This is a genomic window from Bacillus sp. DC4300-2b2 (assembly GCF_049895685.1).
Lineage (GTDB): Bacteria > Bacillota > Bacilli > Bacillales > Bacillaceae > Bacillus > Bacillus safensis.
The window spans coordinates 401,653-456,133 of record NZ_JAFCSW010000003.1 but is presented as its reverse complement, the minus strand read 5'-3'; the positions used below and the strand labels follow the sequence as shown (position 1 = coordinate 456,133).

Annotated in this window: 67 protein-coding genes, 1 tRNA gene and 2 riboswitches (1 of these 70 cut by a window edge); of the genes, 49 read left to right on the top strand and 19 right to left on the bottom strand. The window is 41.0% G+C overall.

Annotated elements, in window-relative coordinates; genetic code table 11:
- Window positions 1-263 carry the start of a VrrA/YqfQ family protein gene (gene vrrA, locus ACP69X_RS12340; protein ID WP_411264275.1) on the bottom strand. 442 nt of this gene lie to the left of the window's left edge, so the window shows 263 of its 705 coding nt (coding positions 1-263); the start codon lies at window positions 261-263; its stop codon lies off the left edge, out of view.
- Window positions 264-419: 156 nt separating this feature from the next.
- Between vrrA and ACP69X_RS12335 the strand changes: the two genes are divergently transcribed.
- Both ACP69X_RS12335 and ACP69X_RS12330 read left to right on the top strand, forming a co-directional pair.
- On the top strand, window positions 420-1,739 hold the full coding sequence (locus ACP69X_RS12335; protein ID WP_024423009.1) for a DEAD/DEAH box helicase: 1,320 nt from the start codon (window positions 420-422) through the stop codon (window positions 1,737-1,739).
- 9 nt (window positions 1,740-1,748) lie between these two features.
- Window positions 1,749-2,642 (top strand): deoxyribonuclease IV, encoded by an 894-nt coding sequence (locus tag ACP69X_RS12330; protein WP_039180018.1) that lies wholly within the window; start codon window positions 1,749-1,751, stop codon window positions 2,640-2,642.
- Window positions 2,643-2,690: 48 nt separating this feature from the next.
- Here ACP69X_RS12330 and ACP69X_RS12325 read toward each other — a convergent pair whose 3' ends face one another.
- Window positions 2,691-2,945: a DUF2624 domain-containing protein gene (locus ACP69X_RS12325; RefSeq protein ID WP_024423008.1), complete on the bottom strand. Its 255-nt coding sequence runs from the start codon at window positions 2,943-2,945 to the stop codon at window positions 2,691-2,693.
- Between the two features lie 140 nt (window positions 2,946-3,085).
- Here ACP69X_RS12325 and ACP69X_RS12320 point away from each other — a divergent pair, with 140 nt between their 5' ends.
- From ACP69X_RS12320 to ACP69X_RS12300, 5 genes are all read left to right on the top strand, one after another.
- The gene (locus ACP69X_RS12320) at window positions 3,086-3,967 is read left to right on the top strand and encodes a YitT family protein (RefSeq protein WP_024427967.1); all 882 of its coding nucleotides are present in this window, start codon (window positions 3,086-3,088) and stop codon (window positions 3,965-3,967) included.
- Window positions 3,968-4,102: 135 nt separating this feature from the next.
- Window positions 4,103-4,879, top strand: a complete 777-nt coding sequence (locus tag ACP69X_RS12315) for a metal ABC transporter ATP-binding protein (RefSeq protein WP_041086224.1) — start codon at window positions 4,103-4,105, stop codon at window positions 4,877-4,879.
- Complete coding sequence (locus ACP69X_RS12310; RefSeq protein ID WP_041086222.1) at window positions 4,879-5,739, top strand: metal ABC transporter permease; 861 nt, start codon at window positions 4,879-4,881, stop codon at window positions 5,737-5,739. Before ACP69X_RS12315 ends, ACP69X_RS12310 begins: the two co-directional genes overlap by 1 nt.
- A complete protein-coding gene (locus ACP69X_RS12305; protein ID WP_012010595.1) occupies window positions 5,717-6,145 on the top strand; it encodes a Fur family transcriptional regulator in 429 nt (142 codons plus the stop codon). Before ACP69X_RS12310 ends, ACP69X_RS12305 begins: the two co-directional genes overlap by 23 nt.
- A gap of 119 nt (window positions 6,146-6,264) precedes the next feature.
- The gene (locus ACP69X_RS12300) at window positions 6,265-7,182 is read left to right on the top strand and encodes an ROK family protein (RefSeq protein ID WP_075611650.1); all 918 of its coding nucleotides are present in this window, start codon (window positions 6,265-6,267) and stop codon (window positions 7,180-7,182) included.
- 66 nt (window positions 7,183-7,248) lie between these two features.
- Here the strand turns inward: ACP69X_RS12300 and ACP69X_RS12295 are convergent, their stop codons facing one another.
- Entirely contained in the window at window positions 7,249-7,827 is a 579-nt protein-coding gene (locus ACP69X_RS12295; RefSeq protein ID WP_041086218.1) for a 5' nucleotidase, NT5C type, read from the bottom strand.
- Between the two features lie 139 nt (window positions 7,828-7,966).
- Between ACP69X_RS12295 and ACP69X_RS12290 the strand changes: the two genes are divergently transcribed.
- Window positions 7,967-8,329, top strand: coding sequence for a DUF308 domain-containing protein (locus ACP69X_RS12290; RefSeq protein WP_024423002.1), 363 nt, complete (start codon window positions 7,967-7,969; stop codon window positions 8,327-8,329).
- A gap of 43 nt (window positions 8,330-8,372) precedes the next feature.
- Here the strand turns inward: ACP69X_RS12290 and ispG are convergent, their stop codons facing one another.
- Both ispG and ACP69X_RS12280 read right to left on the bottom strand, forming a co-directional pair.
- Window positions 8,373-9,488 carry a flavodoxin-dependent (E)-4-hydroxy-3-methylbut-2-enyl-diphosphate synthase gene (gene ispG, locus ACP69X_RS12285; protein WP_024423001.1) on the bottom strand — a complete coding sequence of 372 codons (1,116 nt, stop codon included), beginning with the start codon at window positions 9,486-9,488 and terminating at the stop codon, window positions 8,373-8,375.
- Window positions 9,489-9,593: 105 nt separating this feature from the next.
- Window positions 9,594-9,896, bottom strand: coding sequence for a hypothetical protein (locus tag ACP69X_RS12280; RefSeq protein WP_073979113.1), 303 nt, complete (start codon window positions 9,894-9,896; stop codon window positions 9,594-9,596).
- A gap of 197 nt (window positions 9,897-10,093) precedes the next feature.
- Between ACP69X_RS12280 and ACP69X_RS12275 the strand changes: the two genes are divergently transcribed.
- On the top strand, window positions 10,094-10,639 hold the full coding sequence (locus tag ACP69X_RS12275) for a GNAT family N-acetyltransferase (protein ID WP_411242828.1): 546 nt from the start codon (window positions 10,094-10,096) through the stop codon (window positions 10,637-10,639).
- Window positions 10,640-10,713: 74 nt separating this feature from the next.
- On the opposite strand, the gene ACP69X_RS12270 is transcribed toward ACP69X_RS12275, so the two are convergent.
- Entirely contained in the window at window positions 10,714-11,472 is a 759-nt protein-coding gene (locus ACP69X_RS12270; protein ID WP_041086211.1) for a DUF1189 domain-containing protein, read from the bottom strand.
- 145 nt (window positions 11,473-11,617) lie between these two features.
- Here ACP69X_RS12270 and ACP69X_RS12265 point away from each other — a divergent pair, with 145 nt between their 5' ends.
- From ACP69X_RS12265 to pstB (ACP69X_RS12225), 9 genes are all read left to right on the top strand, one after another.
- Complete coding sequence (locus ACP69X_RS12265; RefSeq protein ID WP_039180001.1) at window positions 11,618-12,103, top strand: DUF456 domain-containing protein; 486 nt, start codon at window positions 11,618-11,620, stop codon at window positions 12,101-12,103.
- 182 nt (window positions 12,104-12,285) lie between these two features.
- Window positions 12,286-12,894: a superoxide dismutase SodA gene (sodA, locus tag ACP69X_RS12260; RefSeq protein WP_007501264.1), complete on the top strand. Its 609-nt coding sequence runs from the start codon at window positions 12,286-12,288 to the stop codon at window positions 12,892-12,894.
- Window positions 12,895-13,015: 121 nt separating this feature from the next.
- Window positions 13,016-14,302, top strand: coding sequence for an MFS transporter (locus ACP69X_RS12255; protein ID WP_041086207.1), 1,287 nt, complete (start codon window positions 13,016-13,018; stop codon window positions 14,300-14,302).
- Window positions 14,303-14,424: 122 nt separating this feature from the next.
- Window positions 14,425-16,560 carry a peptidoglycan D,D-transpeptidase FtsI family protein gene (locus ACP69X_RS12250; RefSeq protein ID WP_041086850.1) on the top strand — a complete coding sequence of 712 codons (2,136 nt, stop codon included), beginning with the start codon at window positions 14,425-14,427 and terminating at the stop codon, window positions 16,558-16,560.
- 214 nt (window positions 16,561-16,774) lie between these two features.
- Window positions 16,775-17,692 carry a phosphate ABC transporter substrate-binding protein gene (locus tag ACP69X_RS12245; protein ID WP_269103264.1) on the top strand — a complete coding sequence of 306 codons (918 nt, stop codon included), beginning with the start codon at window positions 16,775-16,777 and terminating at the stop codon, window positions 17,690-17,692.
- Between the two features lie 79 nt (window positions 17,693-17,771).
- Window positions 17,772-18,698: a phosphate ABC transporter permease subunit PstC gene (gene pstC / locus ACP69X_RS12240; RefSeq protein WP_426052711.1), complete on the top strand. Its 927-nt coding sequence runs from the start codon at window positions 17,772-17,774 to the stop codon at window positions 18,696-18,698.
- On the top strand, window positions 18,698-19,582 hold the full coding sequence (pstA, locus tag ACP69X_RS12235) for a phosphate ABC transporter permease PstA (RefSeq protein WP_025092964.1): 885 nt from the start codon (window positions 18,698-18,700) through the stop codon (window positions 19,580-19,582). Before pstC ends, pstA begins: the two co-directional genes overlap by 1 nt.
- Before the next feature lie 23 nt (window positions 19,583-19,605).
- Window positions 19,606-20,418: a phosphate ABC transporter ATP-binding protein PstB gene (pstB, locus tag ACP69X_RS12230; protein WP_034280171.1), complete on the top strand. Its 813-nt coding sequence runs from the start codon at window positions 19,606-19,608 to the stop codon at window positions 20,416-20,418.
- A gap of 15 nt (window positions 20,419-20,433) precedes the next feature.
- The gene (pstB, locus tag ACP69X_RS12225) at window positions 20,434-21,216 is read left to right on the top strand and encodes a phosphate ABC transporter ATP-binding protein PstB (RefSeq protein WP_426052710.1); all 783 of its coding nucleotides are present in this window, start codon (window positions 20,434-20,436) and stop codon (window positions 21,214-21,216) included.
- A 41-nt stretch (window positions 21,217-21,257) separates the two neighbouring features.
- On the opposite strand, the gene ACP69X_RS12220 is transcribed toward pstB (ACP69X_RS12225), so the two are convergent.
- Both ACP69X_RS12220 and ACP69X_RS12215 read right to left on the bottom strand, forming a co-directional pair.
- Window positions 21,258-21,758, bottom strand: coding sequence for an endolytic transglycosylase MltG (locus ACP69X_RS12220; RefSeq protein WP_024422990.1), 501 nt, complete (start codon window positions 21,756-21,758; stop codon window positions 21,258-21,260).
- Window positions 21,755-22,102: a hypothetical protein gene (locus ACP69X_RS12215; protein WP_024422989.1), complete on the bottom strand. Its 348-nt coding sequence runs from the start codon at window positions 22,100-22,102 to the stop codon at window positions 21,755-21,757. The genes ACP69X_RS12220 and ACP69X_RS12215 overlap by 4 nt, the downstream gene beginning before the upstream one ends.
- Window positions 22,103-22,515: 413 nt before the next feature.
- Between ACP69X_RS12215 and rpmG the strand changes: the two genes are divergently transcribed.
- The 11 genes from rpmG (at window position 22,516) to ACP69X_RS12160 (ending at window position 32,132) form a co-directional block, all read left to right on the top strand.
- Window positions 22,516-22,665 carry a 50S ribosomal protein L33 gene (gene rpmG / locus ACP69X_RS12210; protein ID WP_008360061.1) on the top strand — a complete coding sequence of 50 codons (150 nt, stop codon included), beginning with the start codon at window positions 22,516-22,518 and terminating at the stop codon, window positions 22,663-22,665.
- A 48-nt stretch (window positions 22,666-22,713) separates the two neighbouring features.
- Window positions 22,714-23,274: a 5-formyltetrahydrofolate cyclo-ligase gene (locus ACP69X_RS12205; protein ID WP_404461425.1), complete on the top strand. Its 561-nt coding sequence runs from the start codon at window positions 22,714-22,716 to the stop codon at window positions 23,272-23,274.
- A gap of 172 nt (window positions 23,275-23,446) precedes the next feature.
- A complete protein-coding gene (locus tag ACP69X_RS12200; protein ID WP_241768905.1) occupies window positions 23,447-23,863 on the top strand; it encodes a hypothetical protein in 417 nt (138 codons plus the stop codon).
- A gap of 85 nt (window positions 23,864-23,948) precedes the next feature.
- Window positions 23,949-24,122, top strand: coding sequence for a hypothetical protein (locus ACP69X_RS12195; protein WP_162473402.1), 174 nt, complete (start codon window positions 23,949-23,951; stop codon window positions 24,120-24,122).
- Window positions 24,123-24,208: 86 nt separating this feature from the next.
- Complete coding sequence (locus ACP69X_RS12190) at window positions 24,209-25,747, top strand: rhomboid family intramembrane serine protease (RefSeq protein WP_426052709.1); 1,539 nt, start codon at window positions 24,209-24,211, stop codon at window positions 25,745-25,747.
- Between the two features lie 70 nt (window positions 25,748-25,817).
- On the top strand, window positions 25,818-26,021 hold the full coding sequence (locus ACP69X_RS12185) for a YqgQ family protein (protein ID WP_008342322.1): 204 nt from the start codon (window positions 25,818-25,820) through the stop codon (window positions 26,019-26,021).
- A gap of 13 nt (window positions 26,022-26,034) precedes the next feature.
- A complete protein-coding gene (locus ACP69X_RS12180; RefSeq protein WP_338527452.1) occupies window positions 26,035-26,988 on the top strand; it encodes an ROK family glucokinase in 954 nt (317 codons plus the stop codon).
- 213 nt (window positions 26,989-27,201) lie between these two features.
- On the top strand, window positions 27,202-29,121 hold the full coding sequence (locus ACP69X_RS12175) for an LTA synthase family protein (protein ID WP_064497603.1): 1,920 nt from the start codon (window positions 27,202-27,204) through the stop codon (window positions 29,119-29,121).
- Window positions 29,122-29,207: 86 nt separating this feature from the next.
- Complete coding sequence (locus tag ACP69X_RS12170; RefSeq protein WP_426052708.1) at window positions 29,208-30,332, top strand: M14 family metallopeptidase; 1,125 nt, start codon at window positions 29,208-29,210, stop codon at window positions 30,330-30,332.
- Between the two features lie 155 nt (window positions 30,333-30,487).
- Complete coding sequence (locus ACP69X_RS12165) at window positions 30,488-31,741, top strand: MFS transporter (protein WP_426052707.1); 1,254 nt, start codon at window positions 30,488-30,490, stop codon at window positions 31,739-31,741.
- Window positions 31,742-31,817: 76 nt separating this feature from the next.
- Entirely contained in the window at window positions 31,818-32,132 is a 315-nt protein-coding gene (locus tag ACP69X_RS12160) for an MTH1187 family thiamine-binding protein (RefSeq protein WP_426052706.1), read from the top strand.
- Between the two features lie 189 nt (window positions 32,133-32,321).
- Here ACP69X_RS12160 and ACP69X_RS12155 read toward each other — a convergent pair whose 3' ends face one another.
- On the bottom strand, window positions 32,322-32,495 hold the full coding sequence (locus ACP69X_RS12155; protein WP_003217333.1) for a DUF2759 domain-containing protein: 174 nt from the start codon (window positions 32,493-32,495) through the stop codon (window positions 32,322-32,324).
- Window positions 32,496-32,652: 157 nt separating this feature from the next.
- On the opposite strand from ACP69X_RS12155, the gene ACP69X_RS12150 reads away from it, so the two are divergent.
- Window positions 32,653-33,291 (top strand): MBL fold metallo-hydrolase, encoded by a 639-nt coding sequence (locus ACP69X_RS12150; protein ID WP_034280195.1) that lies wholly within the window; start codon window positions 32,653-32,655, stop codon window positions 33,289-33,291.
- Between the two features lie 47 nt (window positions 33,292-33,338).
- Here ACP69X_RS12150 and ACP69X_RS12145 read toward each other — a convergent pair whose 3' ends face one another.
- Window positions 33,339-33,581 (bottom strand): DUF2626 domain-containing protein, encoded by a 243-nt coding sequence (locus ACP69X_RS12145; protein ID WP_003217440.1) that lies wholly within the window; start codon window positions 33,579-33,581, stop codon window positions 33,339-33,341.
- 213 nt (window positions 33,582-33,794) lie between these two features.
- Here ACP69X_RS12145 and ACP69X_RS12140 point away from each other — a divergent pair, with 213 nt between their 5' ends.
- Window positions 33,795-34,175 (top strand): Spx/MgsR family RNA polymerase-binding regulatory protein, encoded by a 381-nt coding sequence (locus ACP69X_RS12140; protein ID WP_007501232.1) that lies wholly within the window; start codon window positions 33,795-33,797, stop codon window positions 34,173-34,175.
- Window positions 34,176-34,230: 55 nt separating this feature from the next.
- On the opposite strand, the gene ACP69X_RS12135 is transcribed toward ACP69X_RS12140, so the two are convergent.
- Window positions 34,231-34,301: transfer RNA gene (locus tag ACP69X_RS12135), tRNA-Gln, on the bottom strand.
- Window positions 34,302-34,399: 98 nt separating this feature from the next.
- Between ACP69X_RS12135 and ACP69X_RS12130 the strand changes: the two genes are divergently transcribed.
- The 9 genes from ACP69X_RS12130 (at window position 34,400) to ACP69X_RS12090 (ending at window position 39,667) form a co-directional block, all read left to right on the top strand.
- Window positions 34,400-35,275: an STAS domain-containing protein gene (locus ACP69X_RS12130; protein WP_047202296.1), complete on the top strand. Its 876-nt coding sequence runs from the start codon at window positions 34,400-34,402 to the stop codon at window positions 35,273-35,275.
- 177 nt (window positions 35,276-35,452) lie between these two features.
- Window positions 35,453-36,523, top strand: coding sequence for a competence type IV pilus ATPase ComGA (gene comGA / locus ACP69X_RS12125; protein WP_411264269.1), 1,071 nt, complete (start codon window positions 35,453-35,455; stop codon window positions 36,521-36,523).
- Entirely contained in the window at window positions 36,465-37,544 is a 1,080-nt protein-coding gene (comGB, locus tag ACP69X_RS12120) for a competence type IV pilus assembly protein ComGB (protein WP_426052705.1), read from the top strand. The genes comGA and comGB overlap by 59 nt, the downstream gene beginning before the upstream one ends.
- A 16-nt stretch (window positions 37,545-37,560) precedes the next feature.
- A complete protein-coding gene (gene comGC / locus ACP69X_RS12115; RefSeq protein ID WP_064497599.1) occupies window positions 37,561-37,854 on the top strand; it encodes a competence type IV pilus major pilin ComGC in 294 nt (97 codons plus the stop codon).
- A complete protein-coding gene (comGD, locus tag ACP69X_RS12110; RefSeq protein ID WP_058839084.1) occupies window positions 37,847-38,293 on the top strand; it encodes a competence type IV pilus minor pilin ComGD in 447 nt (148 codons plus the stop codon). Before comGC ends, comGD begins: the two co-directional genes overlap by 8 nt.
- Window positions 38,277-38,594, top strand: coding sequence for a competence type IV pilus minor pilin ComGE (gene comGE, locus ACP69X_RS12105; protein ID WP_144491413.1), 318 nt, complete (start codon window positions 38,277-38,279; stop codon window positions 38,592-38,594). Before comGD ends, comGE begins: the two co-directional genes overlap by 17 nt.
- Window positions 38,503-39,033, top strand: coding sequence for a competence type IV pilus minor pilin ComGF (comGF, locus tag ACP69X_RS12100; protein ID WP_426052704.1), 531 nt, complete (start codon window positions 38,503-38,505; stop codon window positions 39,031-39,033). Before comGE ends, comGF begins: the two co-directional genes overlap by 92 nt.
- Window positions 39,030-39,413: a competence type IV pilus minor pilin ComGG gene (locus ACP69X_RS12095; RefSeq protein WP_269103281.1), complete on the top strand. Its 384-nt coding sequence runs from the start codon at window positions 39,030-39,032 to the stop codon at window positions 39,411-39,413. The genes comGF and ACP69X_RS12095 overlap by 4 nt, the downstream gene beginning before the upstream one ends.
- 59 nt (window positions 39,414-39,472) lie before the next feature.
- On the top strand, window positions 39,473-39,667 hold the full coding sequence (locus ACP69X_RS12090; RefSeq protein WP_041086171.1) for a YqzE family protein: 195 nt from the start codon (window positions 39,473-39,475) through the stop codon (window positions 39,665-39,667).
- A gap of 34 nt (window positions 39,668-39,701) precedes the next feature.
- On the opposite strand, the gene ACP69X_RS12085 is transcribed toward ACP69X_RS12090, so the two are convergent.
- Window positions 39,702-39,980 (bottom strand): DUF3889 domain-containing protein, encoded by a 279-nt coding sequence (locus ACP69X_RS12085; RefSeq protein ID WP_241768915.1) that lies wholly within the window; start codon window positions 39,978-39,980, stop codon window positions 39,702-39,704.
- A gap of 299 nt (window positions 39,981-40,279) precedes the next feature.
- Here ACP69X_RS12085 and tapA point away from each other — a divergent pair, with 299 nt between their 5' ends.
- From tapA to tasA, 3 genes are read left to right on the top strand one after another with little or no spacing between them, the layout of a single operon-like run.
- Window positions 40,280-40,807, top strand: a complete 528-nt coding sequence (gene tapA, locus ACP69X_RS12080; RefSeq protein ID WP_075611636.1) for an amyloid fiber anchoring/assembly protein TapA — start codon at window positions 40,280-40,282, stop codon at window positions 40,805-40,807.
- Between the two features lie 52 nt (window positions 40,808-40,859).
- Window positions 40,860-41,432, top strand: coding sequence for a signal peptidase I SipW (gene sipW / locus ACP69X_RS12075; RefSeq protein ID WP_426052703.1), 573 nt, complete (start codon window positions 40,860-40,862; stop codon window positions 41,430-41,432).
- Window positions 41,433-41,489: 57 nt separating this feature from the next.
- Window positions 41,490-42,290: a biofilm matrix protein TasA gene (gene tasA, locus ACP69X_RS12070; protein WP_039179929.1), complete on the top strand. Its 801-nt coding sequence runs from the start codon at window positions 41,490-41,492 to the stop codon at window positions 42,288-42,290.
- Window positions 42,291-42,357: 67 nt separating this feature from the next.
- On the opposite strand, the gene sinR is transcribed toward tasA, so the two are convergent.
- From sinR to ACP69X_RS12050, 4 genes are all read right to left on the bottom strand, one after another.
- On the bottom strand, window positions 42,358-42,693 hold the full coding sequence (gene sinR / locus ACP69X_RS12065; RefSeq protein ID WP_024422969.1) for a transcriptional regulator SinR: 336 nt from the start codon (window positions 42,691-42,693) through the stop codon (window positions 42,358-42,360).
- A 33-nt stretch (window positions 42,694-42,726) separates the two neighbouring features.
- Complete coding sequence (locus ACP69X_RS12060) at window positions 42,727-42,891, bottom strand: anti-repressor SinI family protein (protein ID WP_073206269.1); 165 nt, start codon at window positions 42,889-42,891, stop codon at window positions 42,727-42,729.
- 182 nt (window positions 42,892-43,073) lie between these two features.
- Window positions 43,074-43,871 carry a YqhG family protein gene (locus ACP69X_RS12055; protein WP_039179926.1) on the bottom strand — a complete coding sequence of 266 codons (798 nt, stop codon included), beginning with the start codon at window positions 43,869-43,871 and terminating at the stop codon, window positions 43,074-43,076.
- A 14-nt stretch (window positions 43,872-43,885) separates the two neighbouring features.
- The gene (locus ACP69X_RS12050) at window positions 43,886-45,556 is read right to left on the bottom strand and encodes a DEAD/DEAH box helicase (RefSeq protein WP_041086161.1); all 1,671 of its coding nucleotides are present in this window, start codon (window positions 45,554-45,556) and stop codon (window positions 43,886-43,888) included.
- Between the two features lie 248 nt (window positions 45,557-45,804).
- Window positions 45,805-45,911, top strand: a riboswitch (glycine riboswitch).
- 3 nt (window positions 45,912-45,914) lie between these two features.
- Window positions 45,915-46,008, top strand: a riboswitch (glycine riboswitch).
- A gap of 99 nt (window positions 46,009-46,107) precedes the next feature.
- Between ACP69X_RS12050 and gcvT the strand changes: the two genes are divergently transcribed.
- The 3 genes from gcvT to gcvPB are packed head-to-tail and all read left to right on the top strand — an operon-like array spanning window position 46,108 to window position 50,021.
- Complete coding sequence (gene gcvT, locus ACP69X_RS12045) at window positions 46,108-47,205, top strand: glycine cleavage system aminomethyltransferase GcvT (protein WP_269103282.1); 1,098 nt, start codon at window positions 46,108-46,110, stop codon at window positions 47,203-47,205.
- 16 nt (window positions 47,206-47,221) lie between these two features.
- Window positions 47,222-48,568, top strand: coding sequence for an aminomethyl-transferring glycine dehydrogenase subunit GcvPA (gene gcvPA, locus ACP69X_RS12040; RefSeq protein ID WP_041086157.1), 1,347 nt, complete (start codon window positions 47,222-47,224; stop codon window positions 48,566-48,568).
- Complete coding sequence (gene gcvPB / locus ACP69X_RS12035; RefSeq protein WP_073979621.1) at window positions 48,561-50,021, top strand: aminomethyl-transferring glycine dehydrogenase subunit GcvPB; 1,461 nt, start codon at window positions 48,561-48,563, stop codon at window positions 50,019-50,021. Before gcvPA ends, gcvPB begins: the two co-directional genes overlap by 8 nt.
- Window positions 50,022-50,065: 44 nt before the next feature.
- Here gcvPB and ACP69X_RS12030 read toward each other — a convergent pair whose 3' ends face one another.
- Window positions 50,066-50,446, bottom strand: a complete 381-nt coding sequence (locus ACP69X_RS12030) for a rhodanese-like domain-containing protein (RefSeq protein WP_039183198.1) — start codon at window positions 50,444-50,446, stop codon at window positions 50,066-50,068.
- 219 nt (window positions 50,447-50,665) lie between these two features.
- Between ACP69X_RS12030 and ACP69X_RS12025 the strand changes: the two genes are divergently transcribed.
- The 3 genes from ACP69X_RS12025 (at window position 50,666) to ACP69X_RS12015 (ending at window position 53,002) form a co-directional block, all read left to right on the top strand.
- Window positions 50,666-51,502: a lipoate--protein ligase family protein gene (locus tag ACP69X_RS12025; RefSeq protein WP_039179911.1), complete on the top strand. Its 837-nt coding sequence runs from the start codon at window positions 50,666-50,668 to the stop codon at window positions 51,500-51,502.
- Between the two features lie 85 nt (window positions 51,503-51,587).
- Complete coding sequence (gene mntR / locus ACP69X_RS12020; protein WP_003215946.1) at window positions 51,588-52,022, top strand: transcriptional regulator MntR; 435 nt, start codon at window positions 51,588-51,590, stop codon at window positions 52,020-52,022.
- Between the two features lie 104 nt (window positions 52,023-52,126).
- Window positions 52,127-53,002 (top strand): patatin-like phospholipase family protein, encoded by an 876-nt coding sequence (locus ACP69X_RS12015; RefSeq protein WP_073979622.1) that lies wholly within the window; start codon window positions 52,127-52,129, stop codon window positions 53,000-53,002.
- Here ACP69X_RS12015 and ACP69X_RS12010 read toward each other — a convergent pair.
- Window positions 52,999-53,394: an SA1362 family protein gene (locus tag ACP69X_RS12010; protein ID WP_039179905.1), complete on the bottom strand. Its 396-nt coding sequence runs from the start codon at window positions 53,392-53,394 to the stop codon at window positions 52,999-53,001. The two genes, ACP69X_RS12015 and ACP69X_RS12010, sit on opposite strands and share 4 nt — an antisense overlap.
- A 38-nt stretch (window positions 53,395-53,432) precedes the next feature.
- Window positions 53,433-54,389, bottom strand: a complete 957-nt coding sequence (locus ACP69X_RS12005) for a DUF1385 domain-containing protein (protein WP_039179902.1) — start codon at window positions 54,387-54,389, stop codon at window positions 53,433-53,435.
- Window positions 54,390-54,481: the final 92 nt, after the last annotated feature.

Below are 54,481 nucleotides of genomic sequence, written 5' to 3'. Positions count from 1 at the left end.
GAGAGCATGCCTTTAATTCCTGCTCCGCCGCCTAGTGCACGGCTCTCACCTCCTGGAATTCCGCCCATCCCGGGTAAACCGCCTCCCTGTACAGACGGGGAGCGAGGCATCATTTGCTGAAATGGATTGCCTTGCCCTTGAAAAGGCTGTTGGATAGGAGGCTGCTGCCCTCTTTGAAACATTCGGGGCTGTCCGCCATTTCCAAGGTGCCGGCGTGAGGGGCGGCGCGGCTGAAAATCGCCCATAGGCCTTTGCCCTAACATACTTGTACCTCCCTTACTGCATTCTCTTTCTCTTCATAGGTTATGCAAGGAAGCATCAATTGGTTTCCTGTAGGAAAAGCGGACATGGTTTTTTTACTGAAAATCAGCTATAATGAGGAGATGAGCAAAAAGGCATTTGCCTTAAGGAGTGAAAACATGAAAGAAACAAAATTTACGACATATGAATTAAAGCCTTTTATTATAGATGCTATTCATGAACTAGGCTTTTATGAGCCGACTGATATTCAAAAAAGAATCATCCCTGCTGTTTTAAAAGGAGAAAGCGTGATTGGCCAGTCACAAACAGGAACAGGAAAAACTCATGCGTACTTACTGCCGCTGATTCATTCAATTGATCCAAGCAAAGAGCAGGTACAAGTCGTGATTACTGCGCCTACAAGAGAATTAGCCAATCAAATTTTCAAAGAAGCTCAAACGATTTTAAAGAATGCTTCTCCAGAAGAAGAGATCAAAGCAAAGCTTTACATTGGCGGAACGGACAAGCAAAAATCAATTCAAAAGCTAAAAAACCAGCCGCATTTGGTGGTCGGCACACCTGGACGTATTGCTGATCTCATTCATGAGCAGGCGCTGAATGTTTACAAAGCGACCTCTCTTGTCATTGATGAAGCGGATTTAATGCTTGATATGGGATTTTTAGAAGATGTAGACCGTATTGGTGCACAAATGCCAGAACAGCTGCAAATGCTTGTGTTCTCTGCAACCATCCCAGAAAAACTAAAGCCTTTCCTGAAAAAATATATGGACAATCCAAAGTATGCGCATGTTGAACCAAGACGGATTACAGCAGAAAACATTCAGCATATTTTAGTTCCATCTAAACAGCGTGATAAATTAAAATTGCTCCATGAAATGGTGACGAATGTACAGCCATATTTAGGGATCATTTTTGCCAATACAAAAACAACTGTTGATGAAATCGCATCGTTCCTACAAGAAAAAGGAATGAAAATCGGTGTGCTTCATGGCGGATTAACGCCACGCGAACGTAAAAAAGTCATGAAACAAATTGAAGATTTGGAGTTCACTTATATTGTGGCATCTGATCTTGCAGCTCGCGGAATTGACATTAAAGGCGTCAGCCACGTGATTAACTATGAACTTCCATCTGATCTTGATTTTTATGTGCACCGCGTTGGAAGAACAGCTCGTGCTGGTTCATCTGGAATTGCCATGACCATTTATGAACTGGCTGATGAGGATGCACTCATTCAAATTGAGAAAATGGGCGTTGTGTTTGAAAACAAAACCATTGTTCATGGCGAATGGCGAGATGCAGATGACCGTCTGAAGCGTCAAAGACGTAAAAAAGCACCAAATGAAATTGAAGAAAAAGCAAAACGTCTTGTGAGAAAACCGAAAGCCGTCAAACCTGGATATAAAAAGAAAATGACACGTGAGATGGATAAAATCAAAAGACAGGAACGTAGAAAGTCAAAGCGTAATGGAAAGTAGGGGGAAACATTGTTAAAGATTGGTTCACATGTATCCATGAGCGGAAAACATATGCTTCTTGCAGCGAGTGAAGAAGCTGCCTCTTATGGTTCAAATACGTTTATGATTTATACAGGTGCACCGCAAAATACGCGCCGCAAAAAAATCGAAGACCTCAATATTGAAGCTGGACAAGCGCATATGAAAGAGCACGGCATGACAGATATCGTCGTACATGCTCCGTATATTATCAATATTGGAAACACAGTGAATCCCGCGACATTTGAGCTTGGGGTAGACTTCCTTCGCTCTGAGATCGAGCGTACGGAAGCGCTAGGTGCAAGGCAAATTGTCCTTCACCCAGGTGCGCATGTTGGAGCAGGGGCAGAAGCAGGGATTCAAAAAATCATTGAAGGCTTAAACGAAGTCATTGTGAAAGGTCAAGAGGTTCAAATTGCACTTGAAACAATGGCAGGAAAAGGATCAGAGTGCGGAAGAAGCTTTGAAGAGCTTGCCCAAATTATCGACGGCGTGACACATAACGAAGCTCTTTCTGTCTGCTTTGATACGTGTCACACGCACGATGCTGGTTACCCGATTGTGAGTGACTTTGATGGTGTATTAGAAGAATTTGATCGAATCGTCGGTATTGATCGAATCAAAGTTCTTCATATTAATGATAGTAAAAACGTACAAGGCGCAAGAAAAGACCGACATGAAAATATCGGTTTTGGTGAAATTGGTTTCGATGCACTGAACTATATTGTGCATCATCCACAGCTTCAAGATGTGCCGAAAATTCTAGAAACGCCTTATGTAGGTGAAGATAAAAAGAACAAAAAACCACCTTACAAATTCGAAATTGCGATGCTGAAAGAAAAGCAATTTGATGAAGGCTTACTAGATAAAATTACGGGTCAGTAAAAAAGGATGCAACATGTTGAGGTGCCGCTAAATGCGGCCCTTTTTTGCTTAACTTGTAAACTGGTTAAACAAATCATTCACAGTCTGTGCTGTCTGTTTAGAAGTAATCGCTTCCACTTGCTTAAGAAGCCTGTTACGCTCTGAGTCATTAAAAATATTGATGTTTTTGCCGTTCATGAGTTTGGCAACCTCAGCAGCTTGATGAGACGTTAAACTGACACCATACTGTTTCGCATACCTTAACAGATCATTTGCTGTGATCTGATTGAGCCGCTGCAGGACAATTTTTTGAATTAAAATCAATTCCATTCCTCCCCTCTGTAACAATGTATGGGCGAAAACGGAAAATGTGCAAAAAATTTTATTTTATTCTGTGAAATGATAAAATAGTAAAGTGGATAAAATGTTCATTGGAAATTTAACTTGTGTAGAAGGGAGAACGTATGGCAAATAGTAAACAGCATAGAAAGGAATCAGTGCCTCATTTTATTTTGAGAATTTTTCTGATTCTAGTAGGAGCTGCATGTGCAGCAGTCAGCATTGAATTATTTTTAGTGCCAAACAATATTATTGATGGGGGCATCATCGGCATTTCGCTTATTTTGGATTATCTCTTTACAGATAACCCGTTTATTAATTTTGCGACGATTGTTGTCATTTTAAATATTCCATTTATGATATCAGGATACAAGCATATTGGGAAAACCTTTTTGATTTCCACTGTGATTGGGATTGTCAGCTTAGCCGTGATTGAATCTTCACTTCATCATGTGGAGGCATTTACAACACAGCCGATTTTAGCCACTGTATTTGGTGGGCTATTACTTGGATTTGGTGTTGGACTTGTCATCCGTAATGGAGGTTCAATGGATGGAACAGAGATCTTGGGAATTCTTCTGACGAAAAAAATTCCTTTCTCCGTCGGTGAGTTTGTCATGATCGTCAATGTGTTCATTTTTATTTGGGCGGGCTTTGTTTTCGGACCAGAGCAGGCTATGTATTCTGTCATGACATATTATTTGGCAATGAAAACAATTGATGCTGTCATTCAAGGGCTTGATGAAACAAAAGCTGTGATTATCGTATCAGATTATTATGATGAAATTTCAGATGCGATTCTGCATCGACTCGGCAGGGGAACGACAAAGCTGAGAGGAAAAGGCGGCTATACAGATGAAGAAAAAGATGTCATCTACGCCGTTGTCACAAGGCTAGAAATTACAAAGCTGAAATCCATCGTATTTGAAATTGATGACCAAGCATTTATCACGATTATGGATACGCATGAAACAAAAGGCGGTAAGTTCAAAACAGCCATTCATTAGCTTTTATTTTACTTTTTTATCTTTCTTTTATATAATGAAATGTATGTATGGACAGAGAAAATGGCAAAAGCCATTTTCTTTTTGTTGTATAAATCGTAATCATTCTTTTTATATTGATTAAAGGTGGAAAGATTCATGGCAAAGCCAATTATTGAAATGAAGGACATTTCGTACTCATATGGACAGCGAAATGTCATTGATCACATTCATTTAACAGTAGAGGAAGGAAACTTTCTAGCACTTGTTGGACCGAATGGTTCTGGTAAAACAACTTTATTAAAATGCCTGCTTGGGCTCATTAAACCGCAGCAAGGTGAACTAAAGCTATTTGGCACGCCTGTTTCAAAATTTAGAGACTGGGATCAAATTGGATTTGTTTCTCAAAAGGCGAATAGCTTCAATACGGGTTTCCCTGCTTCTGTATATGAGGTCGTCGCAAGCGGATTGACTGCGAAAATTGGTTTATTTAAACGAATGAGCAAGCAGGATAAATGGCAAGTGGAAGATGCCATTCGCTCAGTCGGTATACAAGATTTAAAGCATCAAAACATCGGGGAGCTTTCTGGAGGGCAGCAGCAGCGCGCATTTATTGCCCGTGCGCTTGTCAGTCAGCCAAAGCTGCTCATTTTGGATGAGCCCACAGTTGGGGTAGACCAGCGGACAGTAGAAGGCTTTTATCAGCTGCTCGAAACATTGAACAAAGAAAGAGGAATGTCTTTAATTCTCGTCACACACGACGTTGGCACCGTTTCCGATAAAGTCACCCATGTGGCTTGTTTAAATCAGACACTGCATTTCCACGGGGATGCGGAAGCGTTTGATTCAATGGATGATCAGGCGCTATCCCAATTTTACGGGCATGACATTCAAGTGATTCATCACGACCATCACCATCATGGGGGACATGAATAATGCTATTTCCATTTTTTCATTATGAATTTTTACAAAATGCGTTTATCGCAGGGTTACTGATTGGTTTTATTGCGCCCTTACTTGGTGTATTTATTGTCGTAAGAAGGCTCTCGCTTATTGCAGATGCCCTCAGTCACGTATCACTTGCCGGTATTGCCGCAAGTCTATTTCTTGATAAAAAGTTTGGCCTTTTGACAGGGGTAAGCCCGCTGTACTTAGGGATGGCTTTTTCTGTTGCTGGTTCATTGTTTATTGAACGCCTGCGCTCCGTGTATAAACATTATCAGGAACTTGCCATTCCCATTATTTTATCAGGGGGAATTGGGATCTCCGTCATCTTCATTTCACTAGCGAATGGCTTTAATACAGATTTGTTTAGTTATTTATTCGGAAGTGTCAGTGCGGTGTCAAGACTCGATCTTTGGATTATTGTAGGGATCTCACTCGTTGTTGTGTTAGTTGTTGTGCTTTTATATAAAGAATTGTTTTTGCTTTCTTTTGATGAAGAGCATGCAAAGGCTTCTGGTATTTCAGCAAAATGGATTCATTTTATTTTTATCTTAGTCGTCGCACTTGTGATTGCGGCATCGATGCGTATCGTCGGTACACTGCTTGTGTCGGCGCTCATGACGCTTCCTGTTGCGGCAAGTATCCGCATAGCCAAAGGATTCAAACAGGCGATTTTCCTTTCGATCTTGTTTGGTGAATTGTCTGTATTAGCCGGACTGATCTTGAGCTATTATCTTGATTTAGCGCCAGGCGGAACGATTGTGATACTGTCCATCTTGATTTTAATCGGGTGTATTAGTATCGGGAAATTCAGAAGGGGGAATCAACATGAACGTACAAGAAGCGCTTGATTTATTAAAGGAAAAAGGCTACAAATATACAAGCAAACGTGAAGATATGCTTCAATTGTTTTCTGATTCTGATAAATACTTGACCGCTAAAAATGTGCTAACGGCACTGAGTGAAGACTATCCCGGACTCAGCTTTGATACGATTTATCGAAACTTGTCACTATATGAAGACCTTGGAATATTAGAAACAACGGAATTGTCAGGGGAGAAACTATTTCGTTTTAAATGTTCATTTTCTCATCATCACCATCATTTTATTTGTCTTGCATGCGGTAAAACAAAGGAGATCGATGCCTGTCCTATGGACAAGCTTGATGCCGATCTAGAGGATTATCATATTAGCGGACATAAATTTGAAATATACGGAACTTGTCCTTCTTGTGAACCGAAGGAAGTTCACTCATGAAAAAGCCAGCCATGGAGCTGGCTTTTTTGTTTTGTCTTTTGAAAACGTTTTACAAAGGGAGGGTGTTTCATTAAAATGAGATCAAGGTACTACATTTTGAAGTAAAGGGAGGGTTAAAAGTGGCCTATTACGTCGTGTTTGATGTAGGCGGGACGAGAACGAAACATGGATTAATGGATCAGGATGGAAAGCTGGTCTCTAGCGGTAACTATCAGACGAACTGCCGGCAGCTTGAACCGTTTTTAGAAGCCATGGCGGATGTGGTTAGGGAATATCAAAGGATGACGGACGTCAGCGGTATCGCCATCAGTCTTCCTGGCTTTGTGGATAGTGAATCAGGTTATACAGAATTTGCAGGCGCCATCATCGCCTTAAATGGTCAAAATGTAAAAACACTTTTAGAAGAGAAAACGTCTCTTCGTGTAGAAGTGGAAAATGATGCGAACTGTGCAGCTCTTGCAGAAAAATATAGCGGTCATGCGAAAGATTGTGACAGCTTTATTTGTATGACAATTGGCACGGGTGTCGGCGGGGGTATTTTTGCTAATGGTCAGCTTGTGCGCGGTGCATCCTTCCGTGGTGGTGAATTTGGCATGATGCTGACAGAGACGGAAAATGGCCAGTTTACAACTCTTAACAGCAGCGCTTCAACGGCTGGATTAATTCGGAGCTATAAGGAAAAGCAAGGAATTCCGCAAAGTACTCAAATAGACGGTCAAGAAATTTTTGAAAAGGCGAAGCATGATCCGGCCATTGAGAAGCTGGTGGATCAATGGTACAAGCGAATAGCCATTGGCGTTTACAATGTAGCGACTGTTCTTAACCCAGAGAAAATCCTCATCGGCGGAGGCGTAAGTGCAAGACCAGATTTATTACAAAACATTGAAAAACATTTACATACACTGCATGCGTGGAAGAACATTCAGGTGAAGCTGGAAACTTGCTACTACTTGAATCAGGCAGGAATGAAGGGGGCACTGTACCATTTTCTCATGAAAGAAGGGCAGCTTGCTCCATCAAAAAAGCCGATACATTAAATGTATCGGCTTCAGCGTGTAGACAAATCCTCGTGTTTGTTCCGCTTCGGTGCTCGCTCAGTTACATTAATAAGCAGTTTGCAGACGCTGCTCGTATTGTTGGATCCATTGAGATGCCTCCTGCCAGTTGTTTACACGTATAATTCTGTCGTCGATTGGCATCTGGTTATAAGGGGAGTTAAAAAGGATAACTGGGATGTCAGCCTCTTTTGCAATCATTGTGGCATTGCCATGATGGTCCTCAAAAAATACATCAATCTTGTGCTTTTGAACGGCTTCCAGCTTATGATGACCGCCAACGAGCTCAATGCCATCATAGTGAACGTGGTGTTCTTGAAACCATTTGTAGGTGATATCTGCATGCTGCTGCCTTCTTGCTGTAATATAAATCAGCCTATGCTGCTGCTTCAATTGATCGAGGATCACTTTTGCACCCTCAGCAGGCTTTGCCTGTTTATAAATAAGAGGCTCATGCTCATTCATCCAGCCCCAAAACTCTTCTTGAGAAATCTTCAAAAGCTTCGTCAAATCATACTCTGTCATATCATCTAGTGTCATGGCACATTTGAACGACTCATTTAAGTAGGGAACAAAGGTATCCTGCGCCGTCACTGTACCATCAATATCAATTCCTAAACGTAACATGCCCACACTCCTCATTTTTATACTCTTAAAGTGTAACATAATCAATTCACAATTCCAGCAAGTTTTAGCAAACATGAAACAGACATTTTTGCTCATACTAAAAAAGCTCCTTTCTATTAACCAAAAGGGGGAATTGATCATGGAAAGAGACGAGGATTTCAGAAGAAATGATCGTGAAATCGACACACACTTTAGTAATGATGATGGCTATTTAGAGGAAACAGCTGCTGAAATTGCAGAGCCATATCAAGCTTCAAGAGATCGAGAAGATAGACGAGGACGTGACCAAGCAGGTGACGATTCAGGCAGTAAAGGGATAGGCTATACAGCACTCGCGATTGCGATTATCTCATTATTTGTCTTGCCGGTGCTATTAGGGGTAGCGGCAATCGTCGTTGGTTATATTGCACGAAGAAAAGGAGCACATGCGCTTGGCGCGTGGTCAATTGGGATCGGAATTGTTTCCGTCATCCTAGGCATATTTATCACCCCGTTCTTTTAACAAGAACAGAAAAACGCCTGACTATGACGTCAGGCGTTTTTTGTTAAGCATTCGCTTGTTTTTCTTTTTCAGCTTCCATTTTCGCATAATGTTCTTCGGCGATTTTATCGATTTCTTTTTTCAGTTCTTCGACCATTGTTTCTTCAGGTACTTTACGAACAATTTCACCTTTACGGAACAATAAGCCTTCGCCTCTAGCACCTGCGATTCCGATGTCCGCTTCACGCGCTTCACCTGGACCGTTTACAGCGCAGCCGAGAACAGCTACTTTAATCGGTGCTTTGATTTTAGAAATATATTCTTCGACTTCATTTGCAATGCTGATAAGGTCAATTTCAATTCGTCCACAAGTTGGGCAGGAGATCAGTGTTGCTGCATTTGATGCAAGACCAAATGATTTCAACAATTCACGTGCTACTTTTACTTCCTCAACTGGGTCCGCACTTAATGAGATTCGGAGTGTGTTCCCAATCCCCATATTCAAAATAGCTCCTAGTCCAGCTGCACTTTTGACTGTACCTGCAAATAACGTACCTGATTCTGTAATCCCAAGGTGAAGAGGATAATCAAAGGCTTTAGCCGCTTTTTCGTATGCCTCAATTGCAAGGTTTACATCAGATGCTTTCATACTGACGATGATGTCATGAAAGTCGAGGTCTTCTAGAATTTTAATGTGATGCAGTGCACTTTCGACCATACCATCTGCAGTTGGGTAGCCGTATTTATCAAGAATCTTTTTCTCTAATGAACCAGCGTTTACCCCAATACGAATTGGAATGCCTTTTTCTTTTGCTGCTTTAACAACAGCTTCGACTTTTTCTCTTCTTCCAATGTTTCCTGGATTGATTCGGATTTTGTCTGCGCCTGCTTCAATCGCTTTCAGTGCAAGCTTGTAGTCAAAATGAATATCCACAACAAGCGGGATGTTAATTTGTTTTTTAATGTCCGCAATTGCATTTGCTGCACGTTCATCTGGACATGCGACACGCACGATTTGACAGCCTGCTTCTTCTAAACGTTTAATTTCAGCGACTGTCGCTTCGACATCATGTGTTTTGGTTGTTGCCATACTTTGAATGACAACCTCATTATTTCCACCTATAGTTAAAGGTCCCACTTTGACGGGACGCGTTTTAGTACGATGTGTGACTTCACTCACTTGTCAATCGCTCCTTAGTGTACAAGCAATTCTTTGCCGTGTACGTCGTGTTTTACAGTTCATATTGTAACAGTCTCTTTGTATGAATGACAAGGAATTAACGTTTTATCTCTTATAGACAGGAAACTTATATGTGCTGCCTGCTCTGATTTCGTTCGCTTTAACACCTTGATTCAGCTCCTCGAAATCTTTAATGACATCATCAAGTGGCTTGCTTGTATGTACGATGGAGAGGACCGTTTCACCTTGTTTTACCGTGACGTTCTTATATTTCTTTTTCTCAGCTGTTTGAAGGGCACTTGCTGGAACGGCTGGATTTTCTTCAACAGGAATGGTTCCATTTTTTAAATCAAAAAAGATAATAAAGAGGACAAACAAACTGATTAGTAAAAAAAGAATTCGCCGCATTTTACTCACCGCTTTTAAGAGTTTACTTCAGTCTATGCATGTCCTGAAATGATAGAACCAAAAAGAGGAGAAAAGCTGGAAAGGATGGTTCTAGTTAGTTCTAGTATGTCTTGTAATAAAACTGCTTGGGTCGTTTGTGTAAATAGGAGAGCAATCTCATATGACGATTATGATAAAATAAAAAAGGGGGAGATTTAATGAAGAAAGTTAGTCAGCATATATATGTGAGAACACTAACAGAAAATGATGCAGAATCACTGTTAACATTAGAGCTTGAGAATCGCTCATATTTTCAGGAATTTACACCTTTGATCAAAGATGATTTCTTCACGTTACCTCGTCAAATTGAACGAATTCAGCGGAGTAGGCAAAGAAGTGCACAAGATGAATCTTATATGCATGGTATTTTCTTAAATGAAACAGGTGCTTTAATTGGGACGATTTCATTAAGTTCTGTCGTAAGAGGTCCGATAGAAGGAGCTTGGCTCGGGTATGTACTCGATCAAAGGCAGGGCGGAAAAGGGTATATGACAGAAGCCATTCGTTTAATCATTGACCATGCCTTTTTTGAGTTGAATCTCCATCGAATTGAGGCTGGAGTAAAGCCGAGTAACAAGGGTTCCATTCGTGTGCTTGAAAAGACAGGTTTTGAGAATGAGGGACTAAATCGTAAAAAAGTAAAGATTAATGGAGTGTGGGAGGATCATTATTTATTTGCGATCATCCATCCAGATGAGTCCTAGCGCATGAACATACATAAAAAGCTCCTCCGAGACGGGGGAGCTTTCATCGTGTAGACAAATCCTTGTTGGATGGATCATTTGCTTTTTTTTGCAGGTATTTCTTTTACAACAAGATATAAAAAGATAAAGTTAATGACCCAATTTAATAAAAATGAGTTTGCAACAGGCGTGTTTAATGCACTCATGATGGCGAAAAAGACCGTTGTTAATGTGAGTGAATAAGCGGAGAGCTTCCAAAGCATTTGGAAAGACAGCTCTTTTTGCTGCATTCGTTTAATAAATGTACCAAGCATCGCAAGGAATGTTGCGCTAATAAACATGAGAGCCGCAGTTGATAAATATAGCAGTACACAGATGACAGGGATAATAATCGCTTGGTTCTGATTTGTGACGCGAGCGAGTTCATCTTTTGTCAGAGTTCCACCAAGGAGCTGGTATGGAATATCTGTCATTTGTCCATCAATGGCAATCACTGCTTTTTCCTTTAATAAAGCGATGGCCGTTTGCTTTGATTCAAGTTCACTTGCTTTTATTTTTTCAGCAGGATCAAAGATGATCGTAATGCCGTTTTCTTCTTTTTCTATTGGTGCACTTTGATCCGATTGAAGCTTTCCTTTTTCAATTGAAAAGTCGGGTAAATCTTTTTTGATCACGTGCTGAAATCCTGACATCGCATTTGAGATTTCTTGGCTCATATGATACCCCTGAGGAACTGCTGCGATAATCGAGAGGATAAAAATGAATAAAATCGCTTTACCGATTCCTGTAAATCTTGCTTTAGCAATATCTTTCGGTGAATAAATTCCTTTTAACAATAGATTAAATACGTTCAATACCCATTCACTTCCTACATTCTTTTCTATTTCTCATATTGTATCAATGTCTATCCATCAAGTACAAGTATGGCCCTCATCACTGGTTAAGATAGAAGGAATGAGGCATAATGTATACAGCATATAAAAAGGAGGCGGTAGGGTCTTGGACGTGCTTTATTGGATACTGATTGGCTGTGCATTTATCATTGCGTTTGTTGGACTGGTTTATCCAATTATTCCGAGCGTGGTCTTTATGGTACTCGGATTTATTCTATATGGTTTCTTCTTTAGCTTCGAGCCGCTTACACTGACGTTCTGGCTCATTCAAGCCATGTTTACTGCCGTCTTATTTGCGGCAGATTATGTCTCAAACCTTATTGGGGTCAAGCGCTTTGGCGGCAGCAAGGCGGCTATTTGGGGAAGCACCATTGGGTTATTGGCTGGTCCTTTTGTGATCCCCATTGCAGGAATTATTATTGGTCCATTTCTCGGGAGTGTCATTGCAGAGCTCCTTGTTCATCAGAAAGATTTGAAGACGAGTGTGAAAGTCGGATTAGGCTCATTAATTGGATTTGTATCAGGTGTTTTTGCAAAAGGATTGATTCAGGCGCTGATGCTGGGCATCTTTTTATTTTATGTCCTTCGCTAAGTTAAAAAAGGGTGTTTAAAACTTTATCTAAAGGGCTAAATACAAAATAAACACTGAAATGTTCCAGAACATGAGCAATAACGTTGAAACAAGCTGTTTCTTTTGATACTCTTTGAGTAGGGTGAATTGCTGACTTACAAAGGAAGCATTTCAGTACATACATTTTAAGGAGGAAATTAACCATGGCTTTTAAACTTCCAGAATTACCATATGCTTACGATGCATTAGAACCACATATCGACAAGGAAACAATGACGATTCACCACACAAAACACCACAACACATATGTAACAAACTTAAACAAAGCAATCGAAGGTGTATCAGCTCTTGAAGATCAATCAATTGAAGAGCTAGTGGCTAACTTAAACTCAGTGCCTGAAAACATTCGTACAGCTGTACGTAACAATGGCGGAGGACATGCGAACCACTCATTATTCTGGACGCTTCTTTCACCAAACGGTGGCGGCGCACCAACTGGTGAACTTGCAGATGCAATCGAAAAAGAATTAGGCGGATTTGAAAAATTCAAATCTGATTTCGCTGCAGCAGCTGCAGGACGCTTTGGTTCTGGTTGGGCTTGGCTTGTTGTGAACAATGGAAAACTTGAAATCACAAGCACGCCAAACCAAGATTCTCCTTTAACTGAAGGAAAAACGCCAATTCTAGGACTAGACGTTTGGGAGCATGCTTACTACCTAAACTACCAAAACCGTCGTCCTGATTACATTTCAGCATTCTGGAATGTTGTGAACTGGGATGAAGTAGCTCGCCTTTACAGCGAAGCAAAATAATGATTTGATTCTAAAAGACCTGCTTTCAAGAGAAGCAGGTCTTTTTATATTTTCCCTCCTTTTTTTACATATCTGCCTTTTGATGAGACAGACTATTGTGTAGAAAAGGAGAATGAATGGTATGAGCAGATTAAAGAAAATGTTCGGGGACATGGATGTTACAAGAGATTTATTGCTCCTCCTCACGATTGGCGGGTTATACGCACTTGCCATTGCGCTTTCTAATACGTTTGTAAATGTGTACTTATGGAAACAGTCTGGGAAATTCACGGATCTTGCGATTTATAACTTGGCCATTGTGGTGCTTCAGCCCATTACGTTTTTATTTGCTGGCCGGCTCGCTAAAAAAATAGACCGGGCGTTTGTCCTTCGTTTCGGTGTCATCTTTTTAGCCGCTTTTTATTTAATTGTCTTAATGGCAGGAGAACAAGCGGCCGCACGGCTTGTTTTATTGGGAAGTGTCCTTGGGATCGGCTATGGTTTTTACTGGCTTGCTTTTAACGTACTCACCTTTGAGATCACCGAGCCTGAAACAAGAGACTTCTTTAATGGGTTTCTCGGGGTACTTACTTCAACTGCCGGCATGATCGGTCCGCTTATTGCAGGTATTGTCATTTCTCAGTTAACGGATGATACAGGCTACACAGTCATTTTCACGTTATCGCTTTTTTTGTTTTCATTAGCTGTTGTGATGAGCTTTTTCCTCAAAAGAAGGCAATCAAAAGGCAAATTTATCATCAAACAAATTTGGAAAGAGCGTCATTCAGATGAGAATTGGCGCAGGATTACAACAGCTCACTTTTTTCAAGGGCTTCGTGAAGGGGTCTTTGTCTTCTTAATCAGTGTCTTCGTGTTTATTGCAACAAACAGTGAGCTTGCTCTCGGGACGTTTGGTTTAGTGAATTCAGGTGTAGCCTTTTTTGCTTATTTCTTCGCAACACGTTTGATTAAGAAAAAGTGGCGGAAGAAGGCGATTATGCTTGGCGGGCTGATTTTATACGGCGCCTTATTTTTAATCATCTTTCACTTGTCCTATGTATCACTTCTTATGTATGCAGTAGCCATTGCGATAGGATATCCGCTCCTGCTTGTTCCTTATGTATCCTTAACATATGATGTCATCGGCCATGCAAGGTACGCCAGAAAGGCCCGAATTGAATATATTGTGGTCAGAGAGCTATTTTTAAATGCCGGCCGTATTTGTTCGATCGTTTTGTTCCTGTTGTCTGTCACCTTACTAGGTGATGAGCTCGGAATCCCAGCATCACTTGTTGTGCTCGGGGCGGGACATACCCTCATTTATTATTTTGTAAAAGATATTCATTTGAAAGAAAAAACAGCTGATATGAAAGAGGCTGACGGTCAAAAGCCAGTTTCTCACACGAACCTTATTAAGGGAGAAAGGTAAAATTTCTTACCAATGGAACATCAAATTTCTAGATAAATGATAGAAAAACCGCTAAAATGATGATGGCACCTTTTAAACACAAAAAGGGGTGCCATTTCTTTCTTGATAGAAAAGGTGATGTGATGAGAAACAAGAAAAACAAAAAAGACGCGAAGGAAGGGCGCAAAACACTTCCGATCCGGCTGAATTTATTATTTTTAGCTGCGTTTATTATTTTTACCGGTGTTGTCGTTAGACTCGGGTTTGTGCAAATTGTCAATGGAGAAGATTATAAAAAGCAGGCAGAAAAACAAGAGGATGTGAATGTCAGCTCATCTGCTCCGCGCGGAAAGATTTACGATCGAAACTACAATACGATTGTCAGCAATAAAGCGCTAAATGCCATTACATATACGAGAACCTCGACGACTTCACAAGAAGAGCGGCTCAAAGTGGCATCAAAATTAGCGGATATGATTCATGTGAGTACGAAAAAAATCACAGATCGTGACAAAAAAGATTTCTGGATCTTAACGCATCCGAATGAAGCGAAAAAGCTTGTTCAAAAGGAATCAGAATTAAAGGGTGACGATAAGGTCTCTGATGATAAACTATATGAGCTTCAGCTAAAACGCATCACAGACAAGGAATTAAATCAACTGACGAAAAAAGATTTACAAGTGCTTGCCATTAAAAGGCAGATGGATGCAGGCTATGCACTTACGCCTCAATTTATTAAAAATGAAGATGTAAAGCCAAGCGAAATTGCTTACGTTTCTGAGCATTTGGACGAGCTGCCAGGTGTTGATGTAACGACAGACTGGTCACGCAGCTATCCGTATAAAGGACTGCTCCGCAGTATGCTTGGCAGTGTGTCTTCGAGTGATGAAGGTCTTCCGCAGTCACTTCTTGAGCATTATCTATCACTCGGCTACAGCCGAAATGACCGTGTAGGAAAAAGCTATCTCGAATATCAATATGAAGATGTCCTGCAGGGCCAAAAGGAAAAAGAACAGAGTACAACTGATAAACAGGGCAATGTCACAAGCTCTAAAGTGTTAACAGAAGGTAAGAGCGGGAAAGACCTTGTGCTGACAATTGACATTCAGCTGCAAAAAGCGGTTGAAAAAATTATTGAAAAGAACTTGAGAAGTGCGAAACAAAGAGGGGGAACTGAGCTTCTTGACCGCGCATTTGTTGTCATGATGGACCCGAGAAATGGAGAGGTTCTCTCTGTTGCGGGTAAGCAGATTTCAAACAAAAACGGAAAATACAAGTTCGATGACTACTCATTAGGAACGATGACATCCTCATATGCGATGGGATCAGCTGTAAAAGGGGCAACGGTACTGACCGGATATAAAACAGGCGCTATTCATATTGGAAGTACCCAATACGATGAACCGCTCTATATCGCCCAGTCACCGCCAAAGAAATCCTATCAAAATATGGGACTCATTAATGATTTAACAGCATTAGAGCGTTCATCAAACGTGTATATGTTCAAAACAGCGATCGCCATTGGGAAAAGCGAATATCGTAAGAATCAGCCGCTCCCAATTGATCCGAAAGCATTTGATACGTTCCGCTACAATTTCAGTAAATTTGGTCTTGGCGTCAAAACTGGTATTGACCTGCCAAACGAGGCAACGGGCTACAGAGGAACGTCTACACAATCAGGTCTCTTACTTGACTATGCGATTGGACAGTATGATACGTTTACACCGCTGCAAATGGCGCAATACGTTTCAACCATTGCAAATGGCGGGTATCGTTTACGTCCGCAGCTTGTCAAAGAAGTGAGAGAGCCAGATCCGCAGCGCGGCATTGGAGCTGTGACAGAATCCGTCAAACCAGATGTATTGAATAAGCTAGACATGACAAGTGATCAAATCAAGCGTGTCCAGCAAGGCTTCAAGCTTGTGATGCAGAACCCAAGAGGGACAGCCTATTCAAACTTTGGCAATAAAAAGTATAATCCAGCTGGCAAAACAGGAACCGCTCAATCATTCTATGACGGTCCAATTAAGAGCAAGCGCGGTACACCGACATATAACACAACTCTTGTAGCATACGCGCCTGCTGATAATCCTGAAGTGGCCATTTCCGTTGTCGTGCCATGGGTGTATCAAGACTACAACCAGCGCTATCCAATTACAAACGATATTGGGGAACAAGTATTAGACAAGTACTTTGAACTGAAATCAAAACAGGAAAGCAATGATACACAGGCGAAAAACAAAAACAAAATTGAAAATGAAGCAGAAACAAATAACTAGACCATTCATAGGTAAAAACGCTCACTTTTTGTGGGCGTTTTTTTACGTTTTCTTCAAAAATTCCGATATAAATTGACAAAATTCATAAAAAACGCCGCAATTTCTCTACAAAACTTCGACATTTACAAAACCTTAACATTCCATTTAAACGAAATTAATAAAGAACCTTTAATGTATTACTCGTAGGACAAATTATTCAGGGGGTATTCTTGAAATGAAAAAGAACAAATTATGGCTGCTTACTTTCCTTACTATCGCATTGTTAGCATTCGTCACAGCATGCGGAAACAGCAGCTCAAGCGGAGATTCAAAAGACAGTAAAGGAAATGCTTCAAACAAAGATGAGGCATCAGGTTCCATTACCATCTCAGGATCATCTGCGATGCAGCCTTTAGTTCTTGCGGCAGCAGAAAAATTCATGGATAAACATCCAAAAGCCGATATTCAAGTACAAGCCGGCGGTTCAGGAACAGGACTTTCTCAAGTTTCAGAAGGATCTGTACAAATTGGTAACTCAGATGTATTCGCTGAAGAGAAAGACGGAATCGACGCAAAAGCTTTAAAAGACCACAAAGTAGCAGTTGTTGGAATGGCCGCAGCTGTAAACCCTGAAGTGGGTGTCAAAGACATCACAAAGGACGAATTGAAAAAAATCTTCACTGGTAAAATCAAAAACTGGAAAGAGCTTGGCGGGAAAGACCAAAAAATCACGCTTGTCAACAGACCTGATTCTTCAGGAACTCGTGCAACATTTGTGAAATATGCACTTGATGGTGCAACACCTGCAGAAGGAATCACAGAAGATTCTTCAAACACAGTGAAAAAACTGATTGCAGAAACACCAGGTGCGATTGGATACCTAGCATTCTCTTATTTAACAGATAACAAAATTACACCGCTTAGCATTGATGGTGTGAAACCAGAAGAAAGCAATGTAGAAAGCGGTAAATATACAATTTGGGCATACGAGCACTCTTATACAAAAGGTGAGCCGGAAGGTCTAGCAAAACAATTCTTAGATTACCTTATGAGTGACGAAGTACAAAAAGAAATCGTTAAAGACCAAGGCTACATCTCAGTCTCTAATATGAAAGTAGAAAGAGACGCAGCAGGCAAACAATCAGATAAGTAAGAGGTCTTGAATTGCTGATGAAGGAAAAGTGGAGCATTTCACTTTTCCTTTTATGACATTCATAGGAGTGTAGAAAAAGATGAAGCAGATAGAACATACAGAAGCGAGCGATCGGCTGATCAGCTCGAAAAAAAATAGGCAAATGGATGAAGTAAGAGGAAGTATTTTGGTGAAATTCTGCGCATTCTTAATGATTGCAGTATCCATCGCCATCACCATCTTCCTTGGCATTAAGGGTTTACAATCTTTCATCGTAAATGGTGTAAGCCCAATTGAGTTCTTAACCAGTATCAATTGGAACCCAACAGCAGAAAACCCGGAGTACGGCGCATTTCCTTTTATCTTTGGATCGATCGCCGTCACGCTTCTATCGGCACTTATTGCAGCGCCGCTAGGCATCGCAGGAGCGATCTTTATGACAGAAATTGCACCTGCATGGGGCCGGAAAATTCTCCAGCCAGTCATTGAATTGCTTGTAGGGATTCCATCCGTTGTTTACGGATTCATAGGTCTTACAGTATTGGTGCCGTTTATTGGACAATTCAAGTCAAGCGGCTCAGGGCACAGTTTGTTAGCGGGAACGATCGTTCTGTCTATTATGATTTTGCCAACCGTTACATCTATTGCAACTGATGCAATGGCTTCACTTCCAAAAAGCTTACGCGAAGGATCGTATGCACTTGGCGCAACAAGATGGCAAACGATCCGACGAGTTCTTGTGCCAGCAGCGTTCCCGACGTTAATGACAGCGGTTGTGCTTGGAATGGCAAGAGCATTTGGGGAGGCCCTTGCCGTTCAAATGGTCATTGGAAACACACGTAATTTACCAGAGAGCATTATGGATACAGCTGGTACATTAACAACCATTATTACGTTAAACATGGGACACACAACGTATGGAAGTGTTGAAAACAATACACTTTGGTCAATGGGGCTTGTCCTTCTAGTTGTATCATTTATGTTCATACTCATTATCAGATACTTGTCGTCTAGGAGGAAGATTTAATGAATAGCAAAATGACCGATCGTTTTGCCACGTTTGTTTTTGGATTATGTGCCGCCATTATTACGGCGATCCTAGTTGGTTTGTTTTCTTATATCATTTTCAACGGTGCAAAAGAATTAAACTTTGACTTTTTGACAACCCGCTCAAGTGCGATTGGCTCTGGCGGCGGCATTAGGGATCAGCTGTTTAACTCGTTTTACATTTTGTTTATTACAATGCTGATCACAGTACCACTTGGTGTCGGCGGCGGAGTGTACATGGCTGAATATGCGCCTCAAAACAAAGTCACTGATTTTATTCGCACATGTATTGAAGTGCTGTCGTCACTTCCTTCTATTGTCATTGGTATGTTTGGTTTACTCATGTTTGTCAATTTAACAGGCTGGGGCTATACGATCATCGGAGGAGCTCTTGCGCTCACGGTGTTTAACCTGCCAGTGATGGTCAGGGTGACAGAGGACGCGCTTCGCTCTGTACCGAAGGATCAAAAGGAAGCATCACTTGCGCTCGGTGTGACGAAATGGCATACAGTGAAGACGGTCCTGATTCCTGGTGCGATTCCTTCTATTATTACCGGTGCGATTTTAGCATCAGGAAGAGTTTTCGGGGAGGCAGCAGCGCTTCTTTTCACAGCAGGTCTCACCACACCGCGTCTTGACTTTACAAACTGGAGTCCATTTTCTGATACGTCACCGCTGAATATTTTTAGACCGGCAGAAACATTAGCCGTTCATATATGGAACGTCAATACACAAGGAATCATTCCAGATGCAGAGGCCATTGCAAATGGTGCATCAGCCGTACTTGTGCTTTCAGTTTTAGTATTCAACTTAGCAGCTAGATGGCTTGGTTCATTTATTCATAAAAAGCTTACGTCAAAATAATGTGAGAGAGGTGTGAAGGGGATATGGTTCAAATGCTAGCAGAAAAAAAAGAGATTGCAGCAAAAAAGGCTCCACTTCAAGCGGAACAGATTTTACAGGTACAGGATTTAAGCATTTATTATGGTGAAAAAAGAGCAGTCAATCACATTTCATTTGAAATTGAGAAGAACGCAATTACCGCATTAATCGGCCCATCTGGCTGCGGGAAATCAACCTTTTTACGCAGCATTAACCGCATGAACGACTTGATCCCAGGTGCGAGAAGTGAAGGGGCGATCATGTACGAAGGGCTCAATATTTTGGATGACCGCATTAACGTGGTCAATTTACGAAGAGAAATCGGCATGGTTTTCCAAAAACCAAATCCATTTCCTAAATCAATCTACAATAACATTACCCATGCGTTAAAGTATGCGGGTGAAAAAAGAAAATCAGTGCTTGATGATGCGGTAGAGGAAAGCTTAACAAAAGCGGCGCTGTGGGATGAGGTCAAAGATCGTCTGCACCGCTCAGCTTTGTCATTATCCGGCGGTCAGCAGCAGCGCCTTTGTATTGCCCGTACACTTGCGATGAAGCCTAGCGTTCTTTTATTAGATGAACCTGCTTCTGCCCTAGACCCGATCTCAAATGCAAAAATTGAAGAGTTATTATCAGAGTTGAAAAATGATTATTCGATCGTCATTGTGACACACAACATGCAGCAAGCGTTACGTGTATCTGATCATACGGCCTTTTTCCTAAACGGTGATTTAGTAGAATATGATGCCACTGAACGTATCTTTACACGTCCTGCGCAGCAAAAAACAGAAGACTATATCAATGGTCGATTTGGATAAGGCGGGTGGATTTTGATGAATGCAGTAGCAACTGAAACAGCAAAAAAAGAAGTGTTTCGTGTGAATGATATGAACCTTTGGTACGGACAACATCACGCACTGAAGCATATTGATTTAGACATAAGAGAGCATGAAGTCACAGCAATTATCGGTCCGTCCGGCTGCGGAAAGTCAACGTTTATCAAGACCTTAAATCTCATGGTCAAAACAGTCCCAAGTGTGAAAATTACCGGGGATATGATGTATAACGGTGACAATATTTTAAAAGGCCGCGTCGATCTCGTGGAACTGCGTAAAAACGTCGGCATGGTCTTTCAAAAAGGGAACCCATTCCCTCAATCTATCTTTGATAATGTCGTCTACGGGCCAAGAATTCACGGGGTGAAGAGCAAGCAGCAATTGAAAGAAATCGCTGAAAAAGCGCTTCGTGATGTTGCCCTTTGGGATGAAGTGAAAGATCGATTAAGTGCGCCTGCATTAGGTCTTTCTGGCGGTCAGCAGCAGCGTCTTTGTATCGCAAGAGCTATTGCTACAAGCCCAGACATTTTACTAATGGATGAACCAACATCAGCGCTTGATCCTGTCTCCACATTAAAGATTGAAGAATTGATTATGAAATTAAAAGAGAAATACACGATTGCCATTGTGACGCATAACATGCAGCAAGCGGCCAGGGTATCAGATAGAACAGCCTTCTTTTTAATGGGGGAGCTTGTTGAGATCAATGATACGAATGTGATGTTCTCTGAGCCAAATGATCAAAGAACAAATGATTATATATCTGGTCGATTTGGATAACAAAACCCCCTGGAGGTCAGTGCCGCCAGGGGGTTTTGTTGTTATTTTGTTAAGGCTTTGACGATTTGTTTGAACGTCATCCCTGTTTTTAAATTGAACTTGCCTGCACGAATTTCTTTATGGTAGCCGGCGTCAATCACGTAATCATTAAAATCTTTAGACGAGTTGATGATTCCGTCCTTTTCAAGCATGTCTGAAACATCACTTGTGCTCATCCCGTTTTTAATAACGAATTTGACCGATTTGCCTTTAGGCTTGTCTGATGTTTCTTTATCATTTTTAGAATCGCCGTCTTCATTTGCTTTCAGTGCTTTTTCTTTATAATCAAGAAGCTGCTGATATGTTTCACGGCTGACGGAGACTTCTTTTTTAGAGTCTAAATAGTTTTTCACATCAGTGTCTGTTACTTTCGCTGCGAGCGTTTCTTTTGTGGTTGTATCAGCCGCCGCTTCATCTTTTCCAGTGAGGAAAAAAACGATTGCCAGAACACCAGTTGCAAGAATCATACCTGCCGCAAACGTTTGGATGCTTTTTTTCGTCATACAAGCACCTTCTCGTTGTCTTTAATGATCATGTTGACCTCATCTACAGATACATGCTCAGCGCGCGCAATAGCCTCAGGAGACATGCCATTTTGATGCTTTGAAATGATTTGTCTTGCGATAGATGGATCAATTTCTGAATGTTTGCGGACGACAATGTTTGTTTCAAGCAATTCTTCTTCAAGAACCTTCATTTTCTTTTTCAGTTTATAGATTTCTTGCATTGCAGATAGTTGAAGTGTTTCAAGTTCCTGCTCGACTTCTTTAATCGGCTCTCTTTGAAAATATGAGAATGCGATCAGTACGATACTGACAACAAGCAATCCGATAATTGCAATTTCCATGTTTCATCACCTTTTATTCGTATTTTAATGCTGAAAACCATAAAAGGCTTTCATGATTGTTTCAGACAGTTTTCGACCCTTCTTTTTTATACCATAAAAAAGCTAGTTTCAAAAGGAATTGCTGAAAAAATCACCTTTTTTTCATCTTTTTTCTTTTTATATGAAAAACGAGTATGAAAATCTTGCTCGCTGTCAAAATAAAAGAGGGTTTCTCATGTATACAGTACGACAAAGATTGACGTTTTATAGGGGAGTAGGCCATTTTTCATGAAATGACCGTGCGATATAGATCAGAACGCAGACAGATTGCACTGAAATTGAAATTGGTGAAAAAACATTCTAGCATTCCTAAGCTAGAAGTGGTATTATAGTTAGGTCTGAATGTGAATTGATTTTAGTTTGGAGGGAAAAACATGCGCGTAAATATTACTCTAGCTTGCACTGAATGCGGTGAGCGTAACTATATTACTAAAAAGAATAAGCGAAACAATCCAGATCGCGTTGAATTCAAAAAGTATTGCTCACGTGATAAAAAACAAACTTTACATCGTGAAACAAAGTAAGCAGCAGGGAATTTTCCTGCTGTTTTTTTATGATGGGAGATGATCTGTGTGAAAAAGGAACTTCGCCTTCAAACATTAGCCAATCTGGATCAGATGAGTGCTGAGGAATTCGAGCGAAGCACCGCTTTACTTCATGAGCACTTGTTTCAGCTGTCAGCATGGAAAGAAGCAAATACGATTGCACTCACCATGTCTAGAGGAAAAGAGGTACCGACAATGCCTCTCATTGAAAAAGCCTGGCAGGAGGGAAAAACAGTATGTGTACCCACCTGTTTTCCGGAAACAAAAGAGATGACGTTTTATGAATATACACCGGAAACGAAAATGATATCCCGCTACTTTGGGCTATTGGAGCCCGACCCTATGGCGTCGGCCGCTGCATCTAAAAAATCAATCGATTTGATCATTGTGCCTGGGGTGTGCTTTGATCGACAAGGCTACCGTATCGGATATGGAGGCGGCTATTATGACCGCTACTTAGCTGACTATCACGGCGAAACGCTTGCCCTTTGCTTGACAGTACAGCAAACCGAGCATATTCCGGCTGAAACGCACGACATCCCGGTCTCAATCATGGTCAGTGAGAAAGGTACCATATATTCAAAATAAAGTCCGCTGCTTATACGTATGAACGGGCTTTTTGTGTTGAGCGAAGGTCTTGTTTGTGATCAAAAGTCACATGAAAGATAGCGATCAACATTCTTCATTAAAAAGCATTTTAGCTGACGGGGGGATATGTTTTGAAAAAATTTCGTGGAAAGAAAAGATACTTCCGTAATATGTGGGAGGAAGTGAATACTCATCAATTAACGCTCGACCACGATTCGTGGTTCTCTTTTTCGCATACGCACCTTGTTTTGGAGTCGGGGAAAATAGCTTAAAAATAAGAAGAGAGCATATTAAAGCTCATATCGCTTTATATCATAGGCTGCTAAAACAGCTTGAAGGCTTTGAAAAGCCATACCAAACTTGGATTTGTATTCACGAAAATGACCCTGGTTTAGATGCTGTATATGTTCATACACCCAATCCATACGACAGTTACTTCCCGCACAAGGTGGAGGGGTTAGAGCGGAATTGTAAGCTGCCTCATACTTTCAAGGATTTAATCGACCTTCATCAATTTGACGTTTCTTATGATCAATCAGAGGGAGAGGTTTATTATATTCAATCAAAAGAACAAGGGATTAGATTGTGAAGGCCTGCTTTTAAGCGATAAAAATGTTGGTTCATGCATAAACAAATCCTATTTAAGCCACGATACGAACATAGGAGGGAATATGATGAATAAAATGATTTGGAGCATTGTGTTCACACTGTTTGCATTCGTTCTCGTGCAAAATCGTTATCGGCTCATGAATTTGATTTTAGGCCAAAATCAAGTACGTCACTTTTTGATTAAATGGCTGATGAAAATCCCATATTTTCGGACGAAATTTATTCGCCAAGCATTCTAATCCCGCAAATGCCGGGATTTTTTTGTTTTGAAATGCGGATCAGAACGATTCTTGCTATAATAATGTAAAAAATGGAGCGCGAATGTATGAATGTCATAGATAGTCTATTTTGGCGAGTTGTTGTTGAACTAAGACAAAAAGGATACGAGATGATTCAAAGTCCGTACCCAGAAGATGAAATATTTTTTGAAGCACCACGAAACTCAGGCTATGATCTCATCCGTCTGTATAGAAAAGATGTGAATTTCAGACAGGAGATCGTTCGAGATATCGAGGAGCAAACATACCGGATCAATCAGCTGAGAGAAGCTATGCGTAAACGATCGCTTCATCTCTTGCAGCTGCAATTTACAACTGATGTCCCAGTAGATGATTGGGAAGACTTAAACGGTCAGCCGCAGAAAGAGAATAAGGTGACAGTTACTCCTGTGTTACTCAATGCAGACACGCTTCTAAACGATGTAAATGAACTGCAAAAATGGCTGAATACATCTCTTGCAGTTGATGTAGAAGAAGCGAAGAGAGACACAGCTGAGGATGCAATGCAGCTTAAAAGGAACGTGCTCCAGGCATTTGATGATCAGGAAAAACAGCGTGAACGGGAACGGGCCGTGTTTCAAAATGGCAGACCCATTTTTACCTACTTGCTGATCGCTGTCCAAGTGGTGATGTTTCTTTTACTTGAGCTGTCTGGTGGAAGTACCAATACGGCAACTTTAACAGCATTTGGTGCTAAAAATAATGTGCTGATTTTAGAGGGTGAATGGTGGCGCCTGATAACACCAATGTTTTTACATATTGGCTTGACGCACTTACTCTTTAATACTTTTGCTCTTTGGTCCGTTGGAGCGGCTGTTGAGAGAATTTATGGGTCAGGAAGATTTTTGCTCATCTATTTGATTTCCGGCATTTTTGGCTCCATAGCGAGCTTTGTGTTTAATACGGCAATTGCAGCCGGTGCATCAGGCGCGATTTTTGGCTGTTTAGGGGCACTGTTATATTTAGCTATCTCAAACCGAAAGCTTTTCTTTCGGACGATGGGGACAAATATTATTGTCATTATTCTCATTAACCTAGGAATAGGCTTCACTGTATCAGGTATTGATAACGCAGGGCATCTTGGCGGCCTGGTTGGCGGTTTTTTCACTGCATTAGCTGTCCGTCTGCCTAAACAGACGCAGCCTGTCAAAATGCTTCTTGCAACTGCTGCTTTGCTCTTGATTGGCGGTTTTGGATTGTATACAGGGTTTCATTCTGATAATCAAAAGGAAGCAGCGGCAACAAGTGAGGCAGCGAGTTTATTTGATGAGAAAAAGTATAGCGAAGCAAGTGAACGACTAGAGGAATATGTACACGAAAAAGATGCATCAGCTGAGGCACTTCATATTTATGCACTATCGGAAGCGCAGCAGGGCCGCCTTGATAAGGCCATTCAATTTTTACAAAAGTCGCTTGAAAAAGATCCAGATGAACCAAATAAACTGTATCATTTATCGTTGTTATTCGTAGAAAAAGGAGAGACAACGAAAGCAGAAGAACTATTAGAGATAGCATTAAAACAGGATCCTCAAAATGATCAATTTTTAAAGCTGAAACAATATATCGAAAATAGTCAAACACGTTGAATGACTTGACTGAAAGCGCATTTATGAATACGCTTATCCTATCTGTTGATGAGAAGAAATGGTGGAAACAATGAAAACGTTATATGATGTACAGCAGCTGCTCATGAGATTTGGAAATTATGTGTATTTCGGAGATCGTGAAGTAGAATTAGAATTTATGGCAGACGAATTGAAGGAAATGTATACATCGGGCATTATTGACCGGACTGAATGGTCAAACGCAATGACGATTCTTCAAATGGAGCTAGCCAAATTAAATCGAAAAACAATGTGAAGGTGGAGGGCATATGACAGGGGATTGGTTTGTAGGTATTGATCTTGGCGGTACGACAATTAAGCTTGCGTTCATTAATTTATATGGTGAAATTCAGCATAAGTGGGAGATTCCTACGGATAAATCCGGGCAGACGATCACAGTCGATATTGCCAAATCAATTGACCATAAACTGGTTGAGATCAGTATGCCAAAATCAGCACTTATTGGGATCGGAATGGGTGCACCTGGACCTGTAGATAAAGTATCTGGAATCGTCTATAAAACAACGAATCTGGGCTGGACAAACTATCCGTTGAAAGATCACCTAGAGGCAGAGACAGGACTTCCATCTGTCATTGAAAATGATGCGAATATTGCTGCACTCGGTGAAATGTGGAAGGGTGCAGGAGATGGCGCAAAAAATATCCTGATGGTCACACTTGGAACGGGGGTTGGCGGCGGCATCATCGTCAACGGTGAAGTTGTTCAAGGGGAGACAGGAGCTGGCGGAGAAATTGGCCATATTTGTGCCGTTCCATTTCAAGGAGCACAGTGTAACTGCGGAAGAACAGGCTGTATTGAAACGATCGCATCTGCAACTGGCATCGTCCGGATTGCAAAGGATAAATTAGAAACCGAGCAGCATACATCTTCACTTGGCACGCTCGCTTCGCTATCAGCAAAGAATGTATTTGAAGCGGCAGAAAACGGAGATGATCTTGCAATGCGTGTCGTAGAAGAAGTGACGACACATCTTGGACTTGTCCTTGCGAATCTTGCCAGTGCTCTAAACCCAACAAAAATTGTGATTGGCGGGGGTGTTTCAAAAGCAGGTGAGCTTCTTCGCAGTAAAGTAGAACGCGTTGTGAAACAACATGCGTTCCCGCCTTGCGCAGACGATGTTGAAGTGGTGATTGCATCTCTCGGAAACGATGCGGGTGTCATCGGCGGTGCATGGATGGCAAAAACCAAATGGCTGTCTTGAACAAAAAAGTCATAATGATGTCATTTTTATTAAAAAAAGCGATAGATAGGCATGAAATTGGATGTTTAGCATATTCATAAGTTTGTCATGAGGAAAAAGACATTGATTTTCCATCATATACAGGATAAGATATACTTTAGTTATTTTTCTAGAAGCACCAATAATTAGGGTGTATCTAGAGCCTAGGTGCGCGCTTAGCATAAGGAGGTTACAATGCGAAAGAAAAGATTAAAGGCGATTTCATTTTTACTGATTGCGACATTGCTGATGTGGGTCAAAACCTATGTTATCTATAAATCTAGCTTCAATATTAAAATTGAAAATTTCATGCAGGAGTTTATCCTGTTTATTAATCCGCTTAGCTTTCTCTTGTTTATCTTCGGTATCGGTTTATTTTTCAAAGAGAAAAATCGAAATCGATATATCATCGTGACAAGCTTTATCCTGACATTCATTTTGTTAGCCAACATTGTGTTTTATCGATTCTATAGTGACTTTCTAACCATCCCCGTCCTATTTCAAACAAACAATATGGGTGACCTCGGGTCAAGTATTACCTCTTTAATTGAACCAGTCGATTTACTGATGTTTGTTGATATCATCATTTTAATTTGGCTCTATAAAAAACAGCCTTCCTTTAGAACAGATGTCACAGTTTCACGAAAAGAACGAGCAGCATATTACTTATTTGTGGCAGCTACATTTTTCTTTAACCTTGGTTTAGCTGAAACAGAAAGACCAGAACTGCTTACTCGCTCATTTGACCGTGAGATGCTGGTGAAAAATATCAGCTTATATAACTTCCATATTTATGATGGGGTATTGCAATCGAAGCAGTCTGCTCAACGAGCCCTTGCTGACAGCAATAGCTTAACTGAAATTGAAAACTATGTAAGCGCAAATCAAACAGACCGTAATGAAAAGACATTTGGTCAAGCAAAAGGACGAAATGTCATTCTTGTATCACTTGAGTCTACACAAAGTTTCGTGATCAATGAAAAATTAAACGGGAAAGAAATTACTCCGTTTTTAAACAAATTGATCAAGAAAAGCTATAACTTTACTAATTTTTATCACCAAACAGGTCAAGGGAAAACATCTGACTCAGAGTTTATTGTAGATAATTCTCTTTATCCACTTGGAAGAGGGGCTGTGTTCTTCACAAATCCAAGTAATGAGTTTACAGCGACACCTGAGCTGTTAAAGGATGAGGGCTACCACTCTTCTGTTATTCATGCGAATAACAAAAGCTTCTGGAACCGTGACCTTATCTACGATAGCTTTGGCTACGATAAGTTCTTTGATATTAAATCATTTGATGTGAATGAAGAAAACTCAGTTGGCTGGGGACTGAAAGATGGTCCGTTCTTTGAGCAGTCCGCTGAATTAATGAAATCGATCCCGCAGCCTTTCTATACGAGATTGATTACATTAACGAACCATTTCCCTTTTGATTTAGATGAAGAAGATAAGCTCATTGATGAATATGATTCAAAGAGTAAAACGCTGAACAAGTACTTCCCTACAGTGCGTTATCAAGATGAAGCCCTTAAGCTTTTCTTTAAAAAGATGAAGGAAGCTGGGTTATACGATAACTCCATTTTTGTTTTATATGGGGATCACTACGGAATTTCTGAAAACCATAACGAAGCCATGGGACAATTCTTAAATAAAGAGATTACGCCATTTGAAGAAGTACAGCTTCAAAAAGTCCCGTTTGTTGTACACATTCCAGGGGTAACGGATCAACATCCAAAAGAAATTGATACGGTAGGCGGTCAGGTCGATATCCGTCCAACTGTACTCAATCTTCTAGGCATTGATACAAGTAAACAAATTCAATTTGGTCATGACCTTTTATCGAAAGATACGAATGACTTTACAGTACTCCGTGATGGAAGCTTTATTACGAAGGACAGCATTTTTACAGATGGTGTTTGCTACAATAAAGAGACAGGCGAGCCAGCAGATGATAAAAATGTGTGTCAGTCTTATGAAGAGAAGGCGAAGCAGGAGCTTCAATTCTCTGATCAAATCATCTATGGAGATCTCCTTAGATTTTATGATCGAAACAGCCCGGACCATTCACCATCCAAAAAAGAAGGTGAAACGGAGCTGAAAAAGGCGTCCTAATAGATGAAAAAACCTCTGCTATTTTTAGAAGCAGAGGTTTTCTTTTTTTGCCTGACGGTTCATATAGTATGAGAGGAGGGATGTAAATGAAGACAACGTCGTTTGGAAAAATTGAATGGCAGCTGGATGAAGCGGAGAGGGATGCTGTGGCAAAGCAGCTAGGTATTGGCAAAGCTGCTTTTCATTTATCTAATCAAACAAGCACTGATGACCTTCTTTTACCGGGATATAGACTTCCAGAAGGAGTCCATGTATTTGATTCCATCGGTGATGTGCAGAGATTTATTGCGCCTTATAGACTGCAGCAATCCGATGATTGGATCAATGGAACATTTGAATATGATAGCGCTCAATTAGAAAAAGAGCTGAGCCGCTTGAAAGCCATATTTCCTTTTCTTCATATCAGCGTTATTGGCCATTCAGTGCTTGATACACCTATTTATGAAATCCGAACAGAGCCTGTTCAGCATTTACATTCTATTCATCTCAATGCCTCATTTCATGCAAATGAATGGATCACAACGTCTGTTTTATTAAAATGGTTGAAATCGCTTTGCTTAGCAGCGTCTGACCCGGTGCAGGCAAGACATTATGAAGCGGTTCATATTCTGCAGACCACCGCTTTATCCATCGTGCCAATGGTCAATCCAGATGGAGTGGATTTGGTTCGTAATGGACCGGAGTCACTAGGTCTTCATCGTGAAGAATTCACACTGCTAAACGGTGGATATTCCGATTACCGGGAATGGAAAGCAAATATTCGAGGGGTGGATTTAAACAATCAATTCCCTGCTTATTGGGAGATCGAGTACTATCGTTATCAGTCGAAGGCACCGTCCTACCGGGATTATCCTGGGCGCGAGCCATTGACAGAACCAGAAGCGAAAGCGATGGCAAATCTTGCGTTGCGAAAACGATTTGACCGGCTGATTGCCCTTCATACACAAGGAGAAGAGATTTATTGGGGTTTTCTTGGCCATGAGCCAGCCATCTCAAAAGAAATGGTCAAACGATTCGAACAAGTGAGCGGTTACAAACCGATCCAATATCTCGACAGCTATGCAGGCTATCGCGATTGGTTTATTTATCAATTTCATAATGAGGGCTATACAGTTGAGCTTGGTCTAGGGAAAAATCCTCTTTCCATGGATCAATTTAATTCAATTTATGAAAAAACAAAGCGGCTTTTGTGGGAAGCGTGTAAGTGTTAAAAGCACCTGTCTGGTGCTTTTTCATATTGGAGCAACAATCAATTGCTTATGGTCAATAAAAACAATGTTGAAGTAATTGACGAAGGCTTTCTTGTAAGCTATTGTGAAAGATATGGGTGTGAAAAAAAGGATATGATTTAGGGAGATGTCGATTATTGAGTGCTCAAAGCCTGTGGAAAAGAAATTTTACTTATCTATTTGTTTCTAAAATGTGCAAAATTACAGCTGATAGTTTATCTTTCAACACCATCTTGTGGCTTTTGGTACTAGGAGGGAAAGGAGCAATAGGGACAGCTTTTTTTATTGCGGTCAGCTTTGTCCCTCAAGCGATTGTTGGACCATTTATTACGCCCATGATGAAGCCGCATCAATTGAAATTTTGGATGTGCTTTGCTGATTTAACACGAGGAGCGATTATCCTTGTGATCGTGGTTAGTTACTTTTATGGTTTCACACCATTAGTCCTCATCATTGGCTGCATGCTGCTTCATTCGGCGACAGGAGGCTCCTACGAACCGGCATCTGTATCGATTATTCCAAAGCTTGTCCATGAGGACCTCATACAAAAGGCGAATGCAACCATCCAATCAGCAAGTCATGTCGTAAGACTTGTGACGGTAACGATTTGTGGTGTCATGATTGCATTTGTAGGCGTAGGCTATACAATGCTTGTGATCATTCCTCTCTATCTTTTGTCCGCTTTTTTAGTGTTCATGATTTCATATCAAACAGAAGCTATCATCGATAAAGCTAAAAAAGGATTATCTTATGGCAAAAGATTAATTCGAGGTTTTTCACTTGTTAGAAGCCATCATATTTTGTTTCCATTAGCCATTTTTTGTGTCTGTTCAAACTTTGCTGCGGCACCATGGGAAGCATTGTCTGTTATTTATTTAACTGAAGATTTACATAGTGGACCGGTCGTCTATTCATTCATCAAAGTCACAACCGCACTAGGCGCATTTTTGATGGGGTTTGTTTTGACAAAAATAAAAGTGAATCGGTATGGATTGCTGTTTATAGGTGCTGGGATTGTTGATGGAATCGCTTTCTTTATCACAGGTATGAACGCATTGTTACCACTTGTGTTTATATCAGCTTTTGCTTTAGGAGCAGCCATTAGTGCAGTTAACGTACCCGAACATACGATGATTCAATTGTCAGTAAAGGCAGAGGATCAGCCGCAAGTGTATGCGATTATCAACATGATTTCCTTCTTGATGATTCCGTTAGGCGCCCTCATTGGCGGTTATATGGCAACACTGTTTGGGTCTGGGTATGTCATTGCGGCTGGCGGCATCATTGAAGCTGTTTCAGGTATATGCCTGCTTTTGTTTACAAAGATCGGAAAGGTAGAGAGGGCGGATTTGACGATAGAACGAGACAAACCTGCCGTAAACGCAACGTGAGCATGGCATGATTGATTGAAGATAGGTTACAATGAGGACGAGAAAACATGAGAATTTGATTGAAAGGGGAAAAACGATGGCTATAGCAGACGTCACCATCATTCCGATAGGCACTGAAACACCAAGTGTCAGTGCTTACGTAGCAGATGTACAAAGAATTTTAGAAGGCTTTCAACAAGAAGGGAAAATCAAATATCAATTAACACCGATGAATACGTTAATTGAAGGCGAATTATCCATTTTATTTGAGGTCATTCAGCGCATTCATGAAGCCCCTTTTGAAAAGGGGTTGCACCGAGTAGCGACCAATATTCGCATCGATGACAGGCGGGATCAAACCACAACGCTTACAAGCAAAATAGAAAGCGTGAATAAGCATTTAAATCAATAAAAAAAGCCTGCTATAAGCAGGCTTTCAGCGTGTAGACAAACCCTCGCATTCGGTGTCAGGTCTGCGCTCCGGTGCTCGTTCTTCCTAGATTGCAAAGGTTCTCTATCACGCTGAAAAGAAGACAAAGGGCTAAAATCAAGATCATTTTAGCCCTTTGTCAACAATCTGAAGCCTGCTATAAGCAGGCTTTTAATGTGCAGTTGGATAACCGCTATAGATGATGGTCATGACAGTGAACCATCCAAAAACCAAAAATGTAGCGCCAGCAAAAGCGATGGCAAGTACGTTCACTTTTTTTAGTGAGCGATAGATACCGAGCGCAGCTAAAATCGTGACTAGACCAAAAATAATGACGAGCATCATGTGAAAGTCCCCCTTTGTCATCAATCCCCTTGATTTCCTTTCTTTTCATTTTAACCGTTTTCATAAAGCTTGTCGAGTAGATTCCAGTTGACGATTGTTTGAATTTTTATTGAATAGCCTTCATAATAAAAAAGAATGAATAAAGTAGGTGATGAAAATGAATTGGAGAAGAATGCCACTAGGCTATGTACAAGCAAACGCATATATTTGGAAAAACGAGCAGGGAGAATGCTTAATTTTTGATCCAGGCGGTGAAGCGCAAAAGCTGATTTCCTATGTAAAAGAAAAACAGCTCACACCGCTTGCTGTCTTATTGACACATGCTCATTTTGATCATATTGGTGCGGCAGATGAGGTGCGCGAAGAGTGGGGAGTGCCGCTGTATGTACACGAAAATGAAAAAGAATGGCTCACGAACGCTGAATTAAATGGTTCAGCTCGATTGATTGGAAATGGAATTACGGTCAAAGAAGCTGAAAAATTGATTACGTCAGAAGGAACGCTTCAAATTGGGTCGTTTACATTAGAAATGTTCCATACACCCGGGCATTCACCTGGCAGTGTGTCTTACTATTCGGCGGAAGAGGGCTTTGTTATTTCTGGTGACACGCTATTTGAAGGCGGCATCGGGAGAACAGATTTAGTAGGCGGCAGTCAGGAAGTGCTGCTTCAATCAATCCATCATAAATTATTGTCATTGCCAGAATCAACTCTTGTATTAAGCGGGCATGGCGGGGAAACCACTGTGCTGACGGAGCAGGAGCAAAATCCGTTTATTAATGGTTTTTCTCTTTAAACGCAGGCATGAAAAAAGCATCTCTTTAGAAGAGATGCTTTTTTCAATTAATGTCCGGTACCGGGAACCATGATGAAAATCGAATAATATGTAAATCCGGCAAAGAAAATCGTCAAGTACGCTCCGAAAATGTAAATATACATTCTTTCGGATAAATTCAAGTAGGATAAAAATACAAAAAGAACGGTTTGACCGAAGAACAGCAGCGATGCATCTTTCATATGTCCTAAATAGAACATGACAGCAAAAATACCCGTCCAAAAGCCAAGCACGCGGAACATGCGATTCATTTCTTTCCCTCCCCTTAAAAAACCCCTTTGATTCATATTATAGCTGATCACCACTTGTTATGTAAACATTTACATTTTTGACAACGTGTGAACAATTTATTTTGAATGTAGAAAAAATTTTTTTGAAAAAATGATGAAAATGTGTTTATGCTGAAAAACATGAGGGTACTTACTCCATAAGAGAAAAGGTTAACGACCTAAGGAGGAAGACTAATGAGTGACATTACTTTTTATTCATACCCGAGCTGCACGTCTTGCCGCAAAACAAAACATTGGTTAAAGGCGAATCAAATTGATTTTAAAGAGCGTCACCTTTTCAGAGAAACGCCAACTCTAGATGAATTAAAAAAGATTCTTTCTTTAACAACAGAAGGAATGGATGAAATTTTAGCCACAAGAAGTCAAGCTTTTAAAAGCTTAAATTTAAATATTAATGACTTAAAAGTAAACGAGGTTTTGCAGCTTCTCATTGAAAAACCAAAACTGCTTCGAAGACCAATCATCATTGATGGAAATAAATTAGTAGTTGGTTATAATCCAGGAGAACTTATGAAAATATCTAAAAAGAAAGCGATTCATCAATCAGTTTCCTAATAAAAAACGAAGATCAGCTGAAACATGCTTCAGCCGTCTTCGTTTTTGTGCTGAACTGGGCTAGCTGGGTTCGAACCAACGATCACGGAGTCAAAGTCCATTGCCTTACCACTTGGCTATAGCCCAATATCAAACGTGTAATGATATTGTTCACCATCTACGGTCATTTATACATAAAAATTGTATGTCACGAGTTTTAAGTGCAAAAGGAGCGAAAGAAATAAATGAGAAATGAAAAATCAAAGCAATTATACGAATTTATCCTAAAAGAAGCCCCTGTCATGACCGAAGAATGGCTAAAGACAAGAACAGAAGAAGGCTCATTATATTCTAAACATGCTTCAGAGGAAACGGAAAAGAAGCTGAAGGAACAGAACACAGCGTTTATTCAAACCATTGCAGCAACACTTGTGACACTGTCAGACAAAGTAGAAAACCATTTGAAAAAGTGGTCTGTTGATATTGCTCGTGATCGAGCAGTGCACGAGGTGCCGTTATATGAGATCATTGGACAATTTAAGATTTTCCGCCACATTTTCTGTTCGAGAATTGAGACATTCACCCAAGAAACAGAGCTTGAAGTGACGCTGCAAGATGTGTGTCAGTGGAATCAGCACTTTCACGCCACATTTGATGATATGATTGAGCGTTTATCAGAAGAGTATGACCGCGTGACACTCAGTCAGCTGAATGCACAAAGAGAGATGATTCAAGAACTGAGTGCCCCTGTTATTCCGGTATCAAAGGAAATCGGGATTTTGCCATTGATCGGAGAAATCGATACGTACCGGGCTAAAATCATTTTGGAATCCGTGCTAGAACAGGCTTCAAGACTGCGCCTAACGCACTTATTTATTGATATATCTGGCGTTCCCGTTGTTGATACGATGGTTGCTTATCAGCTGTTTAAAGTGGTCGATAGTGCGAAGCTATTAGGAATTGAGACGATTATATCAGGCATTCGCCCAGAGATCGCTCAAACTGTAGTGAAACTCGGCATTGATTTCTCAAAAGTAAATACAGAACACAGCCTTGCAAAAGCTTTAGAAAAAAGAGGATTTCGCATTTTTGAAGAGCAGCAGCAAGAAGCCACATCATGACGAAGAAACCTGCACTTGTAAAAGTCAGGTTTTTTTATATGCTCTTTTCTAAAAAATGATGTGATGTATCTTGAGTTGATGGTTTTCATGCTTTATTAGCCATGAAAATCATAAAATGCTCTTTTGTCATTCAGATTCCTCCATTCTACAATGTGATCAATGAAAGGAGTGATCCACTTGTATGGAATTGAATATTTAAGGCAAGAGCTGCTAGAAGAAGCATGCCGCATGAGAGCATCTGATGTGCACATTGTCCCAAAAGAAAAGGAAGCGTTGGTATCTTTCCGCGTAGACTCAGATTTAATCCAGCAGCGAACCATTGATAAAAAAACCGGTGAGCGGCTCATTGCTCATTTTAAATTTTTATCATCCATGGATATCGGAGAAAAACGGAGACCGCAAAATGGGTCATTAGCTGTGATGCTAAGAAGCGGCCAGGTGTTTATTCGAATGTCTACCTTACCAACTGTAAATGATGAGAGTTTAGTGATTAGAATATTGCCGCAGGATCATGTTCCGAAAATAAAACATCTGTCACTATTTCCGAAAGCTTCAGCCAGGTTATTGTCATTTTTGAAGCATTCGCATGGGCTCATTTTATTTACCGGTCCAACCAATTCGGGGAAAACAACAACCCTCTATTCACTGATCCAGTTTGCAAAAAAGAATTTCAACCGAAATATTATTACACTTGAAGATCCTGTGGAAACAAGAAATGAAGAAGTGTTACAGGTTCAAGTAAATGAAAAAGCCGGCATCACATATGCCGCTGGATTACGCGCTATTTTAAGACATGATCCAGATATGATTGTGCTAGGAGAAATAAGAGATGCTGAAACGGCCAGAACGGCGATTAGAGCAGCACTGACAGGCCATTTAGTATTGAGTACGCTCCATGCAAAAAATGCAAAAGGAGCCCTTTATCGTATGCTTGAATTTGGTGTCACGATGAATGAACTTGAGCAAACGATGGTTGCGATTGCTGCCCAGCGATTAATCGAGCTCACCTGTCCTTTTTGCGGAGAAACATGTCAGCTTTACTGTAAATTAAATCGATCAATCAGACGAACAAATGTATTTGAACTGCTGTTCGGAAAAGAGCTTGGTGAGTGTATCAAGGAGGCTAAAGGAGAATATGCTCACTCGTCATATGAAACACTGCAAAGATTAATTCGTAAAGGAGTGGCACTTGGCTATCTACCAAAAAACACTTACCATCGCTGGGTTTATGAAGAAGCGAGCCTCTAAAGTATGGTCTAAAAAGGACCAAGCTGAATGCCTATCAAAACTGGCTCAATTAATTCAGGCTGGATATACATTGATTGAGGCATTAGTGATGGTGAATATTCAGTTATCAAAACAACAGCGGCAGCAATTAAAACTAGGTATTCAGTGGCTGCACGAAGGCGAGCCTTTTTATGTAGTGCTCGAGCGACTCCATTTTCAGCGGGAAGTCATCGCCATACTATGTTTTTCTGAGAAGCATGGCAGTCTAGCCCGTGCTTTAGAACAAAGCGCCCGTTTTTTAGAGAAAAAAGTCAAGCAGTTAGACACGTTTAAACGCATGTCACGTTACCCGCTTTTCCTCATCTTCACGGTTTTGGTCGTGCTGATACTCGTTCAGCAAATGATCATTCCTCAATTTTCTGTTTTGTACTCATCGATGGATACCCGCATGTCTTGGCTGATTCAAGGAATGTTTGGAATGTTTCAATTCCTTCATGCTTTTCTGCTCATCATCAGTTGTATGTGTATTTGTCTTACCGGCTATTATGCTTTGTTTTTTAGGAAAAAGTCGACCCTTGAGAAATTGAGGGTGATGAGTAAGCTGCCTTTTTTATATAAAGGGATGCAGCTGATGCATACGTACCTTTTTTCTCTTCAGCTAAGCGGACTGCTTCAGGCTGGATTATCGATGTACGAGGGTTTGCAAGCTTTTAAACAGCAAAGCTACTTACCTTTTCTTCAAGAAATAGGTGAACAAATGATGGATGAGTTAAGAAAAGGAGAAAGCATGGCACATCAAGTAAGTGAGAGTCCTTTTTTCGAAAAACATTTTGCAGCCATCATCAAACATGGTGAAGCAAGCGGGATGCTTGCAAGAGAAATGTACACTTACAGCCAATTTCTATTAGAGAATGCAGAGCTGAAAATTGAAAAATGGATGTCTTGGCTGCAGCCGGTGATCTATGGTGTGACGGCACTTCTTATATTCATCGTGTATTTATCTATTCTTTTACCAATGTATCAACTAATGGAGCAAGTGTAAGAAGGAGGACAAAGACATGAATGATAAAGGGTTTACCCTGTTAGAAATGTTAATTGTCATGCTCGTGATATCCATTCTTTTACTCATTACCATACCGAATATCACACGTCATCACCAAGCAATTCAAGCAAAGGGCTGTGAAGGGCTCAAATCAATGATCAGCACACAAGTGATGGCATATGAATTGGAGCATGATGGGAAGACGCCATCTTTAGCTGAGTTAGAAAAAGAAGGTTATGTTAAAAAGGGATTAACCTGTCCTAATGGAAAAGCGATTGTCATTCAAAACGGCAACGTGAAGCATGAATAAATTACTTTTACATGAGAAGGGTTTTACCCTCATAGAGCAGCTAATGATCTTATTAGTTCTATCGATTCTATTGTCGATCATAGGAATGAAAATCCCAAATTTAATAGTAAGCGCTGAAGCCAAAAGACAAGTGAATATCATGAAACAAGATCTTCAATTGGCATCATATACTGCATTTATCAAAAAAACACGTGTGCATGTTGAGATCCAACCGCCGCATGTATCTTATCAGGTAATAGATCAAAAGAGTAACGAAGTCATTGCTTCTTATCAGCATAAAAAGGGCAGCATCAAGACTTCTACATTCTCGCAAGGTATCTATTTTAATGAAAACGGACATCCAAGCAGCGGTGGATCTCTCATTGTCGAATTTGGCAGTCAAACGTATAAACTCACGATTTATTTAGGAAGCGGGCGAATCCATGTTCAAAAGCAATAGAGGGTTTAGTACGATTGAAACGCTGTTTGCTTGTCATATCTTCCTATTTGCAGCCCTTGTGATTATGCCGGCCTATGAAAAAATCATGATGGGGAAAAAGGAAGTAAGAGCCAAACTTGATGCTTACCAAATCTTGCATGAACAGATGAATGAAGCGTTCATAGAAGGTAAAAAATCTTCTGTCAAAAAGAAGCGAGGCGACAACACATATGTATTCAATTGGAGTAAAGAGAAGGGATGTGTATCATACAAATTGCAAGAAAAGCAGACGATATGCTTTCACCAGGTTGCGGAACGGTGAACAAGGTTTTACCCTTGTCCAGGCTTTGTGGCAATTGCAGCTATTTTTGTTCCTCTCTTTTGGCTGTGTACTGATCTTTTCAACAGCTGAGAAAGCCCTTCCTTTTGAAGAAATTAACCGATTTTCACAAATGGAGTGGAAACAGACTGTCCTGCAATTAGATGAGGAATTAAGCCGTGCAACGGCAGTTCGATCGGTACAAGGAGGTAAAGTGTTAGAGTATGTATCTGATCAAGGGCGAGTGGTAACGATTGAGCCATATCAAGATATGCTTCGAAAACGAACGGATCAAGCTGGACATCTTCCTTTATTGCACAAGGTAAAACAATTTCATGTGAGAACGAGTCAGCATAGAGCCATCCTGAAAGTCACAGATGGATCTGGTAAGGTTCATGAAGCCGTTTTTTTCACATATAAAGGGGTGGTTCCTGCATCGTGAAAAGAGAGGAAGGGTTTATCTATCCGCATGTGCTTGCTGTGATTCTATTTTTTCTCTTGATCCTAGGAGCGATAACGATGGGCTTTCAAAAAGAGCTGAGAAGTGCAGAGCTCACGATTTCTTTTTATAAAAAACAGCAGCTTTTTAGGGTGGGTGTGAGTGAAGCTGCCAGCTCAGTAAAACGCATTTGTGAAAAGCAGAAGGTTCTTATTGATACTGAAGAAGGCCATGTGATACTGAAGCAGATGAAATGCGATCAAAAGAATAAACGTGTCCTCGTTTTGGTGAGGGTGAAAACAAAGGATGGCCTATCCGATGAGCGGGAGCTGATGCTGGATTGGAAGACCGGTGAAATCATGAGATGGGCAAACCCTGATTAGCCAGTGTATAAAATCATCCTCTTTCTGGTAACACTTGAAGGAAGAAGAGGTGAATTTGCTTGAAAACAAATGACTATGTAAAATATATGACGCAGGAAATCATTAAATATATGAATACGCCACGAGACGAACGGAAGGAACACAAACAAGAAAAAATGGAAACAAAACCGCCGTTTTCACAGCGATTATTCGGGGTTCTACCGTTTGGTTTCTCCATGATGCTTAAAAAACGTAAGCGACATCGACGAAAGTAAAAAGCCGCCAGCAGGCGGTTTTTTTTATGCCATTTTAGTTGTATTCCTCCACAACAATCACTTTATTCACCTTGTTTGAGTAAGGATTATAGGAAATGGTGACAAACACCCCAAATTCCTTTGTATGGTCTTTTAACGTAATATGATACTGTTTTACAGATTCCTTATCACGGTGGCGGTCCCATACTTTTTGTTTAAATAAGACTTGCGTTAGCGGGTATCTTTTTTTGGCTTCTTTGACTGCTCGCGTTTCCCATTGATCTGCTGCAGCAGTCAAATCTCTCGCATCAACAGGTTTGACGTCTAGCATCATAGGACTCAGCAGTAAACTGAGCATGATTATGATTTTTCCATATTTCACTTAACATCACCTCATCTCTTCATATCCTGACCAAATCCTACATTTTTATGTAAGTTTTAAGAAGTACAAATGTCACACAAAAAAATATTGAATATGGCGAAAGAATGAGAAAATGGAAGAATTTTCTCGCAATGGTTCTTGTTTAAGAACAAAATGAACTAATTTGACGTTTTGGGTTTTATAGGTATTTCCTTATACTGTATATAATCGTTCTTTTTAAAGAACAACCGTTCAAGGAGTTGAAGGGATTAATGAAACAGTCGCTCTTTGTCCTTTTTTGTGCCATTTGTTTGATGTTGACGTCTTACCTCATGACACCAACGAATGCCTCTTTTAACGATGTCGAGCACAAAAATTTTGTCATGAAAACATGTGAAAACTTTGAACAGACAGATCAGCATTGTCAGCCTAAAAAATGGGATCAAAGTCAATTGGAGCTTGTCGATCAAACGATGATCGAAGGAACAGTCTGCGCACCTCAAAAGCTGAGCATGACACTAAAAAATAGTGGACAGCCTATTGCGTACTCTGAATGGAACTGGGAACTACATAAAGTGGGAAATGGCCAAGAACCATTACAAGATGGTCATATTCTTGAAAAGGGCTCCATAAAGTCCCTATTGTCGCAAGAAACAGCGACTGTCACGACAGATAAAGCAAAAACAAATGGAATCTATGCATTTAAAATCTTTTATCCTAAAGGATTTGGCGCATCTGATCAGGCGTACTTTTGGTCTAAACAGATGGTGCTCTCAAAGTGTCAAGAAAAGGCGTCCTAGATGGAGCTGTCTTTTAAAGTGAAAAAATGATAGGCGAAGGGGAGAAGGGGTCATGAAAAAATGGATGAAGATGTCTGGGAGTATTCTTTATGTGGTGGTGTTCACGGTGATGATAGCCTCAATTATTGTCGTGTTGTCATCAAGAACAACAGGAGGAGAACCTCAGATTTTCGGTTATCAATTGAAGCAAGTATTATCAGGTTCGATGGAACCAGAATTTTCAGCTGGGTCACTGATTGTTGTAAAGCAGGTCGCCTCACCTGAGACGCTCAAAAAAGGAGATATTATTACGTTTCAAACAAAGCAGGATCAGTCCTTTGTGACCCACCGAATTGTTGGGGTGAAGGGAAAGGATGCAAATAAAGCGTTTGAGACGAAGGGTGACAATAATATGTATCAGGACGGCACGCTGGTAAAAGCGGATCAGGTGACTGCGCAGTATATGGGAGTGAACATTCCTTATGCAGGCAAGCTTCTTTCGTATGCAGGGACATCAGCTGGAACTGCTTTGCTCCTTATTATACCAGGTGTCATGCTGCTTGTTTATTCAACCATTCATTTTGTGGGCGCAGCGAAACACCGTAGACACACGGCTGATGTACATATGTCAGAGAAACAAGCTTAAATCGTTTGTAACCTAATTAGGTTTCAATAAAACAAAATATTAGGGGGTTTATTATTCATGGCAATGAAGAAATCAATTCGTTTAGGTGTATTATCAGGGGCTTTAGGTCTTGCATTAATCGGCGGGGGAACATGGGCGGCGTTTAATGATTTTGAAAAGGCAAATGCGGTCTACTCGACAGGAGAGCTGGATTTATCTGCTAAAGAGAACTCCGGCGCCATCAATCTTTCCAACTTAAAACCTGGTGATCGGATCAAGAAAGAATTTCATTTTGATAATAAGGGATCACTAGCGATAAACCAAGTGCTGATGAGTCTTGATTATAGCCAGTTTACAGATGGATCTTCCGCGAAGAATGGCGGTAAAAATACAGCTGAAGAATTTCTCAGCCAGTTTCAGGTGAGTGTTCTGACGGTTGGAGCCGAAGGTGGAAATGGTTATCCGAAAAACATTATTTTAGACCATGCAAACCTGCTTGACTTGCATCAATTAACGTCAAAACAGGATCAGACCGCATTTGAAAAGCTTCGTCATGCCGTCGATGAGAAGTTTTTACATGAAAGTGGGAAAATTAATGTAGCAACTGTTGATGGAACAGTGGCTCCAGAGTATGACGGCATTCCAAAGAATCCGTTTGATTACGATAAAGTGGAAATGACCATTGAATTTATCAATGACCAGACGAAGGATAAAGCTGGTCACTATATCCAAAATAAATACCAAGGCGATGCGATTCAAATTGATCTTTCCTTCGAAGCGACTCAGTGGAATGGTTTAACGATCAATCCAAAAAAGCATACGGATGAAAAAGGCTACGTGAAAGAAAACGAAAAAGCACACAGCGAAGATAAAAAATAAAGCCAGTCTTTAGGCTGATATCAAGATCTGCATAGCAATTGGAGGAGTATGCGCTAAAACGTGCGCTTTACTCCTCTTCTTGCTTTTTTCTCCAGATTTGATAATCTAAAAATTCACGAAATTGCTTTTTCGAAACCCCTGATGTCATTGCATCTCGAACTAGTTTTTCCCATTCACTATCTAATTGACCATCGTATTCGGTTTCATCTTTTTCGTTTAAAAGTGTATGAACCGAGACGTCCAGAACAGCGGAGACTTTTTCAAGAAATTGAATGGAGGGGTTTGTTTGCAAGTTTCTTTCTATTGAGCTTAAATAAGACTTCGCTACCCCAGCCTTTTCGGCCAGTTCTGATAGTGAGTAGCCTTTTTCATTGCGGTATTGTTTAATACGCTGGCCAATCAATGTCATCACCTTCCTTTCGATATTATAGCACATTCAGAAAGGTTTGATAGAATGACTTCTTACCAGAGGGGGAGACTCAGAGGACTTTTCATTTGATTTGAGGAAATGACGGACTTCTTCAACTGTTAGTCCTGCCTTGCGAGCTTCACGTAATAATTGAACCCATTCACTGTCTAATTTGTTCGTTTTCTTTTCCATACAAATACCCTCCTAAAATACTGAATCATGTATTTCAGGCACTTAACGCATGAAATGGAAAGACATAGGTGGTAAGACCTCATAGTTTGCTTGCGTCATGTTTCCGCCCAATACAAACAGACAAACTTAGCTTTAGACTGATCGAAAATTGTAAGTCACATAAAAGGGGAGGGGACTATGGGTCAACCTCCTCTTTTTTGTTGTAAGTAAAAAAGTCCGCCATTTTCAATCGTAAGACTGATTTTTGGTTCGTATAAAGTTTTGAGTGCTTGCCTTTCTATTTCATATTCTACAGATGTGTCTGAAGTCCCTTCATAAAACTGGTTTAAAAGTTCGGAGTCTTCCTTCCACTTTTGAACGGCCCGCACTGCCCAGTCGTCCGGTTCCTCATGGGCATAACGCTCCATAAGGCTGTAAAGCCGTTTGATTCCGCTTTCTGGCTTAATCATTGTACTCATCGTAAAACAATAATCGGGAATTTGAGAAGAAAGCTCGCGAGCTTCCAGCTTTTCTTGAAACTGTTCAATGACTTCTCCGCGTATAAGATGAAGTCCTAATGATAAAAGCTTATCCTTCTTCCGGTCTGCAAGGTAAGAAATTTTTACATTGAGACCAAGCCATGGCTCAAGTGCGATCTGATTGTTCGTGAGCGGGCTGACTCGTTCATAGAGCCGGATAAAACGTCCCTGTTGTTTGACCGCCTCAAATATTTGAAATAACCGGGGGGAGCCGAAATGGATGAATTCACCACTGACCGTATCACCCGCTTTTTTTTGATCTGTGATGAAAGTCAATTGCCTCGGTTCAGGTACACCGCCAGTTTTTTCAAGCCAGTGCCAATAAAAAGGACGGTTCATAATCAATTTATCCATTTCGATTGTCAGCTGTACGGTCATATGTCCTGCACTTTCTTCTAATATGCTGCATTGATTCGCCTTGAAAAAACGGAGAAGAAAGGTGTGAATGTCATGCTGCTCCATTGATCAACTCTCCTTTATGAGCCCTGCTGTCTCTTTTCTAAAAGTGGTGTTTGTGCTTCAGTTAAGTAAGAAGCAAACTGGGTTAATTTCTTTTTCATGTCTCCATCGGATTCATGCTGGAAGAGAATTTGATGCAACTCTGTTTCGACATCTTCAATATCAATTCTCGTTAAAATATCATCTAAATCGCCTATGACGTTTTCGAACAGCTGAATTTTTTCATATAAAAGCTTTAAAATATGCTCTTCAACTGTTCCGTTCGTTGCCATATTGTAAATGTGGACATCTCGTTCTTGGCCAAGGCGGTGGATACGTCCGATTCTCTGTTCTAAACGCATCGGGTTCCACGGGAGGTCGTAGTTGATGATTTGATTACAAAACTGAAGATTGATCCCTTCGCCGCCAGCTTCTGTAGCAATTAACACTTGCGCCCGTTCTCTAAATAAATCTTTCATCCAATCTTTTTTGCCCCGCTTAAAGCCGCCCCGAAATGGCACGGAGCTAATGCCATTTTGCTGTAGAAACCATTGTAAATAAATTTGTGTCGCGCGGTATTCGGTAAAAATAATAACCTTTTCATTTAACTGTTGAATGAGTTTGACCACTTCAAGCGCCTTTGAGTTTTGCTCCACTTGATTGATCTTCTCCATGATTTGCGCTATAGCAGAAGAGCCGAGAATATGCTTTTCTTCTTCCTGCATTTTTTTAATCGTCATATAAACTGCCTCACGGCTTGAACAGCATTCTCGTTCCAAGGTCATAATGGAAAACATATGCTTTGTATAAGACGGATTCTCTTTCAGCTTGCAGATTTCATCATACAATGCTTGTTCTGTCGGAGAAAAATCAATAGAAATCGTTTTGACATGCCGTTTTGTCCACTCGATGCCTGTGTCTTGTCTTCGGTTTCGAATCATCACTTTATTGACGAGCTGTTTTAATCGGTCATGGTCTTCAAGCTGCAAGTCCTTTTTGGCAAAGATATCTTTAAATTGATGTTCATTTCCTAGGTGGCCCGGCTTCAGAAGGGAAACGAGATTAAATATTTCCCCGATCCGGTTTTGAATAGGTGTCGCTGTCAGCAGCAGACAGAACTTCTTATTCAGGTTTCTCACAAATTCATAGTTTTTCGTTTTATTGTTTTTCAGTTTGTGTGCTTCATCGATAATGACCATATCGTAGGCAATCGATAAAATCGTGTCTCGATGCGGCTGTCTTTTGGCTGTGTCAATGGAAGAAACGACAACGTCGCACTGCTCCCACACATAGCTCTTTTTTTGTTCAACAGCATCAATATAAAATTTCGTCCGCAACTCCTGTACCCACTGAGATACAAGGGAGGCGGGGACGAGAATAAGAATTTTTTTGGCAAGTCCACGAATCATGTATTCTTTGATAATGAGTCCTGCTTCTACGGTTTTTCCCAGTCCCACTTCATCTGCTAGAATGGCTTTCCCATTCATTTCTTCTACGACTCTTCTGGCTACTTCGAGCTGGTGCTGTAAAGGTGTGAATGCAGGCAGGTGCGCGGGAGCTTGCAGCCCCTCGAATGAATCAATGGCTGTGACTTTTTGAACCTGCGTCGCTAATCGATACATATCCCAGTTCGCCCAGGGGCCGTCTGATGAAAGCCGCTGCTGAAATTCATTTGCCCATTCCTGATCAAAAATCGTTTGAATATTCAATGTGGTCGCCTGCCTTTCTAGTAGGGTCTGATAAATTGTTCTGTTTTTAAACGCTTCATTTTTTAAGAGGTCTCTAAAAGACTAGATATATGAATAAAAGCGAACGATATCGAAAGGGTATTTTAAAAATGTTAATGATTTTTCTATTGCTCTCCATCCATTTCTAATGGTAGGATGTTGATAAGTGATCTAGAAAATAAGTCACCCATTTTGATAGTATGTCCAATAAATGTGAAAAATATGAGCGGATGATGGTATGGGGAGAGACTTGGCGGTTATTTTGCACTGGCAGGCGCCGAAGGAGCAAGCTGTATGATTCAGTGAATCTCTCAGGCAAAAGTACTCTTACCGGACGCAACTCTGGAGAGTGTTTGCTGATCGTTTTAGCAAACCACCAAAGGGGAAAACGCACAATGATGTTGTGCTGTAAACTTTCAGGTGCAAGGACAGAGACTTCTTTTTGATAAAAGGGAGCGCTCTGTCCTTTTTTGCTGTGATTTTTTTCTGAAAATTCAGCTTGCATTTGCACTAAAAAAAGGGGGAAACGATTGATGTTGAAACGAACACCGCTTTTTCATGCGTATGAAACGTTTGGCGCAAAAACCATTGACTTCGGGGGCTGGGAATTACCTGTCCAATTTTCTTCCATTAAAGAAGAACATGAAGCTGTTCGAACAAAAGCAGGGCTTTTTGATGTGTCTCACATGGGTGAGGTGGACGTCAAAGGTCAAGATGCCCTTCCTTTTTTACAAAGGTTATTAACCAATGATGTGTCTAAGCTGACAGACGGTAAGGCACTATATACAGCCATGTGTTATGAAGATGGCGGAACGGTAGATGACCTGCTCGTCTACCAAAAAGAAAAGAACCACTATTTACTTGTCATCAATGCATCAAATATCGATAAAGACGTGGATTGGCTTTTGAAGCACCAAGAGAAGGATGACGTATTGATCAAAAATATGTCTGATCAAATCGCCTTGCTAGCGCTTCAAGGACCTCTTGCAGCTGACATCATCAAAGAGGTGGCGGATGAAGAGGTGACATCGCTTAAACCATTTACGTTTTTATCAAAAGCTGAGGTCGCAAATAAAGAAGTGCTCGTTTCCAGAACAGGCTACACAGGGGAAGATGGCTTTGAAATCTACTGCCAGTCAGAAGATGCGGTCCACCTTTGGTCAGCTTTATTAGAAGCAGGGCAGCCAAAAGGATTAATACCGTGCGGACTTGGTGCACGTGATACCTTGAGATTTGAAGCAAGGCTTCCGCTTTATGGCCAGGAACTGACAAAGGATATTTCGCCATTAGAAGGCGGAATTGGTTTTGCTGTCAAAACCGATAAAGAAGCTGATTTTATCGGAAAAGCAGCTCTAAAAAAACAAAAAGAAGAGGGACTGAAGCGAAAGCTTGTCGGCATTGAAATGATTGATAAAGGCATTCCGCGTACAGATTATCCAGTCTTTTCAGGAGAAAAGCAGGTTGGGATTGTCACAACGGGCACTCAATCCCCAACATTAAAGAAAAATGTCGGGCTTGCTTTGATCGAAACCTCAGAAGCGGAGCTTGGGGCAGAGCTGGAAGTACAAGTTCGCAAAAAACGTCTAAAAGCCAAAATCGTCGCAACACCATTTTATAAAAGAGCCAAATAACGAGGGGGAATAGAGGATGAAGCACAGGTATTTGCCGCAAACAGAGCAAGATCAAAAAGAAATGCTGGATGTCATCGGCGTTCAGTCGATTGATGAGCTTTTTTCAGATATCCCAGAGAAGGTGAGATTCAAAGGAGCATACAACATCAAAGAAGCCGCATCTGAAACAGCACTTGTCAGGGAATTATCCCGGCTAGCTGCAAAGAATAAGGATACAGTTTCCTATGCATCGTTTCTTGGTGCAGGTGTATATGATCATTACCAGCCTGTCATTGTCGATCATGTCATCTCACGCTCTGAATTTTATACAGCATATACACCTTATCAGCCGGAGATTTCGCAAGGTGAATTGCAAGCGATCTTTGAATTCCAAACAATGATCGCTGAGCTGACTGGTATGGATCTTGCCAACTCCTCGATGTATGATGGCGGGACGGCACTAGCTGAAGCGGCAATGCTCGCTGCGGGACACACAAAGAAGAAAAAAGTGGTGGTTTCTGAAACGGTTCACCCAGAATCAAGAGCAGTGCTGAAAACATACGCCAAAGGACAAAACATTGAAGTTGTTGAAGTGCCTGCGAAAAAAGGGCAGACAGATTTAGCTGCATTGGAAAAGGCGGTCTGCGATGATACAGCAGCAGTTCTTGTGCAATATCCAAACTTTTTTGGTGTCGTCGAGCCGTTAAAAGACATTGAACCCATTGCACATAAAGGAAAAAGCCTGTTCATTGTCTCTAGCAATCCCCTCGCACTCGGGCTATTGACGCCGCCTGGAAAACTTGGGGCAGACATTGTCGTTGGTGATGCGCAGCCGTTCGGTATCCCAGCTGCATTTGGCGGACCTCACTGCGGATATTTTGCCGTGACGAAAAAGTTGATGAGAAAAGTGCCAGGTCGTTTAGTCGGGCAGACAGAAGATGAAAATGGTGTTCGTGGATTTGTCCTGACTCTTCAAGCGCGTGAGCAGCACATTCGAAGAGATAAAGCGACGTCAAATATTTGCTCAAACCAAGCATTAAATGCGCTAGCTGCTTCTGTTGCCATGACGGCACTAGGGAAAACAGGCATAAAAGACATCGCCTATCAAAACGTGCAAAAAGCCCATTATGCCAAAACACAGGCAGAAAAATATGGACTGCAGGCGGATGTAGAAGGGGCTCATTTTAATGAATTTGTGATCAAGTTACAGGAGCCTGTAAAAGAAGCCAATAAACGCTTGCTTGAAAAAGGAATCATCGGCGGCTACGACTTAGGGCTAGACTACCCAGAGCTTGAGCAGCACATGCTTGTAGCCGTGACAGAGCTGAGAACAAAAGAAGAAATTGATACGTTTATCAAGGAATTGGGGGATCGCCATGAATAAACAAGATCAGCCGCTTATTTTTGAGTTATCTAAAGAAGGAAGAATTGGGTACAGCCTGCCTGATTTAGATGTACCTGAACAGGAGATCCCGTCTTTATTTGATGAGACGTACATCCGTGATGAGGATGCTGAGCTTCCTGAAGTATCTGAGCTTGATATTATGCGTCATTATACAGCATTATCAAGACGCAATCATGGGGTCGATTCCGGATTTTATCCTCTTGGCTCTTGTACGATGAAATATAATCCAAAGATTAATGAAAAGGTTGCACGCCTTGCAGGTTTCTCGCAGGTCCATCCGCTACAGGAGTCAGACACTATACAAGGTGCATTGGAATTACTATACGATCTAGGTGAACATCTTGAAGAAATTACGGGGATGGACGCTGTGACATTACAGCCTGCGGCAGGAGCACATGGCGAGTGGACGGGACTCATGATGATCCGTGCGTACCATGAAGCAAGAGGAGATCATCAGCGTACAAAAGTCATTGTGCCTGATTCTGCTCATGGAACGAACCCGGCATCTGCGACAGTCGCTGGATTTGAAACCATTACTGTCGCATCTGATGAAAACGGGCTTGTTGATTTAGAAGATTTACGCCGCGTTGTTAATGAAGAAACAGCTGCTTTAATGCTTACAAACCCGAATACACTTGGCCTCTTTGAAGAAAATATTTTAGAAATGGCTGAAATCGTTCATGGAGCTGGCGGTAAACTTTATTATGACGGAGCCAACTTGAATGCGGTTTTAAGTAGAGCAAGACCAGGAGATATGGGATTTGATGTTGTCCACTTAAATCTTCATAAAACCTTCACAGGCCCACACGGAGGCGGAGGTCCTGGTTCAGGTCCTGTTGGCGTTAAAAAGGATTTAATTCCGTATTTGCCAAAGCCGGTGCTTGTAAAGAAGGAAGGTCGTTTTTACTTTGAATATGACCGTCCGGAATCAATTGGGCGTGTGAAGCCATTCTATGGAAACTTTGGCATTAACGTCAGAGCCTATGCGTACATTCGCTCTATGGGTCCAGACGGCTTAAAGGCTGTAACCGATAATGCCGTGTTAAATGCGAACTATATGATGCGACGCTTAAGTGCTCATTATGATTTGCCGTTTGATCGTCACTGTAAGCATGAATTTGTCCTTTCAGGTAAACGTCAGAAAAAATTAGGTGTGCGGACACTGGATATTGCCAAACGATTACTTGATTTTGGCTACCATCCGCCAACGATCTACTTCCCGCTTAATGTAGAGGAATGTATCATGATTGAACCGACTGAAACAGAATCAAAAGAAACGCTTGATGCATTCATCGAAGCAATGATTCAAATTGCGAAAGAAGCAGAAGAGAATCCTGAAGTGGTGCAGGAAGCGCCGCATACAACGGTCGTCAAACGTATGGACGAAACAAAGGCCGCACGGAACCCAGTTCTCGTTTTTGAAAGAAAATAAAGAAAAAAGACTCAGGGAGAATCATGCTCCCAGAGTCTTTTTTGTTAGTTCTTCGTTTTAATGCGGCCGCCCCATTTTTTAAAGCCGCCTTTTAAATTATAAATCTCACGGCAGCCGTTTTTACGTAAAGTTTGGGCTGCTTTTCCGCTTCTGAAATTATTTTGACAATAAAGATAAACAGGCTTGTCAGGACGTATTTCATTTTTGCGCTGCTTTAGTTGGGAAAGGGGGATATTTCTTGCCCCTAAAATATGTCCGCCTTCAAACTCATTTGGCTCTCTCACATCAATGAGCTGGGCTTTGCGGTAACCTTTAATAAATTCTGCTTCCGTCAGCGTTTTCATAATGCGCTGCTGATAAATGTAGCTGCCGATGGAATAAAGAACAAAAAGTCCACAAAGTGAGAGGACGATATAGTTGAATATTGACAATACAACTCGACTCCTTCTTGAGCATCAGCACAGTAGCCTGTCTGATGGTACGTTTTAGACAAATACTATTATAGTAAAGCATAAGAAACTTGTCATCATAAATGGTAAGAATTATTTTCAATTCCGTCCCTATTTGATAGACTGATGAAGAGAGAAAATCGGTGGTGACCACCATCATCTAACATTGACTACGTAAAAGAGAAGGGATTTTATATGCAAAAAGAGAAATGGTGTTTCATTGATTCAGGAAACCAAGACCCTGCCTTTAACATGGCAATGGACGAAGCCTTGCTTTATTGGCATAGTGAGAAGCTCATCCCGCCTGTTATCCGCTTTTATGGATGGGATCCGGCGACATTATCTGTTGGGTATTTTCAGAACGTTGAAAAAGAAATCAACCTAGAAGCCGTCAAGCGCTATGGTCTTGGATTTGTCCGCAGACCAACCGGAGGACGAGGAGTACTACATGACCAGGAGCTGACCTACAGCGTGATTGTGTCAGAGGAACATCCAGAAATGCCTGCAACGGTGACAGAAGCGTACCGCGTCATTTCAGAAGGTATTTTAGAGGGCTTTAAAGAGCTGGGACTCGATGCATATTTTGCCATTCCTCGTACAGATAAAGAAAAGGAAAGCTTAAAGAATCCAAGATCTTCTGTATGCTTTGATGCCCCTTCTTGGTACGAGCTTGTTGTAGAAGGCAGAAAGGTAGCGGGCAGTGCTCAGACGAGACAAAAAGGTGTCATCCTCCAGCATGGATCTATTTTAATTGACCTTGATGAGGATAAATTATTCGATTTGTTCCTTTATCCTAACGACCGGGTAAGAGAGCGGATGCAGCGAAGCTTTAAAAACAAAGCGGTTGCCATCAATGAAATCTCAGACCGAACTTGTACGATAGACGATGCGCGTGTTGCGTTTAAAAGAGGATTTGAAAAAGGATTAAATATTGAGCTTGAACCTTATGAGCTGACAGATGAAGAATTAGCGTTTGTCCATCATCTCGCCAAAACGAAATATGCCTCAGATGATTGGAATTACAAGCGTTAAGACGATGGACACTCCTTGTTTTTTAATGAACGATGGTGTAGAATTGGGTTGATTATTAAGTAAAGGTGCATTATGGAGGGGTTTTATGACTACACCTAGTATGGAAGATTACATTGAACAAATTTATATGCTGATAGAAGAAAAAGGATATGCCAGAGTCTCTGATATTGCAGAAGCACTCGCTGTCCATCCCTCCTCTGTAACAAAAATGGTTCAGAAGCTAGATAAAGATGAATACCTCATTTATGAGAAGTATCGTGGTCTAATTTTAACCCCGAAAGGCAAAAAAATTGGAAAACGTCTCGTATACAGACATGAACTGCTGGAGCAATTTTTAAGAATCATTGGTGTAGATGAAGAGAAAATTTATGATGATGTAGAAGGCATTGAACATCATCTCAGCTGGAACAGCATTGACCGCATCGGCGATCTCGTTCAATTTTTTGAAGAAAACGATGAGCGATCTGTTCAGCTGAAAGCGATTCAAAAGAAAAACGAACAAACAAATCAAGAATCTTAATCAAAAAGGACACCCTTAGCATGGGTGTCCTTTTTGATTAAAGTTCTAATTGAAAGCAAATACTCCTACACTATTATTAGCGTGAAATCAAAGGGGGCTCCTTGATGAAGATAGATGGTGTGTTCTCAGGTGGAGGCATTAAGGGGGCAGCGCTTGCTGGTGCCTATGAAGCGCTTGAAGTGAGAGGATTTCAATTTGTCCGTCTTGCTGGTACAAGTGCTGGAGCAATCATTGCTTCACTCATCGCAGCAGGTTTTACAAGCCAGGAAATTCGGGAGCTTTTAGATGAAATGGATGAGCATCAATTGCTTGATAGAAGATGTCAATTCATCCCGTTCAAAATGCTCAGGTGGGTATCCATTTACTGGCGTCTTGGTCTTTATAAAGGAGACCGGCTGGAAAAATGGCTGACTGATGTGCTAAAACGAAAAGGGGTCACCGTGTTTGGAGACCTCAAAAAAGATTCTCTGAAAATCGTTGCGTCCGATTTAACGAATGGAAAAATCCTCGTGCTGCCAGACGACCTTCCTGCATATGGCTTGAATCCAGAGCGGTTTTCCGTGGCGAGGGCCATTCGAATGAGCTGCAGTCTGCCGTATTTTTTCGAACCTGTCAAACTGAAGTCTTCAAAAGGCATTTGTACCATTGTAGATGGAGGAGTGCTTAGCAATTTTCCAATTTGGTTGTTTGCTGAAGAGAAAAAAAGACCTTTCGTCGGTGTCACATTAACCCCAAACGAAAAAGAACGCCCTCAACACTCCATCCGCAATGCGTTTGAACTGTTTGGCGCTCTTTTTGAAACGATGCGTGGTGCTCATGACGAAAGACATATTGCCACAAAACACGAACGTCATATTATTTTTATTCCTGTAGAACACGTCATTGCCACTGATTTTCAACTCATGACAGAAAAGAAAAAGGCGCTCGTCGATCTAGGCAGACAGAAGGCCGAGCAATTTTTAAAAAGCTGGACATTTTAAAATAAGGCGCGATTCTTCTTTTTGTTTTTCTTGCCTTCAATGACAGTCAAATGTGTTTGGCTTTTCTTTTTGAGAAGGACGGGCTTAGACTTGTGGTCAGTCGGCACGCTTCGCAAATGAGTGACCCGATTTTTCATCTGGCTTTTCGTTTTTGGTTTAGGCTGCTGGTAGCGACGTTTTGATTGTTTGACTGCTTTGCGATAAAGATTGCCTTCTGTTCCAGTTCTTCGATTCATCAGCCATCTAAATAGGAAAAATAGGGCCGCTCCAATGATCACAACAGACAGCAGCATGGTAAAAAGTCTGCCTGGGTTCGTTGTGAGTAAGTACACAAATCCCAAAACACCTAAAGCGAAAATAATGGTAAAAGCAGGATGTACTCGGCGATTCATAACTGTCCACCTCCGAAGGAATTTACCGGATTTATAAGTTAGATCACTTGATGAGCAGAATCTGACGCTTGTTTCAAAGACGCTTCCTCTAAACGAAGAAGTTCATTAAAACTTGCAATGGCTACCTCGACTTGATCGTCAGAAGGTTCTTTTGTTGTAAGCAATTGCAGCCAAAGGCCAGGATAGCCAAGCACTTTAAGCACAGGCACTTCTCGGAGTTTGTTCGTGAGCTGAAGCACTTCAAATGAAATGCCCAGAACAACCGGAATGAGCGCCAAGCGGTTCAGAACTCTCACCCATAAAGGATCTGTCGGTACGAGTAAATAGACGAACATTCCAACAATGACAGTGAATAAAATAAAGCTGCTGCCGCATCGATAATGCAGACGGGATTGCTTTTGGACATTTTCCACTGTGATGTCAAGGTTCTGTTCATAGCAGTTTATGACTTTATGTTCTGCCCCATGATATTGAAATACTCTTTTAATTAAAGGGGTCATAGAAATAAAGTAAATATAGCCTAATAAAAGGACCAATTTAAAGAATGTTTCCACTGCGATTTGTGCGAAATTCCCTGAAAAGATGGGGCGCACAAGCTCTGCTAAAAAGACAGGTACCAGGGTAAAGACAAATTTACTAAAGAGAAGAGAGAGAACTCCGATCACAGCAATGCCGAAAATCATGGATAATTTCGAGCCTTTTTGTTCTTTTTCAAGAGTATGATCTTCAGAAGGATCTAAGTCATATCGCTCACTGGAGAAGTTTAAGTGCTTACTGCCGTTTGCGCTTGCTTCAACAAGTGCAGCAACACCCCTGACAAAGGGGATTTTCTTGAGAAAGGCGGTTCGTTTATTGGAGGTCCGGGGAAGCTTCAAAAACTCAATGGACTGGTCCTTTCGCCGAATCGCTGTCACATAGTTCTTCTTACCTCCAAACATGACACCTTCGACAACTGCCTGCCCTCCATAAGCTGGAGGTTTTGTTTGATTGGACATATTTCATCAACCTGCCTGTTTCCTGTAATTTACATGCATTTCCTTATACCTTTATTGTACAGGAAAAGAGGGGAAATCACTAGCGCACAGGT

What these genes read in the sequence shown, in the direction of transcription:
- ACP69X_RS12335 (WP_024423009.1), top strand. Translation starts at nt 420, where the DNA reads ATGAAAGAAACAAAATTTACGACATATGAATTAAAGCCTTTTATTATA.
- ACP69X_RS12320 (WP_024427967.1), top strand. Translation starts at nt 3,086, where the DNA reads ATGGCAAATAGTAAACAGCATAGAAAGGAATCAGTGCCTCATTTTATT.
- ACP69X_RS12315 (WP_041086224.1), top strand. Translation starts at nt 4,103, where the DNA reads ATGGCAAAGCCAATTATTGAAATGAAGGACATTTCGTACTCATATGGA.
- ACP69X_RS12310 (WP_041086222.1), top strand. Translation starts at nt 4,879, where the DNA reads ATGCTATTTCCATTTTTTCATTATGAATTTTTACAAAATGCGTTTATC.
- ACP69X_RS12305 (WP_012010595.1), top strand. Translation starts at nt 5,717, where the DNA reads ATGAACGTACAAGAAGCGCTTGATTTATTAAAGGAAAAAGGCTACAAA.
- ACP69X_RS12295 (WP_041086218.1), bottom strand. Translation starts at nt 7,827, where the DNA reads ATGTTACGTTTAGGAATTGATATTGATGGTACAGTGACGGCGCAGGAT.
- ACP69X_RS12290 (WP_024423002.1), top strand. Translation starts at nt 7,967, where the DNA reads ATGGAAAGAGACGAGGATTTCAGAAGAAATGATCGTGAAATCGACACA.
- ACP69X_RS12280 (WP_073979113.1), bottom strand. Translation starts at nt 9,896, where the DNA reads ATGCGGCGAATTCTTTTTTTACTAATCAGTTTGTTTGTCCTCTTTATT.
- ACP69X_RS12275 (WP_411242828.1), top strand. Translation starts at nt 10,094, where the DNA reads ATGAAGAAAGTTAGTCAGCATATATATGTGAGAACACTAACAGAAAAT.
- sodA (WP_007501264.1), top strand. Translation starts at nt 12,286, where the DNA reads ATGGCTTTTAAACTTCCAGAATTACCATATGCTTACGATGCATTAGAA.
- ACP69X_RS12255 (WP_041086207.1), top strand. Translation starts at nt 13,016, where the DNA reads ATGAGCAGATTAAAGAAAATGTTCGGGGACATGGATGTTACAAGAGAT.
- ACP69X_RS12250 (WP_041086850.1), top strand. Translation starts at nt 14,425, where the DNA reads ATGAGAAACAAGAAAAACAAAAAAGACGCGAAGGAAGGGCGCAAAACA.
- ACP69X_RS12245 (WP_269103264.1), top strand. Translation starts at nt 16,775, where the DNA reads ATGAAAAAGAACAAATTATGGCTGCTTACTTTCCTTACTATCGCATTG.
- pstC (WP_426052711.1), top strand. Translation starts at nt 17,772, where the DNA reads ATGAAGCAGATAGAACATACAGAAGCGAGCGATCGGCTGATCAGCTCG.
- pstA (WP_025092964.1), top strand. Translation starts at nt 18,698, where the DNA reads ATGAATAGCAAAATGACCGATCGTTTTGCCACGTTTGTTTTTGGATTA.
- pstB (WP_034280171.1), top strand. Translation starts at nt 19,606, where the DNA reads ATGGTTCAAATGCTAGCAGAAAAAAAAGAGATTGCAGCAAAAAAGGCT.
- pstB (WP_426052710.1), top strand. Translation starts at nt 20,434, where the DNA reads ATGAATGCAGTAGCAACTGAAACAGCAAAAAAAGAAGTGTTTCGTGTG.
- ACP69X_RS12220 (WP_024422990.1), bottom strand. Translation starts at nt 21,758, where the DNA reads ATGACGAAAAAAAGCATCCAAACGTTTGCGGCAGGTATGATTCTTGCA.
- ACP69X_RS12215 (WP_024422989.1), bottom strand. Translation starts at nt 22,102, where the DNA reads ATGGAAATTGCAATTATCGGATTGCTTGTTGTCAGTATCGTACTGATC.
- rpmG (WP_008360061.1), top strand. Translation starts at nt 22,516, where the DNA reads ATGCGCGTAAATATTACTCTAGCTTGCACTGAATGCGGTGAGCGTAAC.
- ACP69X_RS12195 (WP_162473402.1), top strand. Translation starts at nt 23,949, where the DNA reads ATGAATAAAATGATTTGGAGCATTGTGTTCACACTGTTTGCATTCGTT.
- ACP69X_RS12190 (WP_426052709.1), top strand. Translation starts at nt 24,209, where the DNA reads ATGAATGTCATAGATAGTCTATTTTGGCGAGTTGTTGTTGAACTAAGA.
- ACP69X_RS12185 (WP_008342322.1), top strand. Translation starts at nt 25,818, where the DNA reads ATGAAAACGTTATATGATGTACAGCAGCTGCTCATGAGATTTGGAAAT.
- ACP69X_RS12180 (WP_338527452.1), top strand. Translation starts at nt 26,035, where the DNA reads ATGACAGGGGATTGGTTTGTAGGTATTGATCTTGGCGGTACGACAATT.
- ACP69X_RS12175 (WP_064497603.1), top strand. Translation starts at nt 27,202, where the DNA reads ATGCGAAAGAAAAGATTAAAGGCGATTTCATTTTTACTGATTGCGACA.
- ACP69X_RS12170 (WP_426052708.1), top strand. Translation starts at nt 29,208, where the DNA reads ATGAAGACAACGTCGTTTGGAAAAATTGAATGGCAGCTGGATGAAGCG.
- ACP69X_RS12160 (WP_426052706.1), top strand. Translation starts at nt 31,818, where the DNA reads ATGGCTATAGCAGACGTCACCATCATTCCGATAGGCACTGAAACACCA.
- ACP69X_RS12155 (WP_003217333.1), bottom strand. Translation starts at nt 32,495, where the DNA reads ATGATGCTCGTCATTATTTTTGGTCTAGTCACGATTTTAGCTGCGCTC.
- ACP69X_RS12150 (WP_034280195.1), top strand. Translation starts at nt 32,653, where the DNA reads ATGAATTGGAGAAGAATGCCACTAGGCTATGTACAAGCAAACGCATAT.
- ACP69X_RS12145 (WP_003217440.1), bottom strand. Translation starts at nt 33,581, where the DNA reads ATGAATCGCATGTTCCGCGTGCTTGGCTTTTGGACGGGTATTTTTGCT.
- ACP69X_RS12140 (WP_007501232.1), top strand. Translation starts at nt 33,795, where the DNA reads ATGAGTGACATTACTTTTTATTCATACCCGAGCTGCACGTCTTGCCGC.
- ACP69X_RS12130 (WP_047202296.1), top strand. Translation starts at nt 34,400, where the DNA reads ATGAGAAATGAAAAATCAAAGCAATTATACGAATTTATCCTAAAAGAA.
- comGC (WP_064497599.1), top strand. Translation starts at nt 37,561, where the DNA reads ATGAATGATAAAGGGTTTACCCTGTTAGAAATGTTAATTGTCATGCTC.
- comGD (WP_058839084.1), top strand. Translation starts at nt 37,847, where the DNA reads ATGAATAAATTACTTTTACATGAGAAGGGTTTTACCCTCATAGAGCAG.
- comGE (WP_144491413.1), top strand. Translation starts at nt 38,277, where the DNA reads ATGTTCAAAAGCAATAGAGGGTTTAGTACGATTGAAACGCTGTTTGCT.
- comGF (WP_426052704.1), top strand. Translation starts at nt 38,503, where the DNA reads ATGTATTCAATTGGAGTAAAGAGAAGGGATGTGTATCATACAAATTGC.
- ACP69X_RS12085 (WP_241768915.1), bottom strand. Translation starts at nt 39,980, where the DNA reads ATGATGCTAGACGTCAAACCTGTTGATGCGAGAGATTTGACTGCTGCA.
- tapA (WP_075611636.1), top strand. Translation starts at nt 40,280, where the DNA reads ATGAAACAGTCGCTCTTTGTCCTTTTTTGTGCCATTTGTTTGATGTTG.
- sipW (WP_426052703.1), top strand. Translation starts at nt 40,860, where the DNA reads ATGAAAAAATGGATGAAGATGTCTGGGAGTATTCTTTATGTGGTGGTG.
- tasA (WP_039179929.1), top strand. Translation starts at nt 41,490, where the DNA reads ATGGCAATGAAGAAATCAATTCGTTTAGGTGTATTATCAGGGGCTTTA.
- ACP69X_RS12060 (WP_073206269.1), bottom strand. Translation starts at nt 42,891, where the DNA reads ATGGAAAAGAAAACGAACAAATTAGACAGTGAATGGGTTCAATTATTA.
- ACP69X_RS12055 (WP_039179926.1), bottom strand. Translation starts at nt 43,871, where the DNA reads ATGGAGCAGCATGACATTCACACCTTTCTTCTCCGTTTTTTCAAGGCG.
- gcvT (WP_269103282.1), top strand. Translation starts at nt 46,108, where the DNA reads ATGTTGAAACGAACACCGCTTTTTCATGCGTATGAAACGTTTGGCGCA.
- gcvPA (WP_041086157.1), top strand. Translation starts at nt 47,222, where the DNA reads ATGAAGCACAGGTATTTGCCGCAAACAGAGCAAGATCAAAAAGAAATG.
- gcvPB (WP_073979621.1), top strand. Translation starts at nt 48,561, where the DNA reads ATGAATAAACAAGATCAGCCGCTTATTTTTGAGTTATCTAAAGAAGGA.
- ACP69X_RS12025 (WP_039179911.1), top strand. Translation starts at nt 50,666, where the DNA reads ATGCAAAAAGAGAAATGGTGTTTCATTGATTCAGGAAACCAAGACCCT.
- mntR (WP_003215946.1), top strand. Translation starts at nt 51,588, where the DNA reads ATGACTACACCTAGTATGGAAGATTACATTGAACAAATTTATATGCTG.
- ACP69X_RS12015 (WP_073979622.1), top strand. Translation starts at nt 52,127, where the DNA reads ATGAAGATAGATGGTGTGTTCTCAGGTGGAGGCATTAAGGGGGCAGCG.
- ACP69X_RS12010 (WP_039179905.1), bottom strand. Translation starts at nt 53,394, where the DNA reads ATGAATCGCCGAGTACATCCTGCTTTTACCATTATTTTCGCTTTAGGT.
- ACP69X_RS12005 (WP_039179902.1), bottom strand. Translation starts at nt 54,389, where the DNA reads ATGTCCAATCAAACAAAACCTCCAGCTTATGGAGGGCAGGCAGTTGTC.